This window comes from Candidatus Omnitrophota bacterium (assembly GCA_018830005.1).
Taxonomy (GTDB): Bacteria; Omnitrophota; Gorgyraeia; order JAHJTE01; family JAHJTE01; genus JAHJTE01.
Window position 1 is genome coordinate 343486 of the sequence record JAHJTE010000002.1, and the last position, 57671, is coordinate 401156.

A 57671-nucleotide genomic window follows, 5' to 3' on the forward strand; every position below is an offset into this window, starting at 1 on the left:
TTTCGGATTTTCATTTTCAATTTTAGAAATTATACTATGTTCAAATGAAGTTACTATGGGCCTGAGGTCCTCTCTTTTAATAGACATCTTTACCAAGAATTCAAGTTTCTTTAAAAGGTATTCTTCTCTTACAAAGATATTATTTTGCTTAGTTAAGAAGCTTAATTGTGGATAATAGCCCATAACAACTATTTTTTCATTATCCTGGAGATTCTTTGATAGATAAGAAAATAATGACTCATATAATTCCTTTTCATAAGCAGTGACTAGGATTCCTTGGGCTCGGACTAAATTTAACGGTTCTCGATATCTTTTTGAATTAGAGTAAGGATAAATAAAAAAGTTTAAAAAACTGATATAAAATAAAAATATCGCAATACAAATTCTTGTAATTACCGGCCTAGTAGAGTAAAAAGTCTTCAAAAAATAAAGCAAATAAACGGTAAGAATAAAAGTAAGTTGAATATTGTATGCCTTGGTCATATTATGACCCACTAGAAAACTCTCGAAAGAAATAAACACCGAAGGAATAATGATGATCAATAAAGAATTTTTGTCTCTAAGCAATTTTTCCTTAATCTCAAAGTTAACTTTATTAAATCTTGCCCTGATATAAATAAAGATAATTGAAATAGGCACTATAAAATACAGGCAATTGATAAAGGCCTCAAATGAAGTAACCAATAATTGCTTAAACTCACCAAATGAAGATATATTTATAAGGCTGCTAATTGGAAATATGCCATTAATTTTTTTTAAAATTTCTGAAAAGGTAATTATATCAATCTTGGATGAGAGGCTAACGGATACGGCAGAATTAGGTTGAAAAAACAAAGGGTAAGCCACAGGTAAATCCTTTAGCGCAGTCTGAGAATAAAAATACAATAAATATATCAACGGTAAAATGAATACACCTATTAGAAATATCAAATAATTATTAATTTTATTTCTAAATTCCCTTAAACCATCAAACAAAAACAAAAATAAAGATACAGCAACTAAAAAACTAACTCCTGCTAATAACGGCTTAGTTAATAAGCAAATGGAACAAAAGATACCAGCCCAAAAAATATTATATATTTTTTTATTCGATTCCAAGTATCTACAGATCATCAATAAACAGGCAATCTCAGCCAAAACAATGAAGATATGATTAAATGTATAATATGGAACATTAAAAAATATAATTGATAGAAAAGCAGCTATGCCGGCCCAAAGACTTGGCATGATCCTTTTGGACAAAAAGAAAACAAGAGGTATGACTAATGAGGCAAAAATGATATAGCTAATTCTCAAAACAATTAAATTGACACCGAATATCTTCATGATGAACGGATAGACGAAGAAAGAAAATGGACCATATAACCATTCAAAATCACGATAGGCTAAATTGCCTTGCATAGCTAAAAGATAAGCGTTTGCATCACGACTTTCCTCAAAATTCATACCTAAACGAAAACTTAAAACATGATGAATATAATAAATCAAGGCTACGGCTAAGATAATTAGCAAGCTTTTATACTGTTTCCAAAACTCATTCTTTTTAAACATAAATATTAAAATGTTTTTCTATTTAGATGCAGTATGCTAATAACCGCGAATTCACTTTCAATTTAATTTATATGCATACACCCTAGCTTTTTCGTTTTCATTTCCAAGAATCTGTGCTGGTTCAAATTTTCGCTCTAGAAGATAATTTTCTGCTAGATAGTCTTTAATCTTGGGGGATATCATCCTGAAGTTAGGCAGATAATCTGCATTTATCGTCAAAACTATCTTGGGTTTCTGCGTTCTCATCATAGACATTATTTTATTCTCTAGCAAATTGCCGGAGAGAATAGCCCGGCCTGTCTTCCGTGCTCTCCAAAAGAGAACTTCGAGATTTGGAAAAATATAATCGTCTTTCGCAAAAATATTTTCTTGTTCGGTTAAGAAACTTAATTGAGGATAATAACCTATAACAGCAATCTTATCTTTGGCTTTAAGATTATCGGATAAGTATAACGACAAAGACTCATACATTCTTTTTTCTTGAGGTGTTACCAAAATTCCCCTGCTGCGTTCAAGATTCAATATTTTAGTGTTCTTTTTTAATCTAGAGTACGGATAACGGAAGAAAGACACGAAACTTAAGGAAAATAAAACAATAAGTATTGCAGCAAACAAACGCTTACGCTGATGAATTCTTTTAAATAAATAGAGTAAATATACAGTCACTATAAATGGGGTTTGAATAGTAAATGATCTATTGTAAATATGAGACATTACTAAGCTCTCTAGAGAAATAAATATTGAAAAAAGACCGAATAGTAGGAAGAATCTTTTGTTTTTTTTAATTTCTTCTCTAATTTCTGTTCTTTGATTACTAAATTTAGATCGATTATAAACAAGCAAAAGTAAAGCGCAGGTTAGAAACGGCAAAATAACAATAAAATTATCAAATGAGGCAATTAGGACTTTTTTTAACTCTGTGAATGAAGTTAAATTTATAATCGTTTTGATTGGCAATAAGGTTGTTATTCTTTCAATGAGCCTTGGAATAATGCTCATTATCCTTGGAGCCTGATCAGCAAACAGCGATGAATCTTTAGCAAAATATGGATGAGCTACAGCAATACCTTTAAGTCTAGTTTGAAAATAGAAATACAAAGAATATATTAAAGGCAAAAAAACTGCGGCAATACTAAACATTAAAATATCTTTAAATCTTTTTCCCAGGCTACCTAAATCCTTGTACAATAAAATAAATAAAGATATTGCAGCAAAAATAGTTATTCCAGAAACTAAAGGCTTAGTTAATAAGCAAATGGAACAGGAGATACCGGCTAAAATTAAATACAAGATTTTTCGATTTGTTTCCATATATAAACATATCATCAAAAGACAGATCATTGCCCCCAATGTAAGAAAAATATGATTATACGTATAATACGGGACATCAAAGAATACAATTGATAAGAATGCGGCGATACCTGCCCAAAGAGGCGGCATTATTCTTCTGGCTAAAAAGTATGCAAGAGGAATAATCAAAGAAGTAAATACAATATAGCTAACCCTTAAAACAATAAGATTAAAACCAAATATCTTCATAAGCACAGGGTAAACAAAAAACGCGAAAGGTCCATATACCCATTGGAAATCACGGTAGGCTAAATTGCCCTGTATAGCCAAAAGATAAGCGTTTGCGTCACGGCCCTCCTCAAAATGCAATCCCAAACGAAAACTAAAATATTGTTTCAAGTAATAGCTAGCAACCACTACTAAAATTATTAAGAAGCTTTTATTTTGTTGCCAAAACTTATATCTATAATTCATTTATCTTAAACATTGGAGAATTGGTTTAGTCTGATAACCTGATAACCTTTGATTAATTCCCTAATACCATCCCGAAGTGAAAAAATAGGCTTGAATCCTGTCTTTTCAATTTTTGAGTTACTTACGATGTAGTCTCTTTTGTCCGGATCCTCCCCAATCTTAGCTTCGACAAAATAAAACTCAGGGATCTCCTTTTTGATCTGTTCACATAATTCCCATTTGCTTAAATTTGCATCGCTAATGCCAACATTATAAGGTTCGTCTTTCATCAATTCGAAATTATCTAAGGAATGAATAAATGCCTTTGCCACATCTCGCACATGAATATAATTTCTCTTGAAGTGTGGCTCGAAAATTATAATAAAATAGTCAGCTACGGCGCGATAAACAAAATTATTCACTAGAAGGTCAAGCCGCATTCGTGGACTAACCCCAAATGCCGTTGCCAGACGTAAAGAAATTGAATTTTTAGCATCCAACAGCGCCTTCTCTGCTTCTACCTTCAATCTTCCATAAAGAGAAATAGGCCGCAAAGGGGTATCCTCGGTGCAGAAGTTATCTTTCTGGCCTACTCCATAACCGCTATTCGTAGTGGGATAAATTACTCTTTGATTTTTACTGCGTAAATCTAATATCAAATTTAGGCCATCAACAATGACTGCTTTAGCCTCTGTTGGATTTTTCTGACAAACAGGCGCGCCCGTCAAACAAGCCAAAGGGAAAATTACATCGACGTTCTGGAGCAGTTTCGAAATCAATTTTTTATCTCGACAATCTCCTCTAGTAATAGTCAATTTTTTATCATAGCAACAATCTAAAAGAGAGGTTTGATTATAAATAAAATTATCCAGAGCGATAACTTCGCAACCCTTCTTTAATAATTCAGAGACTAATACTGAACCAATATAACCTGCTGCTCCAGTAACTAAAATCTTCATAATTCCCCTCTCCTTTACTAAACCTTGTTTGTCGTCTCCTGTTCTTCTAATAATCTTCTTTTTAATTTGAATTTTAGCATATCTTGTATATGCGCTAGGGTCTGTATGCCAAATTTATCTAAAATCATATCTTGATAGCGCTTACTAGAAAAATATTCTTCAAAGGCATCGTCTCTAAACTTAAGAATTTGAGATGCAGTCAAATACTTGGTTGGCAGAGGCTGTGTTTCAAAACTAAATTGAGAATAACCTAACCAAGAATCCGGTAGAGGTAATTTATCAGCTAATGTCTGTTCATACAGCTTTGAGCCGGGATAAGCCATGGCTACATAAAAATTTGCGTATTCGCAATTAAGCTCTTTTGCTAAATCTAAAGTCTGGCCCAAAGACTCTAAATCATCTTCTGGCAAACCAAAGATAAAATTAGCGCCAATATGAATACCGACTGAATGTATCAAACTAGTGATGCGCTTCATCTTTTCATTGTCAAACCTTCCCTTGCTTACTGCGTCTCTTACCCTCTTACTGCCTGACTCAAAACCAATACCCAACCAATTGATTCCAGCCTGCTTCATTCTCTTAAGCATATTCTCATTAAGCGTATCTACTCTAGCATATGCCCAAATATTTAAATTATAACCCCTTTGAATTAAAGAATCACAGATCTGTATAACGCGTTCTTCTTTTAAGGCAAACATTTCATCCATGATTTTGAAATTCTTGATTCCGTAATTTTCTACCAGATAATCAATCTCCCTAATGACTTTATCGGGATCCCTATACCTGATTGTATGCTTGCCGAAGATTGCATTTATGCAACAAAAGGAACAGTTAAAAGGACATCCTAAGCTTGTATAAATTACTCCGTAAGGACTACGCTTATCTAAATGACCAAAGCAATGCCAGTTATGTGCTCTATATTTATTCATTGCCAATAAATCCCATGCCGGCATAGACAAATCATCCGAATCAACTAATTCAGCTCTCGGGTTAGAAAGAATTTTACAATTCTCTTCATAGAATAAACCCTTGATATCTTTCAAAGGTTTGCCAGATAATAAATCTAATACTGTAAAAAACCCCTCTCCTTCGCAAACGAAATCTACCGATTCTTCTCTAAGAGTCTTCTCTGGTAAGGCTGAAGGATGAAGTCCAATCAGAATAGTCGAAATATCCCTATTGTTTTTTTTGATATTATCAAGCAACTCCCTTGCCCCTACCATACTAGTTGTGGAGGCTGAAGGATTGGTTCCAGAAGCGACTATAGCCACTAATCTCGGCCTCATTTTAACGACTGCTGACAAGACTCTTTCCGGCTCAATCTCAGCATCTATTATATCTACATTAAAACCCCTCTCTCTGATAAAGCCACCCAAAAGCCCAGCCCAAAGAGGCGGCTCAAGACCAGAAAGGGACTTGCTTAAATTCTGGTATATCTTCTTCTGTGCTCCGGGTTTTATAACTAATAAATCTAAGTTTTTCATTTTATCGGACCAGGATAAACAGGATTCTCCCATCCCTTCCAAGGCTTAATAATCATATTTCTTTTAAATTCTTCTCTCGGTAAAAATGGATATTGATCTTCTATTGGTGTACCCCAACCAAGCTTTGGTTGATAATCATAGAAACCAACCATATTAACATCACAAATTACTGACTCCCGGCTTTTAAGGGCATCTTTTAGTTTTCTTTTCAATTCTTTGTGATCCTTAATTCTTAACGTCTTTAAGCCATAGGCCTTAGCAACTTTTACGTAATCAGGAAAAGACACGCCATGTTCGGAATCAACGCCTGCATATTCTGATTTAAAATGCGTGTCACGATAAGCCTTAGTTATCCCAAATGCCTGATTATTAAAGATAAAGACCTTAACCGGAAGCTTGTAATGCTTTAACGTCTGAAGTTCTTGTATATTAAAATGCATACCACCGTCTCCGAGTATACAATTCACTTTCTTGCCAGTAGCAACAGCTGCTCCTATAGCAGCCGGAAGTGCATAACCCAAAGATGAATTTCCGTTGTTACTAAATACTCTTTGATTCGCCTTAGGCTGGAAGGCCTGAGAAGTTACAACGCAATTACCTCCTGCCTCATGTACTAAAACATCACCCGAATTCATTAGCTCAGAAAGAACCTTAACAAAGATATATGGATTAACGCTCCCCTTTTGTTTGACGTATTCTTTCCTGACTACAGGATATCTATTCTCCCATTCCTTGACCCGAGCCAACCAAGTAGGATCAATATTCGCTCCAAATTTAGGAGATTTTCTAAAGGCTTTCGTAAATTCATTAATAAATACCTTCGCGTCGCAATAAATATTCAAATCGCCCTTTGTTTGTTGAAATTTCATTTCGTATTTATCAATATCTACGATTATCTTCCTTGCAGCTCGAGCAAAGGTATGCTGCATACCTCCGGTAATTCTTCCGGAGATTCTGCTTCCTATAGCTAAAAGAAAATCGCAATTCTGGATACCGAAATTTCTGCCGTCGCCGCCGAATGTACCCACTTTTCCGCCAAAGAATTTAGGGTCGTAATGATCGATCATATTCCAAGTTACAAAAAACGGCACACTCTTTAATTTGCGAGCTAAAATCTTTGCCTGTTCGCTGGCACCGGCCAACCATACCCCGCCGCCTAAAAGAATAGCTGGCCGCTTTGCTTGCCTTAGATAATTTAAAACACGAACAATCTTATTAATCTCCCACCCCTCTGAACTAGGGGGTAAATAACCTTTCAATTTTGAAGAAACCTTTGCTCTTTGTATATCCATAGGGACATCTAACAGTACTGGACCTGGCCTACCACTTGTTGCTAAAAAGTAAGCTTTCTCCAATTCATATCGAATATCAGCTGCCTTCCTAATAACAGTAGCATATTTGGTAATCGGTTTAACCATTGACACAATATCACTTTCCTGAAAACCCCATTGCCTAACTAGATTATTAGGTTTTATAAAACGGGAATTAACCTGACCTGTAAAATAGAGCGCTGGACAGGAATCGTAAAAACTAGCTGCAATGCCATTTAATAGATTCTGGCCTCCTGGACCGGAGGTGGCAATCATTGCTGACATCTTGCGCGTGGCCTTAAAATAGCCATCAACCATGAATGCGCCTGCTTGTTCATGCAACGGACAATAATACTTGAGCTTCTTGTTTCTGGCAACCGACACGACAAGACTTGCCGCAGCAGACCCCTCAATAAAAAACACATCACGAATACCTTTCTTAACTAAAAAATCAGCAATAAATTCCGAAACTATCATTCTTGTACCTCTCCTAGCTCCTATCTTATTAAAACGTCCTTCCTCAATTGTCCCAAGAGCTTACTTTGAAGGCTTAATTTATTTCCTAGATCTATCATAACTGCAATAAATGATGAATAGGTAATTTTCTGTTTCTATTTAAGCTTGCATAGCGTTGCGTGATTATATCCTCTGCTTTTTTTCGAAATTCAATTAATTCTTCGATATCCAAATTATAAGGTTTGATCCATGGCTTATCGCTAGCTTGATGAAAATTCTCGGCATATAAAATATCCTGATCAGGAACTAATAACAACTTATTCCTAATAACTTCATCATATAATCTAGAGCCAGGAAGCGGGACGGCGGTATGGATTGATATGTTATCTAAATAAAGTTTATTTATCATCTCGTAAGTTTCCCTAAGAGTATCCGAGGTTTCTTGAGGTAGGCCAATAATAAAAAAAGCCCTTACAAAAATATCCTTTTCCTTGCGCATTAGTTCAAATACCTCAAATATTTTTTCCCTCGGCAATTTTTTTCCCATAACTTTATTTCTAATGTAATCAGAACCGCTCTCTACAGCAAAGGATATCCTTAAAAGGCCCATAGCTTTTAGCGCCTCTAGAATATCCCTATCAAAAAACTTTATAGAGATACCGTTTGGTGTATCAACATAGATCTTGAGATTCTTTTTCCTAATCTTACTAGCGAGTTCAAGTACTCTACTTTTATCCATGCTAAAGTTATCATCTATTATTGAAAAATAATTAATACCATATTCATTATATAGGTATTCTATTTCTTTTAGGCAATTCTCAGCTGATCTGTATCTTATTTCTTTTCCATGAAGAAGATGCATAGCACAAAAATTACATCCCATAGGACAGCTACGACTTGAAAGGAAGGGGAATCTGTATTTAAGGCTATATCCTTTGGGGTTGTGCCAATGCCTTTCCCACTTCTCTGACTCAATCTCATAATCCTGCAAATTTAAGAGTTCCCAGGCTGGATAGGGTAAAATGTCTAAATCATTAATGAAGTTTCTTTTAGGGTTGACTCTTATCCGGCCATCTCTGTAACATATTCCATCTATGTCTGATAGTGAACCACCATTGAAAATACAATTTAACAACTGAAGGAAAGACTCCTCCCCTTCACCAATAATAATAAAATCAACACAATCAAAGCGTTCAAGAATTTCCTTATAAAATACGGTCGGCTGGATACCACCTAGGACAACCGGAAGAGAACTATCTATCTTTTTTAAAACGGAACTTATGAAGATAGTGGCTGGAAATTTACCCGAAAATAAACAACTAATACCAACAAGATCGGGTTTGTAATCATTGTAGGTGTCAGTAATTGTTTGCTCGACAAAAGCATCGAGATCATCTTTAAAAGATAAATTATGTCTTTTCAGAAGAGCTGGAATATCTAGATAAAATATATTATAACGGTTCTTCTTTAGAGTAGCTGCCAAAGAAAGCAAGCCTACCGAAGGATAAGGCTCCTCTCTCAAATTGCTAACCATTGAATCATTCGAGATATTACTGGATCTAACGTGAGAATTAATTAATAAAATCTTCTTACTATTCATCTTGACCTTTTATAGCTGGGGTCTTTTATCAATTGCTTTGCAGCTAGAGCAATTTGTTCAGCGGAAGGAGTGGAATTTCGAGACTCAAAATTAACGCCAATAGATCTATCCTCTAATCCTAATGCCTTTAGGGGCTTCCCGGTCTCCAACATCAACTGGTAGGCTATAGATTCAGATGCGCCACAAATTTCAAATCCGGCATCGATTACCAGCCCCGCCCTGCTATTACTTAGTGCTGCTATGATATGTTCCTTCTTAAACGGCTTTAACCATGCAACATGAGCAATATTACAACTAATGCCGTCCTTCTTTAAAATAGCTGCAGCCTCTTCTACTTCAAAACGAGCTGCTGAAATTGGAATTAATGTTATATCCGCGTCATTATCTGAATTTGTAAACTCTTCGGTGTTCTCAAAACTTGCTCTATGTTCACTAACGAACATGGGATCATCGTGCTCCATAAAATCATTCCAAGCCTGCTCATATTCAGTTGGTGTCATAGGAGAACAAACCCTCATACCTGGCATATGCATAAATACGCTATGCAATACACCCGAATGGACACAACCCGCATCTTCCTGGGCTAATGCCCTTACAAATATAGGCATTAAAATTCCAAAAATATCTTTTGCCTTAGCAGCGTAATTTACTAACGTACTGCTATTAAGCCACATAAAATCTTGAAAACGAATTACAATAATAGGCCGTCTTCCTGTAATACCTGCGCCGCAGGCAATACCCATATTTGATACATCTGACATAGGCAATTCAACCAGATTCTTAGAATTAGGTACTGTTTCGTTAATCCAGCCAACAGCTCTAATACATTGACCAAGTAGAAGGCCGTTATTTTCCTCAAGGTGCCTGCGAGTAATTTCTTTTATTGTCCCTGCAACTGTTTTCGCCATAACTCTCCTACATATCTTTTCATCTCATTCTCAATTAGTTTTGCATTAGAGATCTTCTTTTTTACCTCAGACAATCTATCTTGCTTAGGCGATCCATCATTACCTATACCAACATGCCAAAGATGTCTACAGGTCTTTATATTAATAAAGGCGGGGAGACATTTAGTTAATTTCTTAATGCTATCAAAAATTATCTCAGGATCATCTACGATTGATTCACTGACTAGCCCCATCGCCTTTGTTACGTCTGGAATCTTCCAATTTCTTCTTACCTCAATAGGCGTCAAAATAGACAAGTTGTTATCTTCACAAACATACAAAATTGGCAATTTATTCTTTTCCGCAAAACCATAAGAGGATAATACATAATCCTCTTCGGCTGCTGCATCTCCGAAATAAACAACAGTAGGCTTTCCAGAGGCTAGGCAATAACCTGTAGCTAAAGGGATGTTTTCCCCTATAAGGCCATTATGGCTATACATAGGAATATTCAGATCTTTGATGCAAGGCGATCCCCCCCTACCTTCACAACAGCCCGATCTTCTTCCTAATAACTCGTCAATGAGACGCTCGATATCGCCTCCGTACGACAAATAGGTTGAATGACAACGATGTTGAGTAAAAACTGCGTAACCTTCTGTAAGAGCAGACATAGTTGCAGAAATTGCTTCTTGGCCTACTGACAAATAAACTACTCCGGGAACAAGGTTCTTTTTTACAGCTTCAACTACCTGAAACTCAAAATAACGAATAAGGCACATCTTCCTAAATATCTCTTCTAAATTTAGCTTTTTTTCCATTTCTTATATAGGATTAAAATATCACCATCTGTTAAAGATCTATTTTTTGCGGCATTATTTTTGCAAAACTTTAGGAATCCTCTCAGCTCTTCCTCTTCTAAATCAAGCTTTAGCTTTTTTAGTTTTTGCTCTAAGGCGCGCCTACCAGATAATTTTCCAATAACGAGTTGATAACCATCCAGGCCTATGTCTTGTGGATTTAAAAGCTGATATGTTCGATTATATTTAATCATGCCATCTTGATGAATCCCTGATTCATGCAGGAATGCATTTGCCCCTACGATTGCCTTATTGGATGCAATTTTTATCCCCGATAATTCTTCAACTAACTTACTTGTATTTATAATTTCTTTCGTATTTATATAGCTTATATCTTCTTTAAATACATCTTCCCTGGCCTTTAGCGCCATAATAACTTCTTCGCAAGCGGCATTTCCAACACGCTCTCCTATCCCATTAATGGTAACCTCTACTTGTCTGGCGCCTGCCTTTATCCCTGCCAAGGTATTTGCTACCGCCAATCCTAAATCATTGTGACAATGGGTGGAGACAACGATATCTTCTGGTAATTCCTTCGTGATGCTACCAATTAAAAAAGCATATTCTTCAGGAGTCGCATAACCAACTGTATCGGGCAGCTCAATTGTCAATGCACCTGCTTGCACGCAGGACTTACATACTTGTATAAGATAATCCAATTCGCTGCGAGTTGAATCCTCCGCAGCAAACTCGACATCTTGCCTAAAGCTCTTTGCATATTGAACCATTTCCACGCAAAGATCCAAAGCCTGCTGAGGAGAGATATTAAATTTATGTTTCAAATGTATATCAGAAGTGCCCATTACAACTTGAATACGCCCTTTTTTTGCCTCGCCTAGAGCTTCTGCTGCCACCTCTATATCCTTTTTATGCGCCCTACACATGGTACTGATGATAATTGAATTTCCGAATTCCTTCGCGACAAGATTTACGCCTTTAGCATCTTGCTCAGAAGCTATAGGAAATCCTGCCTCAATAATAGGAAGTCCTAGCTTCACCAACTGCTCAGCGATCCTCAGCTTTTCTTCTGGTAAAAAATTTACGCCTGCTGCTTGCTCGCCGTCTCTTAAAGTAATATCATTTATTAACAAGTCTTTCATTTCTCTTCACCACCTTCATATTCTTTGTCTCCATTAATACCTTCTTCATCTTTTCACAAGCCTCTTCAATAATTTCAGGCCGCCTCATATAACAAAGTCTTATATAACCCTCCCCATATTCGCCAAAACAAGTTCCAGGAAGCAACACAACATTGCACTTCTCTAAAGCAAAATCAGCAAACTGAGTACTGCTCATGCCTGTGCCTTTTATATTTGCAAAAACATAACAGGCGCCTTCCGGAAGACAACAAGAAACTCCCGGAATCTCATTTAACTTCTTTACTATTAAATCCCTTAAGGATTTGTACTGCCTAATCCTATCCTCAATAACACTCTGGTCACCCTTTAAGGCACTTACACCCCCATATTGTATAAAAGGAGGTGTACAAGAATAAATCGTTTGAAAAAGGCTGCCCATTTTTTCTATGACCTCTTTTGGACCTATTGCATAACCCAGGCGCCATCCAGGCATTGAATAGTTTTTGGCAAATCCATTTAGGATAATCGTACGCTCTTGACATTTATCAAGAGAGCTAGGGGAAAAATGCTCACCGTCGTAAATAATCTTAGAATAAATTTCATCGCTTAAAAGATAGGTATCGTTATCTTTGGCCACTTTAGCAATAGCCTCCATCTCTTCCTTAGTCAGCACTGCGCCTGTGGGATTCTGGGGTGAATTTACAATTATCAGACGAGTCTTATCGGTAATCCGCTTTTCTATTGCATCGGCTTGTATATGGAATTTACTCTCTTCTTTAATAGGCACGCCAACCTTCTTTATGCCAGTATAATTCGTCACAGCCAGATAGGTGGAAAAGCCTGGGTCTGGATAAAGCACCTCTTCTCCCGGATTTGCCACGCAGCGCATTACAAAATCTATGATGCCATTTGCCGGCATAACCACTACTTGATCCAACTCTGGTTTAAAACCCAACGTCTCATGGGCATATTCACAGATGGCTTCCTTTAACTCAGGGATGCCTGCTGAATCAACATAATGAGTACAGCCATTATCTAAGGCCTCTTTAGTTGCATCTATTATGTGCTGATGAGCCCTAAAATCTGAATCGCCAATCTCAAAATGAAAAATTTTCTTTCCAGCCTTCTCCATCTTCCTTATTTTAGCCATAAGCTTAAACATTGGCTGACCGATTAGTCCTTGCGTAATCTTAGCTAGTTTTTTCATTACGTTCTCCCTAAATAAAAATTTTCTGTTATTAATTCGCTGTAATTAATGCCAAATGAATACTTCTCTTAAAACTTGAAAAAGATAAGCTGCTCCCCATTTAAAAACCTGTAATTTTGCTTCTCCGCCGATTCTTTTTGGTTCATCACCGGGGATCTCAGCAACTTTAAGTTTCCTTTTTGCTGCCCGAACTGACAATATCGGCTCCCAGCCGATTTTAGTCCTAAATAATTTCTCGGGTGTAGAATAAGTAATATCTTTATCTAAATCCAACTCTCTGACTAAACTCTTTTTATATATTCGAAAGATATTCATAACATCTGTGTATTTACCGCCGTGTAATAAGTTCATGAGAGTAGTGAACATCCAATTGCCAAAGGCCGTAACTGGAGTATCATCATAACTTTTAGCTCCTTTGGCGTAACGAGACGCAATAACCATGTCATAGCCTTCTTTCATCTTCTCGATTAATTTAGGAATAAGTTCAGGGATACAATTCCCATCCGGACTAAAGGTAATAAGTACCTCACTATTGACAGCTTCAAGGGCATCTATAAATGCATTACGCACGCCTGAACCTAGGTGCTTTTCAAATATTAAAGTCCAGCCATTCTCTTTAATGTAATCAATTGTCCCATCTGTAGAATAGCCATCAACAAAAACAATCTCATCGACCCACTCTCTTTTTATTCTGGGCATAATTTGTTTTAGACCATCAATTTCGTTAAGCGTAGGAATAAGTAAAGCTACTTTCATTCTTTGACCCCTTTCTAAGAATTAAGATTAATCGAACTCACTTCTTTTCCCTAAAATAATGATTTTTAATGCTATTATAATTTTTGAAATCCATAAAACAGTCGGCTTTCCAATATAATATTTACCATCTTTAAATATTATCTGACCACTGTTAATTAATCTATTCGTTCTCTTTTGGAATATCTCCTTGGCGCTGTATCGATTTAGAAGCTCTCCTAACTTGAGTCCGTCTCCTGCCTCATATAATTCCCTTAATATTCTTATACGACGTGCTGTCTCGCCTAAATTTATAAAATGAAAATAACAATAACCCAGACAACCGTAGCCTATCAAATTTATAACAAAAATATCACTAAGGCCTTCTAAGGAAACCTCTGGCCTAAAGGAGATAAAAGAGGTGAAAAATAAGAGATACAAAATGCCAATAACAAATCCCAAATAAATTGAGTTCAATAATCCTATTTGTTTAAAATATCTAAAACTAAGTAGTTGTACTAAGACATTTATAATAAGGCAAATAACTGGCATAAAAACTAGAAAATAATCAAAAGTCATCTTATGATCTATCCACCTTTTTCTAATCTGAGTAACTTACGATAAAAAACAAACAGCTTTGCTACTAAGGCTCCTGTTGCTCTTAACTTGTATTTGCCATTGCCAACGTAGATCATCTTCGCGGTAAGAAGATCATTCAATCTCGGCAATACTAAAACATCGTCATTCATATTTTGCTGTAACATATTTTCATCCAAGCCATTAGGACCTGCCTCATGGACTTTCATAACCATGACCAGAGAGGGACTATCTACCTCTAATCCTGAATAGGTCACAATATAGGCTAATGTCAAAGAAATAAAAAGAATGCAAAGTTTTAGATATCCTAGAGGTAAGACTCTAGCGAAAATATCAGCTTGATTTGAAGATGTCCTCAAAAACAAAATCCCAACTAGCAAGATAGATAGAAAAATCAAAAACAATACATTAGTTTGATTTTTTGGGATACGAATCTTCCAAATTGCAAGATGAATAAAAAATGCTATTACAAATAGAACTATGCCATATAATAAAACGCTCATAAAATCAAAACTTCCCTTTAGTTATCGTTGCCTTATTAGCTTCTTTCCAGCTCATATAGAAATCATTTAATTTTTTAAACTCAAAGTAAGTCTGCAATGATGCTCTTGCCTCTGATACGACAAATCCAGAATACCCAGCCCTCCTAATCAAATCCAACATATATAAACTATGATCTGGCGATTGATGCAAGTGTGTATGCCATAAATCGCTACCAAAGACATAACCGGTCAAATGAATATGGGAGGCATCTTTTATAACCGGTAAAAATTCCTCTTCATATACACCGCAACATTCTAACTGTAAATGCTCCACATCCAGACATCTGCCCAACCCAAATCGCCTCATAAATTTCAAAGGTTCATGCACGCTATGGGTATTTTCAACGCAGAGCTTAGTCTTAATGGGTGTAAAAATCTTTGTTATATCCAGCCATTCATCCTCCCAATAAATATTATGAAAGACAACGATTTTTGCGCCGATTGCTTTCACTAACTCTGATAATTTATCTGGAGTTCCTAAGTCATGCGGTGCATGTACAGCATAGCTAAATGAAAATCTCCTGCACAAAGCTATGAGGACATCTAGATTCCCTAGCATCTGTCCGTTTAGATAAAGTTCAACTCCACAGATGCCGGCCTTTTCAATATCGGATAAGATTCTCAGCTCTGGGGCAGACTTTACTGCCAAAACAATATCATTAATTTTATTCATAACTCTAGACAAACTACTAAAGCCTTAGATCTCTAACCAGATGAGCGTCTTATTGCCGTCAATGAATCTTTGGCAAAACCTGGTTCGCCTGCCTTATCTTTTTTAAAATAGAAATCTCTCAACAAGCGCAAATAACCACTAGCAACATGTAGAAGTGAAGGAAAACTAACAGCCTTGGAAATACCGTGTTCCCTTACGTCAAGCCTATATGGGACTTCAGCGAAGAGATAGCCTCGCTTTGCAGCTCTTATCAGTATGTCTGTCTGAAAGAAAAAGCCATTACTCCTAAATTTGAGCTCTTTTAAAATGGATTTTCTATAAAGTATGGTGCCATTTGTGTAATGGAAGTTAACAACAAAAGTAGTATTAATAATAAAACGATAAATGAAAGAGAGAGCATTCCTGAATAAAGATCTTGCGTTTTTGTTAAAGACAAAAGGAATAACTATATCTACCTGTTCAAGCAATTTGTAGTAACGCAAAATTTCCAAAGGGTCATTTTCATTATCCCCAGGCATCCAAAGCACAAAATCACCACCTGCCTTATCCACCCCATCCCAGAACGATGTCCCTACGCCTTTGGGCTTAGAGTGCGAAAGAATTTTAACCTTAGGATTCTTCTCCTTTAATATCTTTACTAAATCTTCTGTCTTATCACAACTTCCGTCGTTAACTACAATAATCTCACCCTCAATATTAAAAACCTCAAAGGCCCTCAGGATATTCTCAATAGTTGCGGTGATATTCTTTTCTTCGTTAAGTGCAGTTACAACTACTGATACGCCTTTAACTTTATCCATAATTTACTGTTTATCTAACCTTTAAACAAAATTAACATGCTCAGGTGGATTTTTTAACTGCCAAACAAACTCATTTATAGCGTGAGTCCTACAATTTGAGTAACATTTATTAACATCAATTTGTGCAACTTTTTCCACTATCTTCCAGTATCTATCACTTCTGATTATGTCTTTGAAAGACTCCTTAGTTAAATCACCCATGCGATATTCTTTCTCCATGCTAGTATCCTTATCAAAACACATACCGCAAGGATATATTCTTCCCTCACCGCTTGAATATAACAAAAATGGCACGCCAAGGCATTGTTTATAACCTCTTTCTCCTCTATTTGCGATCTTCCACCATTTTATTATCACATTATAGTTCTGCTGACTTTCACTCTCTGCCTCTTTCAGTACTTTTTGGAAATTCTCATATTCAGCAAGTTTACTATATACACCAATATCGCTTTCTACTGTATCACTGCACTGTTTTACGACCAAATAATCTACCCCTAATTCCTTACCAAGTTTTGCTAAAGGAACTACCTGATCTACATTTGTAGGAGTTAAAACCATCTGAAGACCGACAGTGACACCTAATTTCTTTCTTTTTTTAGTCTGGACACAGAATCTTATTTTCTCAACTGCCGTAGAGAATTCCTTGCTACGATGAACTCTTAGATAAGCTACATCACTAGCAGCGCTGATGTTAAATCTTATCCAACTTAAATGTTCTAATGCCTCCTGGCCTGCTTGGCCTGTATCAAATAAAATACCATTCGTACCCATAGAGACATCTACGCCAGCTCTTTTAGCCTCTACTATTGCTTCGTAGACATGGGGGTTCAGTAATGGCTCGCCTTCCCCAATAAGCCCAAGAGACCTGACCCCTGCCTCAGGAGCTTCTCTTACATATCTTAAGAGGGCTTCTCGTGGGAAGAATTTATCAGCACCTTTCTTATAAAAATTTCCCTGGAGCACTCCAAAACAGTACTCGCATCTAATATTACAACCTTTGCTTAATCCTACATCTATATGTATGGGAACAATCCTCTTGCCATTGAGCCAGTCAGTAACTCTATCCAGGTGCCAATAAAGTTTATGTCCATCCATTATATATTTATCAATCACGATTCAATCTCCGTCAAATTTTGGCTTTTATCCTATCGCAATATTCTCTTACGGCGTCTTGCCAAGGCCTTAAGCTGGGGATTTTCTCAGATTTCAGCGGTGTATTAGTATTTTTTATACAGGTAAAAGGGAAATCTTTATAAGATGCCTTCTGAATCTCAGCATCCAATTTAAGACATTTAATAATCTCTTTCATTAATTCAAACAATGATGCCTTGCCTTGGTTAGCTATATGATAAAGCCCAAAGGCAGAGCTTGACCTTAGAATACGCAAGATCTCCCCTGCTACATCTCTACTGTATGTTGGCGATGAAATAATATCAGCAGCAATCTTTAAAGCCTTTTGCCCTTGTTTTATTCTTTGTAGCATCTTTTCAACGAATTGATTGTCTTTTGTAGTTTCACCAAACAATACAGATACTCTAAAAATATAATATGTCTTCGCTATTGCCTGTATGAGACAATCAGCACCATACTTTGTAAGCCCATATAAATTTAGAGGATGAGGCGCATCACTTTCAACATAATAATCCTGTTTTTCATCATTAAAAACAGCATCTGTACTAAAGTGAACCAGCAAAAATCCGTATTCATTTGAAAGTTCAGCTAACGCTTTAGGATATAGGGTATTTACTGCCAGGGTATCTTGCGGGTCATCTGCGCAAGGATCAAGGCCTAAGGAGGCGACAGTATTTAAAACTACCTCTGGCTTATTTTCTTTAATAAGTGCGTGAACCTGTCTTGAGTCTCTTGCATCAAAATCCTTGCTATTTTTCCCGATGACCTCAAAATCATTGTTTGTAAAAACCTCAGTTAAAGCAAGTCCCATTTTGCCTGTGGAACCAAGCAATAAGACTCTTCCTTTTAAAGGATTAGGAAGGCCTATCCCTGTGGATAATACCCTTTTACTCATACCTGAGTGCCTCCTTAACTGCGCATCTAATAGCTTTTGAGGAAATCCCGTAATAATCTCTCATGCCTTTCCTATTTTTAATCTTATGTATAAATTCATTACTTATGCCCATTTTCTTTAATCTAATGCTGAGGCCTTGCTCAAGAATCCAATCAGCAATGATACTACCTAGCCCGCCATCTATGAAATGTTCCTCAACCGTTATTACGGTATGTATATTCTTTAGCTCCTTAAGAAGAGCTGGGAAATCCAGAGGACAAATCTTAGGAACAGATATTACCTTCACTGTCCCCTTAAAACCTTCTACTGCAGAGATTACTTCCTCCCCAATTGAACCGTGAAATAAAACTGCCACTTCCTTGCCTTCTCTTATTACTATAGGTTTCTCTATTGTCTTTGGCGGCCTTTTGTGAATCCTAGGCTCACCGCTTTTGGCAAGGCGTATATAAACCGGTAACTTACTAGAAAAAGCATACTCAGCACATTTTTCTGCCTCAAGCGGATCTGAAGGAGAAAGTATGACTAAATTAGGTAAACTCCTTGCAATTTGTATATCCTCAATAGAATAATGTGTGACACCTTGCGGTGCATACGTCAGTCCACTTCCAATCCCCACTAAAGTAATCGGTAATCTCTGATAACAGATATCATTTCTAACCTGTTCATAGCACCTGAAAAGAAGAAAAGGAATGATATTGTATAAAAAGATCTTATACCCGGCAAGCGCTAAGCCAGCGGAAAAACTTATCATATTCTGTTCGGCAACGCCAAGGTTTAAGAATCTATCTGGAAACGTCTTTTTAAATTCATCCAAGACCCCGAAGCCAGCGTCTCCGGTTATTAAGAAGATTCTTTTATTCTCTCTGGCGCAATCTGTTATTCTACTGATTACACTATCTCTCATTTTGCCTTAGGGCATAAATTCTTAAGCGCTTCTCTTTTTAAATCATCCGTAACAATAAAATAATGCCATTTATTCTCATTTTCCATGAAGGGAACGCCTTTGCCTTTCACTGTCTGAGCTATTATTATTTTAGGCCTTCCTTTAGAAGGCTCTTTTAGGGCTTTAAAAATCTGCGTAAAATTATGCCCATCAACTTTATGTGTCTGCCATCCAAACGCCTCCCATTTTTCAATAATAGGCTCAAAATAGCATATCTCTGTTGGCCGGCCGTAACCTTGAAGATTGTTATAATCTAGGATTGCAGTAAGATTATCTACTCCTAATTTTGAAGCAAATAAGGCACCTTCCCAGATAGAACCCTCTTGTGATTCTCCGTCACCAATCAAAGTAAAAATTCTTCTCTTATCTTTTTTGAGTTTATAGCCGTAGGCCATTCCGATTGCCATATTAAACCCATGCCCTAAAGAACCACAGGATGCCTCAATCGGCTTTGCGCTGAATCTATCAAGATGAGCAGGTAATGTTCCATCATTTTGAAAATATCTCTTTAAGGTATCCTGGCTAATAAACTTCTTTAAAGCAAAAACAGCATAAAGCGCCATAGCTGCATGCGCTTTACTAAGTATGAATATATCTCTGTTTTTCCAATCCCCTAGATCTATTTTAAGTTCATGGAAATAAAGAGCTACTAGTAAATCCACGCACGATAAAGATGATCCTACATGTGCGCTTCCTGATCTACAGGCAACATCTAGAATCAATTTTCTTGCTTCATCTGCGATTCTTTTAAATTTAGTTTCTAGTCCTGGCATATTTGTTTTAAAGAAAACTTTTATACAAAATTTACGTGTTCTGGCGGATGTTTTAATCTCCAGAGATACCTATTTACTTCATCCAAACGGCAAACTTCGCGACACTCATCTATATTCCATTTGCTCTTCATCATCTTACGAATTGCCTTTCTTTTCTTTCCCTTCCATATCTTACTAAATGTTGCTTTGTTAATATTGCCATAGCGAAAACGTTCCTCTCCTAAAAAGCTGCTACAGGCATATAAGTCGCCATTTGAAGCAAGATAGGCCCAAAAAGGAAGTCCTAAACATTTCCTGTAAGGTCTCGGTTGCGTGATCTTTGACATAGTATGTTTTCTAAATATTATTCTAAAATCTTCTCTTTTATATTTCTTCAGGCTCTCTTCTAAGGATAGCAATCTCTTGTAATCAAGCTTGGATTTAAGACGGTTAATACTTAAAGGGTGTTGCGAATAGGGCTTTATAATAAGGTAATCAGCTCCAATGTCCCTTAAGATCTTTGCTACTTTTTCTACCTCATTATAATTCTCATTTAAAAGCAGAAATTGAACACCGATAGTGCAGGCGTATCCCATTTTCTTTTTTAATCTAACCGCCTCTTTAATATTATTGATAACCTTGTTAAAATCGTTTTGCTTAGTGCGGTGAATCAAAGAATAGGTCTTTGCACTTCCAGCGTTAAGGCTTATCCTCAGCCAGCTAAGTGAAGAAAGAATCTGCCCTGAGATATGTTTAGTTAACAATACGCCATTTGTAGTAATGGCTACATCTAGACCATTTTTCTTTGCGTATTTTACTAAGGAGGCTAGGTCTTTATTAAGCAAGGGCTCCCCCTCACCGGCAAACATTATGCTTTTTACTCCTCTGGCGGCAATGTCTTTTATAAATCCTTTCAGGATTTTGGTGTCTAGGCGGCATGCCTTATATCCTAAATAGTCTAGGCCGCAAAAAATACAACGATGATTACATCCACCATAAGGCGTAATCTCCATATAAATAGGATAGATATCTTTTCCTAGCAGCCAATCAGAAACGCGTTGCGGATGATAGATTAATTTTTGACTTTCAATTCTATATTCATCCATTGTTTTTAATAAAATAATCAACAATTAAATGACAGATTGCAAGATGGGTAATCTCTGCGTATCCATAAGAAGAAGACGGAACATAAAAATTTATATCCCCTAATGTCCTCAAGGGATTACCTTTTTCAAATCCAGAGAGGGTAATTATAAAGCAGCCTCGACCCCTTACCTCTTCTGTGGCATTTAAAATATTTTTTGATTTTCCAGAGCTACTTATAGAAAATAAAATATCGCCCTTTCTAGAGAGCATCTCTAGAGGCTTTTGAAATACTGCCTCGTATCCCAAATCATTACTCAAACAAGTAAGCAAACTAGCATCATTAAAGACAATGGCTCTCACCTTGGCGTTTTTCAAGAAATCCGTGGCAATATGGCTGGCAATAGATGCGCTTCCGCCATTGCCGATAAGCATAATCTTATTCTCTTTTTTATCTAGTGCTGTAATTAAACTGGTTATTTCAGAAATTGCCTTATCAAAAGATATAATCTTACCCATCTTTTCAGTTATCTCTATTTTTGAAAAAAGATCTGATAATTCTTTAAAATAGTGCATTTTATTTTCCTCTTATTTAAGAAGAGTTAATATATATTTAAATAAAGGCCCTAGCTCTACAGAAGAGCGATTTCCCACGATCAAAACCTTCATTGCCCCTGCGGCATTGCCTATAAAACCTACGACTTGCATTGGATTATCATTCAGTACCCAAGGTGATGTCAGGGAAAAATAGGCATCTCCTGCCCCAATCCTATCTACCACCTCTTTAGAGAAAACCGGAATCTCACTAAAACCATCTTTTTTCGAATATATCAAAGAACCTCTGTGGCCTCGCGTAATAATTATCTTTTCACATTTCAGCTTCTTGCTTATTTCAAGAATTAATCTTTCTAAGTTAGAAAATTTATCATGACATGCAAGCCTTATTTCAGGTTCATCAATACAGATATAGTCAGCTCTAGGAAATTTCGTAATAAGATTAAAACCGAGGTTTGCGCTATTGGTCTGGACATTAACAGCTAAATGCGGCGCATTCTTAGAAAGCACATCCACTACCTTAGGTGTAATCAATCCATGGCCAAAATCAGCCACCAGCACCATATCAAATTCCCTAAGCTGAGACTTTAAATAGCCACATATCTCATTTTCTAATTCTCTCGGCAAATGATTTGCATCTTCTAGGTAGCAAATTTCAAATAATTTATTCAAAAAATTAGGGTCAACAAATCTACGTTTAACTACCGTAGGGGCTTCTTTATTATAATAAAACTTGGTTTTTATATTTTTCTTGAGATGACTCTTAATAAAATCTGCGTAGTCATTTTTCTTGCCGATACAACTAAGCAAAGTTACCTTCTTAGAAAACCCTGCTAAGTGATTAGCAGCAGCTAAAGCGCCACCTGCGAATGTCTCCTCATTTAAGAATCTAGTAGCAATTATGTTGTCCTTGGCAGACTTTCCCATACCCACACAGTAGTGATATTCATCTATGATTATGTCTCCTATGACAAGGATCTTTATATCTTGTATTTTCTTGAATCGATCAATTATATCTTTGGCAGGATACCGCCTCTTAAATTTATTAAGAAAATCTCTTGCCTCTTCCGAATAAGGAGCAAGAAATGTATTTATAATATTGGAAGAACTAAAGGTAATTTCATCAGTAAAATGAAGCATGCCGCCAACAGATTTAACTACTGCCTCTTCTTCGTAGATCTTGCCTGTAATATCGTCTTCCTTTCTTGCATAATCGCTGCCCTTAACATAGAAGTGCGGTTTTATCTTTTTCAAGGTCTCGACTGCTGTTGGCCATTCATTTATTGCTACAAAATCAACTGCCTCTATAGCTGCAATGCTTTCTGCACGTAATTGCTGATTAAATATGGGCCTGCCCGGACCCCTATTCACATGTTCATCGCGTGTTAACGTAACTACCAGAATATCCCCCTTTTCCTTTGCCGCTTCGAAATGCTTCAGATGTCCTGGATGTAGAAGATCAAATACGCCATGGCAATGAACTATTCTTTTGCCCTTTTTCCTAAAACCTTCTAGGATTTTGCTAAGTTCATTGAGTGTTTTAATTTTTGAATCAATATTTTTACCCATAACTATCCTTTTATTTAGAGAGATACTTAAACCACTCTTTCGTGGTCTCTCCTATCTTCTCCGGAGTCCATACCGGAGCATCCTTCCAGTAATCTATGTTTTCTAAAATCTTATCGACTCCCGCTTGAAATGAAACTTGAGGTTGCCAGGAAAGTTTCTCGCTAATCTTATGTATATCCGCCCACGTGCAATCAGGCTCACCCGGCCTTTTAGGGATATGTACAACCTCCCCGCCTAAAATGGAAACCAGCTTATTTACGCTCTGTGGATTGCCTGTGCCTACATTGAAAATTCCTGTTTTTACCTTAGAGCTTGCAGCCCTAACAAAGGCACTTACAACATCAGAGACATAGATAAAATCTCTTTTTTGCTCACCGTCACCAACTACTGTAAAAGGCATAGACTTTAACTTTTGTGCTAAAAATACTCCAAAAACAGCTCCGTAGGTACCGGATGTCCTTGAACGCGGACCGTAGACATTAAATAATCTTAATGATATAACCGGCATCTTATATACTTTACCCCAATGAAAAACTATTTGTTCTCCTAAATATTTTGTTAATGCATAAGGATATTGGGGACTAATCTTAGCTGTCTCTTTAGTAGGCAAAACCTTGGCTATACCGTAACAAGAAGAAGATGCGGCATAAATCAACTTTTTAACTTTAGAAACTCTAGAGGCCTCAGCCACACAGGCTGTACCTGTAACATTTGAATCATAGTATTTTATGGGATTAACTATTGAAGGAACAATATCAGCTAATGCTCCAAGATGAAATACTATATCTATTCCTTTAAAATATTCTATTATCTTATCAAGTTTTGTTATGTCCTCTTTAATCAAGGTAAAATTCTTATTTTTTTTCTGATGAGCTAAGTTCTCAGCCCTACCAGTTGAAAAGTTATCAATTACAGTAACCTTATTGCCCTCTAAAAGCAAGCAGTCAACTAAATGACTACCTATAAAACCTGCCCCACCTGTAACTAAACACCTTTTCATCTTCATTTTTCCCTTATTATCATCTAGTCAGAGCTTTTAAAACACAAACATTAATGCTAACACAATTCAGTATGTAAATCAACTATCTTTTAGGGATAAAACTCTTTACAATACAATCAGTTACAACAATTTTATACGTTAAAAATCCGCTCAATTTTTGCCTAATTTTGGGTATAATCTTTGACTATTTTTCACCTTAGGAAATCATCATCGAATCTTTTTATGTCATCTTCTTCCAAGTATTTCCCAGTCTGCACCTCAACAATCTTAAGCGTGGAATTTCTTGGATTCTCCAAACGGTGCTTCGTGCCCTTTGGGATATAGATACTCTGATTGCTCTTAATGAGTTTTTTCTTGCCGCAAGAGATAACCTTAGCGCAACCCGAAACCACAACCCAGTGTTCAGCGCGCTTAGAGTGGCTCTGAAGACTAAGACGTTTGCCTGATTCTATCTGGACTAATTTAATCTTAAATCCAGGGGCTGTTTGTAAGACTGTATAAGAGCCCCAGGGTCGCTTTTCAGTTAAATGTCTTATATGTTCTTTTCGCTTAGAAGACTTTAATTTCTCAATGATTTTCTTTACATCCTGTGATCTGGATCTGTCACATACCATTAAGGCATCAGGGGTATCGGCAATAATCAAATCCTCTAAACCGATTGTAGCAATCAATCTCTTACCTCGGCTGAAAACACAAATTCCCTTGCTATCCAAATCCACAGAATCTGCCTGGATTAAGTTTCCATGCTTATCCTTGCCTAAAACATCCTCAAGGGCATCCCAGCTACCTAGGTCTGCCCAGCTAAAGGTTGCAGGTAAAAGAGCAATTTTTCCTGAGCGTTCCAGAATACCGTAATCAACTGATATCGGCTTAACTCTATGCCAAACCTTATTAATATCCTCAATTGAGTTTATGGACATTAATTGTGAATATAGTGCCGGTAGATAGCGTTTTAACTCCTCAAGAAAAGCCGCTACCTTCCAGACAAAAATACCGCTATTCCAAAAGTAATCCCGATCAGCCATATACTTTTTCGCCTTCTCTAAACTCGGCTTCTCCAGGAATCTATCAACCTTGTAATAACAAACTCTTTTATTTGTTCTTTTGTGAGGTCGCTTTATTTTTATATAACCATATCCGGTTGAGATTCTTTTTGGCTTTATGCCTAATGTCACCAAAAAACCAAGATCAGCAACATCTATAGCCCTAAGCAAACTCATCTTAAATTTAGGAAGATCTCTAATGAAATGATCAGATGGCAGAACGATTAATGTTGCATCTTTATCTAGCTGCTCAATCAATCTTGCGCAATATCCTATAGCAGGAGCAGTGTTTTTCGCCTCGGGCTCTAATAATATATTTACTTCAGGAATATGAAACTTTTTTATCTGCCTCTTTAATTCGAAGAAATAAGAGAATCTGGTAATAATGTAGATCTGCCTAGGCCTTACTAATCCCTGAAGACGAAAGAGTGTATTTTGAATTAAGGAACCTCCTTCTCCCAGTTCCATAAATTGCTTTGGCTCAAGCTCCCTGGAAAAAGGCCAAAAACGACTACCCACGCCGCCGGCTAAAATCAAGGCAAAAATATTTTTGTTGGAATGCCTATCACTGGCCATAAACAACTCCTTATTTTAACGCTAAAGAGATTATCTTCTTATTCATGAAGGCCTCGCCTATCAAAACTGCATCAATGCCTGCCTTCTTGAGATTAGAAATATCACTATTTCTTTTTATGCCACTCTCGCTAACTACTAACTTCCCTTTAGGAATTAATTTCATAAGCCGGGGTGTAGTCTTTAAATCTATTCGGAAGGTTTTTAGATTTCTATTGTTTATGCCTATAATACGAGGTTTAATAGCAAGCGCCTTTTTCAAGTCACTCTTTGAAAAAACCTCAACAACGCAATCCATGCCTAATTTCTCTGCAAGATCATATAGGATCTTAAGCCTCTTTTGGGTCAGAATTCTAGCAATTAAAAGAATTGCATCAGCACCAAAGGCACGTGATTCGTATACCTGATATTCATCGATTATGAAATCTTTACGCAAGATAGGTAATTTTACTTTTGCCTTAATCTTACTTATATATGAAAGATGACCTTTAAAAAATTTTCTATCAGTAAGCACTGAGAGGGCATCTGCACCTGCCTTCTCTAGCTGCAAAGCCAACTGTACTGGATTGAAATTACTGCGTATGATGCCTGCTGAAGGCGAAGCCTTCTTAACCTCGGCAATAACACAAAGCTTATTTCTCTTAGCTATAGCCTTTTTAAAATCTCTAGGCCTTGCTCTATACCTTAAACTAGTCAGAGATCTTCTCTTTTTTGCCTTGCTAATTTCGATTCTTTTATTTTTGATTATATTGCTTAAGATATCCACTCTCTCACCTGTTAGTGAACGCCTTCAAGTCTTGCAACTTATCCAAGGCCTTACCTGAGCCTATGGATTCTCGCGCCTTTTCTATTCCTGCTTCAATCGTTGCCGCGCTATCTGCTACATAAATTGCAACGCCTGCATTAAGAAGAACAATATCCTTTTTAGGGCCGTCTTTACCTTTTAAGACTTCCAACACAATCTGTGCATTAAAGACTGCATCGCCGCCCTTAAGATCTGCAAGCCTTGCCTGACTTATACCAAATTTATCAGGTTCAATCGTAAAATTTTTAAAATCATTATCTTTATATTCACAAACCAATGTATTGTCACAAGTCGTAATCTCATCTAAGCCGTCCTCACCATGTACGACCATTGCATGAGAAAGTCCTAAATTTGCCAAGACGTGTATAAGAGGATCAATCAGCTTTCTATCAAAAACACCTATAATCTGATGAGTCGCAAACGCAGGATTAGTCAAAGGGCCTAAGATATTGAATATTGTGCGTGTCTTTAATCTCTTGCGCACTGGCATTGCATATTTCATTGCTGGATGTAGATTAGGAGCAAATAAAAAAACAACACCAATCTCCTCTAATGCCTGTTCAATAGCCTTCGCGTCAATTAACAAATTAACCCCTAACGCCTCTAGGACATCAGCGCTACCACAAGAGGAAGAAACGCCTCTATTGCCATGTTTTGCAACCCTTATATCAGCTCCTGCTAAGACAAATGCAACTATTGTTGAAATATTAAACGTTTGGGCATTATCTCCACCTGTGCCACAGGTATCAAAGATAATACCTGTGGGTGCTTTTATTCTTTTTACAAACTTGCGCATTGTTAAGCTAGCACCAGTAATCTCATCGACTGTCTCGCCTTTAGCCTTCAAGAGCAGCAGAAAAGATTCAATATCAGACTCAGCCGCATGTCCAGTCATAATCTCCTCCATGCAAATGCGCATCTCTCCTTGAGTTAAATCTGTTTTTTGTTCTAAGATTTTAATGGCTTCTTTTAACATATTTGCCCTCTTAAGATCATAGGTCTAGAAAATTCTTCAAAATCTTTTTACCTTCTCCTGTCAATATTGATTCCGGATGAAATTGAACACCAAAAACAGGTTTCCTCTTATGTTGCAAACCCATAATCTCACCCTGTTTTGTCCAGGCAGTAATCTCTAAACTAGAAGGCAGGCCTCTCTTCTCTACGATAAGCGAATGATAGCGAGTAGCGAGGAAGGGATTTCTAATATCTTTAAAGATCTTGCAATTGTTATGATAAATTAGAGATGTCTTGCCGTGCATTAGCTTTTTTGCACCTACAATCTTAGCGCCAAAGGCCTCGCCAATACACTGATGCCCCAGACATACACCCAGGATAGGGACAGAATTGCAAAAATTAGTTACAACCTCAAGAGATATGCCTGCATGCTTAGGCCTTCCCGGACCTGGAGATATGACTATTCTTTTTGGCATAAGCCTTTTTATTTCTTTAATTGTGATCTTGTCATTGCGAAAGACCTTAAGATTAGCGCCAAGTTCACCTAGATACTGAACAAGGTTATATGTGAAAGAATCATAGTTATCAATTACTAAAATCATACCTTACTCCTTCTCTCTCCAGATCTTTGCGCCTAAATTCTGTAGCTTTAAGTCTAATTTTTCATATCCGCGATCAAGATGATATATTCGCGATATTGTGCTTTTGCCTTCTGATACTAGGGCTGCTAAAACAAGCGCAGCTGAAGCCCGCAAATCACATGCCATTAGTGAAGCACCCGAAAGACGCTTGACTCCATGCACAACAGCATAAGGACCTTCACGCTGGATATGTGCGCCCATACGGTTTAACTCTGCCACATGCATAAATCTATCAGGATATACCTTTTCATGGATAATACTGATTCCTGAGGTAACGCTCATCAGAGACATTGTCTGGGCTTGCATATCTGTAGGAAACCCAGGATAAGGAAAGGTAGTTACATTAATTGCTTTTGTATTCCTAATGCTCTTAACCCTTAATTCATTATCCCTGGCCTTGATTTCAACTCCGGCTCTTATCAAAACATCTATTATTGCTCCTAAATGTTCTGCAACGCAGTTTTTTATGAGTATGTCACCTTTGGTAATCGCAGCTGCCACCATGAATGTACCGGCCTCAATCCTATCAGGTATAACAGTATGTTCTGCACCACCTAATTTATCTACGCCATCAATCTTTATAATCGGTGTACCAGCCCCTTTAATCTTTGCTCCCATTTTTATAAGAAATTCAGCTAGGTCGGAAATTTCAGGCTCACAGGCAGCAGCCTCAATTATTGTACTGCCGCGAGCTAACGTAGCTGCCATCATTATATTAGCCGTTGCTGTTACTGAAGGACCAAATTCACCACCAAGATAAATACGATTGCCGCGTAAATGATTATTCTTGGCAGAAGCAATGACATAGCCAGAATCAATGTTAATATCAACACCCAGACCAATTAAGCCTTTTAAATGTAAATCCACTGGTCGTACACCAATAATGCAGCCACCTGGCAAAGATACCTTAGCATGCTTCAAGCGGGCAACCAATGGACCCAAGACACAAAAAGAAGCACGCATAGTTGATACTAGCTTATAAGGTGCTAAGCTATTTAATTCCTTTCGCGGCTTCACTACCACTGTACCATTCTGAAAATCAACCCTTTTACCTAGATACTCGATAATCTTAATCATTGTCTGCACATCTTTGAGTTTAGGGGAAGAGTGAATCTTGCATACCTCATCTGTCAAGAGTGTTGCCGCTAAAATAGGAAGAAAGGCATTCTTAGCACCACTCACCTCAACCTTACCCTCTAACTTAACGCCACCTTCAATAACTAACTTATCCATTAGTTCTGGCCCTCTTATATCCTATCTAAACATATAACTCTTTCGATGCCATTATAATCATTGATGATTTCTCTAATTTCAAATTGAGGATAATCAGCGATAATCTTACTTATGCCCTCAACCTGGCCTAAGCCAATTTCAAATAATAAAATGCCTCGTGGTTTTAATAGATCTTTGGCTGTCTTTAAAATTTGTCCATAAAAATGTAGCCCATCCTTACCGCCATCCAAGGCAGGCCTTGGTTCATTTTTTACCTCAGGCGCAAGATGCCCTAAATCTGTGGTCGTTATATAAGGAGGATTGGAAACAATCATATCAAAGCTAGAAGCTAAAAACTGCAAGCCAGAAGCTGAGAATAAATCTACCTTCCTAAAATCTATTTTCTTCTGGACTGCATGCAACCTTGCATTCTGCTCTGCCAGATCTAGTGTGATTACAGCAATATCTATTGCTGTAATCTTTGCATTTGTAAGATTTTTAGCTAAACTGATAGCGATATTACCGGCACCAGTTCCTATATCTAGGATCTTTAGATCTTGCCCTTTACATCTTGGCCCTTGCATCAGGGAAATTGCCTCCTCAACCAATATCTCGGTCTCAGGACGAGGAATAAACGTACCAGGCTGAATCTTAAATTCCAGCCCAAAGAATTCACATCTGCCTAAGATATATTGAAGCGGCACGCCCTTTTGCCTTTCTCTATTAATTGCAAGCCTACGAGACTCCTGTTCTCCAGATAAATGCAAGGTCCGAGGATCTGAGTATAATTGGGCACGCGTACAATTTAATAAATCACAAAGTATCAACTCTTGCTCATTCATTGTTCATTAGCCGCTTGCGCTTATCCTTATCTTCATTCTCAATAAGGGCTTGGATGATTTCATCAAGACTACCCTCTAATATCTCTTCTAACCTATGAATTACAAGGCCGATGCGGTGATCAGTAACGCGATGCTCAGAGAAATTATAGGTGCGAATTTTCTCACTTCGATCACCACTTCTAATCTGGGAACGCCGCTGATTAGAGATTTCGTTTTCATTCTTTTCTCTTTCTGCCTCTAAGAGCCTGGTTCGCAATACGCGCATTGCCTTATATTTGTTCTTAAGCTGAGAACGCTCATCCTGACAGATAATAACCAAACCCGAAGGCAAATGAGTAATTCTAACAGCTGAATCTGTAGTATTAACACTCTGGCCACCTGGCCCGGATGATTTGAACACATCAATCTTTAAATCCTTGGGGTCAACTTTTACATCTGCCTCTTTTGCCTCAGGTAAAACTGCAACTGTTGCTGCAGAGGTATGAATCCTGCCTGAGGCCTCGGTAACTGGCACGCGCTGGACTCGATGAACGCCGCTTTCAAATCTTAACTTTCTAAAGGCATCCTTTCCTCTCACGGAAAATATGACTTCTTTGAAGCCCCCTGCTTCAGAAGGATGACTACTTAAGATCTCAGCCCTCCAGCCGCACTTATCAGCAAATCTAGAATACATTCTGAATAGATCAGCGGCAAATAGGCTCGCCTCCTGGCCTCCGGTTCCAGCCCGAATCTCGACAATAACGTCTAGACTGGCATCTTTATCTTCGCCTAATAAAAACTGCTCCAGTTTCTTTCCTAGGTCTTTCTGGGTAGCCTCAAGCACTTCTATCTCCGCCTTTGCAAGATCCAAAAACTCCTGATCATGCTTTTCTTCTAATACATTTTCTAATTGAACCAATTCCAGCGTAATCTTCTTCCATTTACGGAAATCCCTAACCGGTTCAACCAAGGCGGATAATTCCTTTGCCAAGGATAGACACTTAGGCTGATCAGAGATAATTTTAGGATCAGCCAAAAGATGCTCAATATCTACTAGCCGTTTTTCTAAATCTTCGAATTTTTTCTTAAACATTTTATATAAATAGAAAAATGGATTAAAGATACTCTAAAATTCAGTAATCTTTAATTCCACTTATTTTTCTTTCTTATATTTCTTAAGAAATTTTTCGACCCTTCCTGCAGAATCAACAAATTTCTGTCTACCTGTAAAAAAAGGATGACATTTTGAACAGATTTCAACCCTGATATTCTGTTTTGTTGAACGCGTGTGGATAACCTCTCCACAGGCACAGGTAATCGTTGCTTGCTTATATTCTGGATGTATACTCTTCTTCATTACTTCTTATTTCACCTCCCTAAAAGTTTAAGTCTTGGCTTGATTCATGCTGTTTAAAAACTCTTCATTATCTTTGGTCTTATTCAACTTATCAATTAAAAGCTCCATTGCCTCAGCAGAATTAAGTTCATTGAGGACCTTACGCAGAATCCACGTCTTTTGCAACTGCTCTCGATTAACAAGCAGTTCTTCTCTGCGCGTATTGGAGCGTTTTATATCTATTGCCGGATAAATCCTTCGTTGGAATAGAGTCCTATCAAGCTGCAGTTCCATATTACCCGTGCCTTTAAATTCTTCAAATATTACCTCATCCATACGCGAACCAGTATCTACTAAGGCAGTAGCAACAATGGTTAGACTTCCGCCTTCTTCTATAGCACGTGCAGCTCCGAAGAAGCGTTTAGGCTTATGCAAGGCATTGGAATCTACGCCACCAGTAAGAATCTTGCCGCTGTGCGGAACAACTGTGTTATAAGCACGCGCTAATCTTGTAATGCTGTCAAGCAAGATAACAACATCTTTCTTATGCTCAACGAGGCGTTTAGCCTTCTCCAATACAATCTCTGCTACCTGTACGTGCCGTTCTGCTGGCTCATCAAAGGTAGAAGAAATAACCTCACCCTTAACAATCCTCTGCATATCTGTTACCTCTTCCGGCCGTTCATCTATAAGCAGTACGATTAATGTAACCTCTGGATAATTCTCTGCTATTGAATTGGCAATCTTTTGCAAGAGAACCGTCTTTCCACTATAAGGAGCAGCCACAATCATAGAGCGCTGGCCCTTTCCAATCGGAGTAAGCAAGTCCATTACCCGCATTGATACTTCCTCAGGTTTTACCTCAAGCTTCAATCTTTGATTCGGGTATAAAGGCGTAAGATTATCAAAGAGGACCTTATCCTTAATCGATTCCGGATTCTCAAAATTTACAGCCTCTACCTTTAAAAGGGCAAAATATTTCTCACCTTCTTTGGGCGGTCGAATCTGTCCACTAACAGTATCTCCGGTGTGTAAATCAAATTTTCTTATTTGAGACGGCGAAATATAAATATCATCCGGACAGGGCAGGTAGTTATAATTGGGGGAACGCAAGAAGCCAAAGCCATCTGGTAAGACCTCCAAGACTCCCTCCCCGAACATCAACCCTTCCTTCTCTGCCTGGGCCTGCAGGATTTTAAAAATTAAGTCCTGCTTCCTTAAACTACTTATGCCATTAACATTTAAACTCCTGGCAACCTTGTTTAATTCTGATACCTTCATTTCCTTTAGATGTACAATATCAACCTTAGCAACTTTTATCTCTTTCTTTGCTTCTGTAGTCATCTCGCCACCTCTTTGTAAATCTTTTTTATTTGCCCTTTTAACTGATTTAAAGATCCTGAGTTATTAATAACAAAATGCGCATGCCTCTTTTTATCTATAAACGGAAGCTGATGATTAAGGCGCATCCTGAACTCTGCTTCCGATAACTTATGTTTTCCTAAGGCGCGTTTCAACCTTAGCCGCAACGGACAATTTATCAAAAGGACATAATCAACAAAACGATTAAAACCGCTCTCTATCAAAAGCGCAGCATCAACTATGATTAAGCCGTATTTTTTTCCTATCTCTTGCTTTAGTCTTTTTATAATATGGGGGTGCACTATTCTATTCAAGGCCCTTAGTGCATTTTTATCGCAAAATGCTCTCAGACTAAGTTTTTTTCTATCTAAATGACCCTTGGCAGTCAACACATCCTTACCAAAGGTCTCGGCTATTTTTTTTACAACTGCTGGTCTCATCCTGTAGATATCTTTTGTGAGCCTGTCGGCATCAAGAACCTTTGCGCCCAATTTCTTAAAGATTGATGCGGCCGTGCTTTTTCCGCTTCCGATACTGCCGGTAACTCCAATAACAATCCTGTTTTTAATCTGCATTGTTTAATATTTTTTCATAAAGTTTTCGGCAAGCCTAGATGTCATAGCAATAAATTATTGCCTTAGACTGATGTAGTAGGCCTTGCGATTAGAGAAACGGTTATTACGATAATTATAAACTGAATTATCCAGCCGATAATACAAACTGCAACTGCCCTAAATGTGCTGCGATAATCAAGTGCCTGTCTGACAGCAATTACCATTGCCGCTAACATCCAGAATGCAGCTACAAAAAACACAATATTAGTAAGAAAAGGAATAATGCCTAAAATCCGAATAAGTCCGGGTGAAGTCGAGAATCCTATAGTGCGCAATAACTGTCCCAAATCTGCCTTTGTATCTGGGGTTGGTAGCAATTTTGTGCCGACAAAGTAAGTAATAAAGGCCCAAATATACCAGGCTACCAATGCTAAAATCGTACCTGCTAAGACTGAACTAAAGCCTCCTGTTGTAATAGTGCCTAAACCAGCAGCAAGACTTGATAAAACCACAACCAGCATAGCCTGAGTCATGGCAGACTTATCTGCCTCTACCTCTTCGTACAATTTAGGCTCTAACTGTGCTGCCCGAATCATCCTCTCCCTCAACTTCTTCCAATCAACCATTTCCAACCTCCCATTTTGTACCGCCATTGTTTATACTCTAACATTCTTCCATCTCTAGCCAATTCTTCCCTTTTTTTATAGTAACCTTGATCGGAACAGAAAGACTAAAAGCATGTTCCATCTTACTCTTAATAATCGCAATAATATCTTCTAGTTCTTTCTTTTCACAATCAAAGATAAGTTCATCATGCACTTGCAGCACCATCTTCGAAGAAAAACCTTTTTCTTTAAACTCCCCAAATATATCTAACATTGCCTTTTTTATTAAATCTGCGGCTGAACCCTGTACTGGCATATTTATTGCCTGACGCTCGGCAAAAGAACGCACTCTAATATTCTGAGAGTTAATTGCAGGCAAGTAGCGCCGGCGACCCATGATTGTACTGATAAAACCATCGCGCCTTGCGTCTTCAATGCAAGAGATCATAAAATCCTTCACCTTAGGATAACGCAAGAAATAATTTTCTATAAATTCCTCCGCCTCATACAAGGCTACTCCTAAATCCTTTGCCAGGCCAAATGAACTTATACCGTAGATTATTCCAAAATTTACTCTTTTGGCAATATTGCGCATTGATTCATCCAGATCTTTTTTGTCTACTCCAAAGATCAAAGAAGCAGTATGATTATGGACATCCTCATTGTTCTTAAAGGCCTCGATAAGATTCTCCTCACCTGAGAGATGCGCTAGGATACGCAGTTCTATCTGAGAATAATCAGCGCTTAATAGGAAATTGCTAACCTTGGAGGGAATAAATGCCTTTCTGATTTGAGCACCCACCTCGGTTTTAATCGGTATATTTTGTAAATTTGGATTAGAGGAACTTAAACGGCCTGTCTGGGTTCCTGTCTGATTAAGAGAGGTATGTAGTCTTGCCTTTTTATCAATTAACTTCGGAAAGACATCAAGATAGGTAGTCTTAAGTTTGGTTAACTGCCTAATTTTGAGTATCTCCTCTACGATGGGATGCTCATTAGATAGGCTCTTTAATACTGCCTCATCAGTTGCAGCATGGGTTTTTCTACGCTTTCTTATTGGTAGTTTCAACTCTTCAAAAAGAACCTGACTTAACTGCTTGGGAGAATTTATATTGAATTCTCTACCCGCCAGTCCAATAATGTCTTCTCGCAGTTTATTTATCTGTCTATCTACTTTTTTAGACAGTGCCTCCAAGATCTGCCTATCGATTCCTACTCCAGTCATTTCTAAATCAGCCAATACTTCTAAAAGCGGCATCTCAATGTCGAAAAAGAGTTGCTGCATACCTTTTTCTTCTAGCTCTGTTTCAACAGGACGCAGATCATCCATAAGCGAAAAAGCTGAATCAAGCATAAGATGCTGGCTATCCGCAACAACCTTGTTAGCATAATTAAGTGCCAGACTAGATAAACTGTAGTCACTGCGGCCAGAATCCAAAAGATAAAATGCAATGGAAAAATCCAAGAACAATCCTTTCAAATCAATGCCTTTATCAGCTAAGAAAATCTTGACCCTTTTAAGGTCATTGGAGATCTTTTTAATCCCTGCATCAGAAAGTATATCCCTCATCTGTTGGCTAATTTCTTGGAGTTCACAAAAATAACGAATACTAGCCAAGTTTAGCGAATCCTTGACTTCATCATAATAAAGATACAATTCTTTTTTTTCTCTTGCCTGCTTTATTAACAAAGAAGCATCGTTAGAGCGCTCTCTTGTTTTTTCTACATTTTCTCTATTTGTATCCAAGGCCTGCAGCAGAGATTTAAACTCCATCTCCTTAAATAATGAAAATAGCTTATCCTTATCAGGGGAACTGACCTTCATATCTTCTGTCTTTATTTTGATAGGGACGTTGAAATCTAACGTTGCAAGCTGCCGACTCAATAATATGTTCTCTTTCTCGGATGCAATGCGCTTGCCTTGAGAATCTCCTATTCTTTTAAGATTCTTGAGTAAATTATCAAGTGAACCAAATTGATTTATTAATTTAACTGCTGTCTTGTCTCCTATACCAGCTGCTCCGGGAATATTGTCGCTTTTATCTCCGGCTAAAGCTAAAAAGTCAACTATCTGCTGTGGACCTATGCCAAAACGTTCTTTAACAGACTTTGCATCAAGGATTACAGATTCCTTGCCTGGCTTATAAATCTTAGTATGCCCATTAACAAGCTGACACATATCCTTATCTGAACTAATGATATAAACAGAAAATCCTTTCTTGGCTAATGTCTTGGCTAAAGTCGCAATAATATCATCTGCTTCAAATCTATCACACTCAAAGGTCTTCAGGCGATATGCTGCTATAAGTTCCCTAATCTTGGAAAGCTGGACTTTTAGTTCGTCCGGCATCTTAGGCCGATGTATCTTATAATCCTTGAATTGCTCAGTGCGAAAACTTGGTTTTCCCGAATCAAAGCAAAATGCTAAATAGTCAGGTTGCTCCTCTCTTAAAATCCGAGAAATAAAGGTAGTAAAACCATAAACAGCGCCTGTAGGCATTCCTGAACTCGTTGTTAACGCCGGCAGGGCATAATAAGCACGATAAAGATAGGAGTTGGCATCAACAAGAAATACTTTTTTCTTCTTCATGAATCAGCTATATGTAAAAACCTTGTTTCTTGTTTAATTTTCTAACGCTGTAAATGGGATTCATTTGCTCGGCGTGAGCTACATTTTCGAATTGAATTTAAAGAGAATAAAAATCGGAAAGTAAATCTTGTGCTATGGTGTCAAAAGTGCACGTTTCTGAGCCTCAATTAAAAGCTGTTCAACCTCCTTATTATGCGGGTCGAAATTAAAAGCCCTATGAAGCTGTCTTAAGGCCTTCACATATTCACCTCGATCATAATACTCCTTGCCTCTGGCAAAATAAGCCTCAGCTGCAAGTTGACTACTATCTCTAATGTCCTGTTTTAATTCTTTGACCTCTGCGATAAGCTCTAAGGTCTGGGTCTCCTCATATACCTTATATGATCCCTTATCAATCTTGCCTAATCTCTCTAAATGCTTCTTTGCTTTCTGGGTCCAGGCCTGGGATGAATCTCCCAGCTCAATCCTCTTACTCCATAAGCGGGCAGCATTTTCAAAATCCTTATTTTTCTCATAGATTAATGCAAGATTGGTATAAGGACAAGGATATTGCGGATCTAGCTCAATTGCGCGTTTATATGCCTTCTCAGCTTCATGCAGTAGATTCATCTTTTCGTAAACTATGCCTAAATCATTGTGGCTAACTGCATAATTCGGGGCAAGCTTAATTGCTTCCTTATAAAGCCTTAAGGCCTTAGCATAATCCCCGTTCAGTTGCGCTTGAAACCCTTGTTGCCGGAACAAATGAGCTTTATTTTCTGATAATTCGTTAGCCCAGAGGGGATTATTTACGCAAGAAAGGCAATAAACTAAAAGCGTAAAAATAAGTATAAAATAGGTCTTTTTGGTGGACATTTTTGAAGGCGAATCTAACATTTAAATTAACACAAAAAAAATCCTAAGTCAAGTGAAATCTATAAGTTATCGCAATATTTTATATAAGAGAAGGCATGTTTAATGCAGGGTGATTTTTCTCTTTTAAATACTTCACTAGATCCTCTGCTGTAACAGCAATAGTCTCATCTGCAATCTTTTCAAAGAAATCTGGCTCATTGATCTCTTTACTTCGCTGTTTTAAGCGGCTCATTAGAGCCTCTTTCAATTCCTTAGGCATCCAGACTAAGCGCTTCAAGCCGCCATCAGCTGATATGAATTTCTTACTGGCAACATAAAGTTTACCCACTCCCAGAAACCCCGGAGTCTGTAATCCGCCACCAACAGAACTGGCCAAAGTAGTAAATGTCATGCCAACCGGAGTCATGCCTGTGTGATCACGATGCACTACCATAACGCCATTGGCCTCTGGAATAACAGCAAGTATGCACTCAAAACAGCCACAGGAAGTCTGAGGATTGTCCATAATTGAATACATGCTAACTATGGGAATACTCTTATTGGATTTCTCGTATACAAATTTATTGGTATTTTCCCATTGTCCTAACTTCGTATCTATAGGCTTGCCCTTTGTCACCGGCTGGTTAGGACCTGTGGGAGTAATTTCATAAGATGCCTTTCCGTCTAACCAAGAATAAGCACCACAAAGGCCAAGACGCTCAGGAGTGATAATGCAGACATGATTAGGGGCAAAGGACTGACATAAAAGACAAGAAAAGAAGGTATCCACTGATTCATCTGTCATGCCCATAATTCTCTCATCCCGTTCCTGAAAGGACTGGTTTGCCTTAACCAATAACTTCTCCACATCCTCTTGTTTCGTGTAAAGAGTTACCTGGACTTTATCTACAATTGCACTATATTCTTGGTGCAGCATTGCATGAATCAGAAGCCCTATGTGTTTTAAGCGAAATCCTTTATCAAACGCATCTTTACTAATTCTAATCCAACACATATCTCTCTGACCAATATGCATTACGCCCATTGCACCATTGACATAACGATGAATCTGGCGTTCCATTATTGGCTCAAAATCCTTCTGCATCTTACGACCATAGACATTAACTACAATACCTAAAGGCATTGATTTTTTAACGCTATCTTCGATGGAATCCAAGTCCTGGCCGACTAATTCTACCTTAGCATCTTCAACTTCCTCTGTATCTTTAGTTTCTAAAAATTCTAAAGCTGTAGATGCCTTACCGCCAAATTCTACTGCCAAGTTCTCTTTCCTTACCCTTTCTCCTTCAAATGCAGCAGCGTAGGGAACCGGAATCGGAACCTTGCTTACCTTTACCTTTACCCCGCGCACATCAACACAGCGAGAGACTATTTTTTTATAATCAAATTCTTTTACTAATGCCTCGTAAATAGTTACTCCGCTTGGTTTAATCTCCGGAATATCTGTATCCGCAATCACGGGAAATCCCATTGCGATTGCGCCAGCACCAGTGGCATACTTGATATCATCCAAAGGCCCTAAAGCAAGTCCAAATGCAAACACCCTATTCTTTGTATATAAAAGGCATTTTTGCACCTGACCCGGCTTTATGCCGCCAAAGGTAATTGCTGATCTTATTGCCCAATTAAGAGGATAGATTGCTGATTGGGTATCTCTACCATAAGGCACGATATAAGTATCCCAGCCCATCTCTACTTTTTCTTCTTTAAGCTGGTCAACAATAGAACGGCCGTTGCTTGAGCAACCCACAAAGGTAAGTATATTTCTCTTCTGCAACTCTCTGACAATATCTACAGCGATTTTATTATCAGGCGCAGCGCCTAAGATAGCAGCAAATCCTGGCATACGGCCATCAACTAATTGTATGCCTAAAGAGCGCATTGCTGTATCAGAAAAGAATCCATTACAATCAACCTGGGGTTCCTCCTCTTTTAGATATCTTAAGGCCATGATGATTTCTTCTGCTAGGAGTGCTGCTATTCCAGCATCAAGCGTTACTCCTAAATAGGGCAACCAGAGCTTTTCACTCGGCACCTCTGGCAATAAAGACTTTGCGTGTTTTAATATTTTAGTTACATCAGCGAGTGTCTTTGTCTCATAGGCAAATAAGGCATAAGAAAATGGAAGATAGAATGCTGTCTCAGGATACGCTATTTTTGTTTCAGGGCCTTTTTCTTTTAAGGCTTGTTCAAAAAGGCTTGCAGCCTCATTTACTAAACTGTGTGCACCCCTTATCGCACTCGTTGCAACAATCTTTGACATATCAGGCCTCCAACGAATTAGTCAATTTATCGATTTTTTATTATTTCTTCAAGTAGACTTCATCCCTACCAAATAAATCAATCACCTTAGCATAGCTGAAAGAATCAGCCAATAACTGCGTCTTTATAGACGAGATATCTGTTCTTTCCCTTATTAATCTTAAGAATATTCCGCTATTTTCTATTTTACCTACACCGATAAACCCTTTCAGGATATTGTCCTTTATGATAAATTTCTTATAGATTGAATTCTTTTTATCACTAAATCTTAAAGTTTCGCAATCCTCTTCTTCTTTTTTCAGGCCAATAGAGATAACCGGCAGAGCAAAAAAGTCAACAGAATTCATGGCGACGGAACCTGAATAAGCGCATTTTTCTCCTCTAATATTAGAGCCGGCAATTCTTCCTTGTTCAACAGCATTTGGCCAGAGGGCATTTATGTAAGATGCGCCTCTTGCAACGTCAAAGGTCTCAGCCACATCACCAGCAGCAAAAACTCCCTCAACGTTAGTTTGCAAGTATTCATTTGTCAATATTCCAAAATTCGTATTAATTCCTGATTGCTTAACCAGTTCTATATTCGGACTAACGCCTTTTCCAACAATTACTATGGCAGATTCAATAATCTTGCCGGATGAAAGTTTTACTGCCCTTACCTGGCCATTACCGATAATTTCCACTGCCTCCTCGCCTGTTAAAATCTCTATACCCTGATTCTCTAAATGCGCACCAACAATAGATGCAGCTTCCTCATCCAGGACCTGTGACATAACTTGTTTTGATTTAATAAGCACCTTTACACTCAGTCCTCTCCTCTTTAGTGCATAAGCAGCCTTTAGACCAATAAGACCGCCTCCTAAAATGCAAGCAGCCTTTGCATAGACAGCTATAGATATTATATCCTTGGCATCGTTAAGCGTGCGAAAACCTGAAACCCCTTCTCTTTTAATACCTTTTGTCTCCGGTAGCTTAGACCTTGCTCCAGTTGCAATTAAGGCAATATCAAAATCAAGTTTTGAATTATCTAATAAGGTTAAACGTCGCTTCTTAGGATCAAGTTTTATAACCTTTTTACCCAATGCTAAATCAACTGAATTCTCCTTATAAAAATCTTCTGGCCGAAGCCTCAGCTTGGCCTGGAGGACCTCACCTGAAACAAAAGAAGTAATGAGGCAACGACAATATGCCGGATATTCTTCATCGGAAATTAGCGTTATCTTCGAATCCTTGTCACGGCTTCTTATAGCCTCAACGCAAGAGACAGCTGCAGCAGAATTTCCAATAATACAGATATGCTTCATTTTACGCCCTCTTCCTCTTCGTAACTAATCGCCTTTGTAGGACAATTCTTTGCACATTGGGGCTGGCCAATCTCAACACAATGATCACAGCGAGTAGGGATTTTAACGCGTTTATCAGGTCTTATCGCACCATAAGGACAGACCATAATACACATCCAACAGCCAACGCATTTGTCTTTATCGTGAATTACCTCTTTTTTCTCAAGATCATAAGTCAAGGCACGCGCTATGCAGGCGTCAACACATTTAGGATCATCACAATGCCTACAGGCAACAGGAAAATTTTTACCTTTATCTTGAAAGACCTTTACCTTAGGCAGGTGTATCTTTTTCTCACTTATTGCCTCAAAGATATCTTTGCTCAAGGAATGACCCACAAAACAGACAAGTTCACAAGTCCTGCAGGCCACACATTTAGTCACATCATAATGTAGTCTTTTCTTTTTCATTGTCCTTTACCTACCTACCTCTACCTTGGATTCATACATCATTGGCTTTAGACTGAGTGCCTTTCTTTTAGAATCTATGTGTTCAATCATAATCTTGGCCATTTTCAAAGGGTCTTTATCAAAGGCCCATTTCCCGCCTGTAATCTTCTCCACGTCTTCAAAAACGTATTTAGTCATATTATCGCTGCCATAAACAGGCAAAGGTTCACCCAGCACAACCAAAAGTCCAGAAGCAACAAAATACCAACCAATGGCGATTGCCTTCTCGCTCATCCATTCTGGAGCAGCGCCTGCCACAGGAAGCTCATCTAGGCTCCTACCAATGCCGCCTTCTTTTACCATCTCACAACAGGCAGTAAGTATTCTAGAATTATCCACACAAGAACCCAAATGCAGAACCGGCGGACAACCTACTGCCTCACATACCTCTTTTAAACCTTTGCCAGCATAATCAAAAGCAGCCTCAGGAGTCAACAGGCCTGCTCGACCGCAGGAAAGCGCAGAACAGCCCGTTTGAACCACCAATACATCATTTTTTATCAATTCTTTAACCAATGTAACGTGGCTTGCGCTACTTGCCATTTTCGGATTATCGCATCCCACAACACCAGCAACACCTCTAATGCGTCCGTTAATAATTGCCTCGTTCAACGGCTTGTAGCTTGGCCTATATCTTCCGCCTAACATATCAAACACATATTCAGTAGTAAAACCAGGTATTAGGTCTTTTCCTTCTCCCTTAGGAATACAAACCTTTTCCTTATTACGATTCGGAAAATTCTCAATTGCCATACGAACTATTGCTTTGGCAATAGGCAGGGCCTCTTCTTCATGGAATTCTACATGATTCATGCCTGGAAAGCGTGCCTTTTCAGAAGTTGATACTATTTTTGTATGAAAGCAATTCCCTAACTCAGATAACGAAGGCATAATACATTGTAAATCAACAAGCATCAAATCTACAGCGCCAGTCATAATTGCCAACTCCTGCTGCAAAAAATCCCCTGCTACTGGATATCCACGACGAACAAGAATCTCATTGGCAGTACAGCAAATACCAGCAAGGTTTATTCCCAAGGCACCATGCTCTTTAGCCAGAGAAATAAGCTCTGGATCACTTGAGGCATCACAAATAACCTCTGATAAAAGCGGAACATGCCCATGCACTATTAAGTTTACCTGATCCTCTTTTAGAACTGACAAATTCGCCTTTGCTCTTTTAGGAGAAGGTTTGCCAAATAATATATCAGTTAATTCTGTAGCAATCATTGAACCGCCCCAGCCATCAGCTAAAGCTACACGCATACCATGCTGCATTAAATTATTATAATCATTGTCTACTCCAATATGAGTGCGACTCAAGGCCTCAACTGGCTCTCTGTCAATGCCGCGCGGCATAAGAGAATATTTTCTCCAGATCTTTTTCTGTTTCTCAGGAGCACGCTGTATAAGGGCAAGCTCTCCTTCCTGCTGACCAAATTCAGCAAACATTTTTTCCGCCAGCTCTTTTGCAATTGTCTCTACTGTCCGGCCATCAACATTTACCTTATATTCTTTTGCAACTGCTTTAAGTTTTTCTTCATCCCTAACCTTATAGAATTTAGTTTTACCAACAGCAGTTAAATGTAAAGTCTTGACTATTTCGCGACCATGATCACTATGACAAGAAGCCCCAGCAGCAATATGGCGTACCAAATTCCTTGCCGAAATTGTATCTGCATCTGCACCGCAGACACCACGAGTAGCACCTTCCCCAAAAGGATCAATGCGACAAGGACCCAGGTTGCAATTCTTGCAACACAGGCCCAACGTGCCAAAACCACAATGTGGCTGTTGTTTTTCCTCGCGCTCCCAAATTGTCTGAATGCCTTCTTGTTGGCTGCGTTCGTATAATTGATTCTGTATTGGGTCTTTTTTTAAATCTTCACGACTCATATTTAGCCTCCGTAAAATTAAATCAGCGCCATCCCAAGCTATTAATTGCTTAACGTATACAATTTATTAAAAATTTCGTCAAATTCAACCTTCAGGTTATCATCAAACTTAAATACTCCCCGATTAGCCTGTAAAGATTCACTTAAGTGTATAAAACCCAAAAACTCATTTCCTAAATTTTTGAGTAGGAAATCTCTATCCTGTTCACTCTCTATTTTGTTACCGACAAAAAAACTCATTCTTATGCCTAATTCTTTTACTAAACTCTTAATGCGGCCTGCGGTAACCACGCCTAGCTGGGTTGGTTCGACTACAATTAAGGCCACGTCTACATTAGCTGCTGTTGCCCGGCCTAAATGTTCACTGCCAGCCACCATATCCAGAATAACGACTTCATTCTTTCTTAATACCAGGTGTGAAATTAGCCTTTTAATAAATGTGTTTTCCGGACACATGCAGCCGCTGCCAGCCTTGGAAACCTTACCCATAACAATGAGCTTTATGCCATTATGGATTTTGCAAAATTTATCCGGTATATCATCTACTTTGGGATTTATCTTAAAAAAAGTGGAGGGCGTATCAAGAGACTCGACCTCAGTACGTTCTGCAATAAGCTGCTTCATTTCAGAGATAGGGACGATCTCTTCCTCGAGGGGAAAACCTAAGCAAATAGAAAAATTTGCATCAGGGTCACAATCCACAATAATGACCTGCTTGCCTTGCTCTTTAAATTCTAAAGCAAGAGCACTTGCTAGGGTTGTTTTACCGGCTCCTCCTTTACCGGTTACGGCAATCTTCATGTTATAATCCTGCTGCCTCTAGAACAAGCGGCACTTTCTTATCCCATCCTATAGGCATAATATGAACACCATCACACATCGGCTTTAAAGCCTTTATCAGCCCTGCTGCAATATCAATTGATGTAGCAACCTTATCAGTTGTATCCTGCATCTGGCTTATTAATTCTTGAGGCACATTAACACCAGCTACGTTTTTATTCATATACTTTGCCATACCAGCTGATTTTAAAAGTACGATTCCTACTAAGATTTTTGTCTTTAGATGCTTAATTTTTTTAATGAAATTCTCGAATATCTCCACATCATATACTGCCTGGGTTTGAAAGAATTCTGCTCCTGCTTCGATCTTTTTCTCCATCTTTATAATCTGCGGCTCTAAAGGGTCGGCGCCTGGATTTACTACAGCTCCGACGCAAAACTTCCCAGATTCACCCTCTAAGGCATTGCCTGCCATATCCTTACCAGCCTCCAGACCCCTTATAACCTTAATCAATTGTACAGAATCCAAATCAAATACTGGTTTTGCCTGAGGATGATCGCCCAAAGAAGGATGATCACCTGTTAAGGCCAAGACATTTTCAATGCCTAAACTCGCAGCAGATAAAATATCTGATTGTAAGGCAAGGCGATTCCTATCCCTACAGGTAAGCTGATAAATCGGCTCATATCCTTTTTCCTTCAAGAGCCGACAGACCGCCAGGGAGCCTAAGCGCATCACTGAACTCTGCAGGTCTGTAACATTTATTGCATCAACGCGGCTGCGAATGAGTTCTGCATCCTCTAGGAGGGTTTCGGTGTGTATTCCTTTAGGCGGGCCAATCTCGCTGGTAATTAGAAATTTTTCCTGTTTGATTTTTTCTTTAAAACTCATTTTGAATTTAGGAACTTGTAGGCCTGAACTAGATTCTTCATCAACATTGTAACTGTAAGCGGTCCGACTCCGCCGGGAACAGGGGTAATAAAAGAGGCTCTTTTGGCTGCATTTTCAAACTCAACATCTCCAACAAGCTTACCCTCAACTCTATTTATTCCTACATCAATAACAATTGCACCTTGTTTTATCCAGTCACCTGGGATTAGATTCGGCCTACCCACAGCAACGATTAAGATTTCTGCTTTTCTAACATGTTCCTCTAACTTGAGAGCCTTACTTGTAGCTATATGGCAAGTAGTAACAGTAGCAAATTCTTCCAAAAGAAGAAGACTTAAAGGTTTTCCTACTATCTCACTATGTCCAACTACTACAACCTCTTTACCATAAAGTTTAACCCCGGTCTCCTTCAACAATTGCATACAGGCAGCAGGCGTACAAGGTAGGATTTTGGCTTTACCAAACACAATCTTTCCCATATTGGCTGGATGCATGCCTTCAACATCCTTGTCTGGACTGATATATTGGCTAATCTTCTTATAATCAATAGCAGCAGGTAAAGGCATCTGTATAATGATGCCATGGACAGCAGTATCGGAGTTGAATTTATATATAAATTCAATTAGTGCGCTCTCAGTTGTGTCCTGATTTAATTTATGATACCGATAATCTATTCCTAAATTCTCGGCTGTTTTCTTTTGGCTTTTGGCATAACTTTCAGAGCCGGCATTGTCTCCCACCTGCACGCTGACTAGAACTGGCTTAGAAGAAAACTCTTCCACTTCCTTCTTTATCTCTTCTTTTATTCTAACGGCAATCGGTTTACCTTCTAACAATTTCGCGCACATAAGTCACTACCTCATCTCTTATTGCTTTAAGCATATCTTCGTTTTTATCAAGCTCTTGTATTATATTTGCTTTTTTCTCATCTTCCAAGATATTTTTTAGATTTATCTCTACATTAATCCTAGCACAAGAAAAAGCAGCCATTAAACAATCAATTCCACATGCTACATCTGTTATTAGATTAGGATTGCCTTTCTTGGCAAGGTCAGGACATAGACAAGCTGCCTCAGATGCTAAGTGAGAGATCTCAAGCGGGACGCTTAAGGATTTCTGGATATCTTTGGACTTAAAGGCTGCTACATCTTCATCAATAAGTTCTTGAAAACGGCTGTTTAATTTCCGGGACTCCTCCAAGATCTTACTTACGTCATTCTCTACTGATTTGTGCTTTTCTTTTCCGACAGTGAAATTACAAACCATGTTTATGAGGCTTGTTCCCAGACAAGCCAAAACAGCAGCTGCTGAACCTCCACCAGGTGCAGGTAACTTATCTGATAAATCGTCGAGATATTTTTTCAATGAGTCGTTAATGTACATACTAACTCCGGTTTAAGCTATTATTATTTAAAATAATCCGACAATCCTGCCTTCACTGTCAATATCCACATTCTCGCCAGCAGGGTTTGTAGGCAGCCCGGGCATAGTGCGCATCGTGCCACAGAGAGGATACAGGAATCCTGCACCTACTGAAGCGTTGATATCGCGAATCGGTAATATAAAATCCTTTGGCGCTCCTTTTAATTTAGGGTCATGCGATAAGGACAGATGGGTCTTTGCCATACAAATCGGCAGTTTATCAAACCCGAGCTTTGAAAACTCTGCAATCTTCTTTTGGGCCAAATCAGAATACTCCACATCTTTAGCACCATAAATTTTAGTCGCAATTGTTTTTATCTTGTCCTTAATTGGGATATCTAAAGCGTACAGGAACTTAAAATTCTTTTTAACTTTAGAGGCTGCGATAACTGACCTTGCTAACATCTCGCCGCCCTTGCCACCTTTTTCCCAAACCTCGCTTGCCACAGCATCCTCTGCTCCGGCCTTTAATGCCAAATCTCTCACCAAGTTAACTTCAGAATTTGTATCAGCACTAAATTTATTAATCGCTACAACAACCGGGACTCCGAATAACTTCATATTCTCGATTTGTCTTAGGAGATTGCAGCTACCCAGCTTTACTGCCTCTAGATTCTCTTCTAAAAGAGCCTTATCCAAAGGCCTTCCGGCAATAACTTCAAATTTTCCCGAATGCATCTTGAGTGCCCTAATAGAGGAAACAATTACTACGCAATCCGGGCTAAGTCCGCTATAGCGGCACTTGATATTCATAAACTTCTCTGCGCCGCAATCTGCACCAAATCCTGCCTCAGTAACCACATAATCAGCTAATTTAAGGGCAATCTTATCAGCTATAATTGAACTGTTACCATGAGCAATATTGGCAAAAGGCCCGGCATGAACAAAGCAAGGCGTATTCTCTAATGTCTGGATAAGGGTCGGTTTTATGGCATCCTTCAGCAACACAGCCATTGCTCCGGCAACCTTTATATCCTCGCATGTTACAGGCCTGCCGTCTTTTGTCCTTGCTAAAACAATCCTGCCAAGTCTTTTCCTTAAATCAGAGAGGCTATCTGTCAAGGCAAGAATAGCCATTACCTCTGAGGCAACCGTAATATCAAAACCTGAATCACGCGGGATGCCATCCTGAGAGGTCCCTAGGCCTATTTTTACATTTCGCAGGAATCTATCGCTTACATCAACAACGCGGCGCCAGCTGATTGTTGTAGGATCTATATCGATCTTTTTCTTAAAATGCGCATTGTCTAAAAATGCGGCAGCCAAATTATGAGCAAGCCCAATCGCATGTACGTCTCCGGTAAAATGAAGATTAAAATCCTCCATTGGTATTACTTGAGAATATCCGCCGCCTGCAGCGCCTCCTTTTATACCGAATACAGGCCCTAGGGAAGGTTGTCGAATACAAGCTAGTGTATTACCTACTATCCGATTCAAACCCATAGAAAGCCCAATAGTAGTAACGGTCTTGCCTTCTCCCAAAGGCGTTGGGGTGATTGCCGTGACAAGGATATACTTAGCGCTAGGCCTGTTTTTTATCCTGTCTAAAATAGAAAGCGAAACCTTAGCTTTATGCTCGCCGTATAATTCTAATTCAGAAGTGCGAATCCCTGCTCTTGAGGCGATTTTTTTAATCGGTTTAATCTTTGCAGCTTGAGCAATTCCTAAATCAGGCAACATATTTTTTTCTTGACCTCCTTATTAGAAAACACCTGCTGCAATCAAGCGACTATTCTCTCATCGGGAAAGAGGACGAAAACTCAACCTATGAATAGAACAAGGACCAAACTTCCTGATTGCCGCAAGATGGGTCTTTGTCGCATAACCTTTATGAAATTTAAATCCGTATTTTGGATATACCTTATGATAAAGCTCCATTATCCGATCGCGGATTACCTTGGCGATAATAGAGGCGGCAGCAATTGTTATACTCTTGCTATCTCCACCGATGATCTTTTTCGATGGTATATCTACTTCCAAATCCATATTGCCGTCAATAAGAAGAAAGTCAGCCCTTACAGATAGATTAGCAAGCGCTCGCTGCATTGAAATCTTGCTTGCCTCTAAAATGTTAATATGGTCTATCGCTTTCTCATTGACAATCCCGATGCCGAAATCGCAATGTTTAATTAATTCATGATAAGCTAAGGTCCTTGCCTTTCTTGATAATTTTTTTGAATCGTCTATTCTATTTTTAAATCTCATCTTTTTAAGATGCACTGCGCAAGATACCACAGGACCAGCCAAGGTTCCACGGCCAACTTCATCTACTCCTGCAACAAACTTAAAACCTGAAAGCTTAGCCTTTCTTTCGTGATATCTCATAATAAACTCTAAAGATCTACCCTGCAGAACGAACCTTGGCGGCTTTACCTTTTCTTGCGCGTAGATAATATAATTTTGCGCGCCTTACCTTTCCTTTATGCAACAGTTCTATTCTTTCCAGATTAGGGGAATTAATAGGAAATATCCTCTCCACGCCTTCTCCGTAAGAAATCTTGCGCAAGGTAAAGGTTTCAGAAATACCCTTTCCCTTTTTAGCAATAACTATGCCTTCAAAGGGATGTATGCGCACCTTACCTGCTTCCAAGACCTTTCCATACACCTTTAAAGTATCGCCGATATTAAACTGCGGCAAGTCCTTTCTTAACTGCTTCTTCGTAAATTCTTCTAATCTTTTCATTTCGCATCTCCGCTTTTTTTATTTTTGTTTTAAAAGGTCAGCCCTTTTCTTCTTTGTCTCTAACAACGCCTGCTTACGCCTCCAGTCTGCAATTGCCTTATGATCTCCTGAAAGCAACAATGCAGGCACCTTCATCTTTCTGAAATCTGCTGGTCGGGTATATTGAGGGTACTCTAGAATTCCGGACTCAAAACTCTCTTCCTTCAAAGATTCGCTTCTTCCTAAGACACCCGGCAGAAGACGAACAACAGAATCAATTAACACCATTGCTGGTAATTCTCCACCCGTCAAGACATAATCTCCGATTGAAATCTCTTCATCAACCAGATATCCTTTTACCCTCTCATCCACTCCTTCATAATGACCGCAAATCAAAACAAGATGTTTAAATTTAGAAAGCTGCTTGGCTCTTTCTTGCGTTAACTTACGGCCTTGGGGCGAAAGCAATATTATCTTTCTTTTATCCTTCCTGACTTTATTCTTTTTGCATATTGCCTCCACAGCGCTAAAGATTGGCTGCGGACACATTACCATACCTGGACCACCGCCAAAAGGACGATCATCAACCTTTTTGTGCTTATCTTCTGTATAATCCCTTATGTCATTAATACGTATCTTAACCTTGCCAGCGCGCTGGGCACGTTTAAGTATTGATTCATTCAGAACTGCTGGGAAACTTGCAGGAAAAATAGTCAGGACGTCAATTAACATCGTAATTTAAAAATTATATTTGCTATAGCTCTTCTTTAACTCTGAAAGAGAATCTGCTTTTATTGCTTCTCTAATTTCGCACATAATTTTAATATAAAAATTAACATTGTGCAAGGATACAAGATAGAGTCCAAGTAATTCATCGCTATTAAAAAGGTGCCTAAGGTAAGCGCGCGAATAAGTCTTACAAGTTAGACAATCGCAACCTGCATCAAGCGGCTGAAAATCCTTAGAGTAAGGAGCATCCCTGACAATAATCTTACCTCTAGCGGTAAACGCACTTCCATTTCTTCCATAGCGGGTTGGAATAATACAATCAAACATATCTATTCCTAAGCTTACAGCTTCAATTAAATCAAGGGGCTTTCCCATACCCATAAGATAACGGGGCTTTTGGCTGGGTAATTCCTGAATAACTTTGGATATCATATTATAGCGTAGATCACTCGATTCGCCAACACTTAATCCGCCTAAGGCATAACCCTCAAAATCCATATCCAAGAGTTTTCTTGCACATTCTTTTCGTAAATCCTCAAAGCTTGCACCTTGCACAATCCCGAATAATAACGGCTGCTCTTGGCCCTCTAGTGTTTGGCAAGAGGCCAGGGCTAGCCTTGACCTTTTTGCCCAATCAAGAGTACGCTCCATAGCAACCCTTGCATAGCTAATAGGCGTAGGGTATTGAATGCATTCATCCAAGGGCATAATGATATCTGAACCTAAAATCAGCTGGATATCTATAACATCTTCGGGTGAGAAAAAATGCCTTGAGCCATCAAATAAGGACTTAAATTCAACGCCTTGATCATTGATTTTATACAAAGACGTCTTTTTACGTGAGACCTTTGGCTTAGAACTAGGACTGGACATGGAAAATATCTGATAACCACCGCTGTCTGTAAGAATAGGCCCCTTCCAGCCAATAAATCTATGCAGTCCGCCTGCAGCCTTTATAATCTCAATGCCGGGTCTTTGACTCAAATGGTATGCATTGCATAGTATAATCTCAGTACCAGAGTCCTCTAAGTCACGATTTGAAAGCATTTTTACTGTGCCTTGAGTGCCTACTGGCATAAAACAAGGAGTATCTATGCTTCCATGTGCTGTAATTAATTTACCTAAACGTGCCTTAGATTTTTTGTCTTTATGAATAACGGAAAATGCCATTTGAGGGCCTAATCAGCGGGTTTGCCAAAGCGCTTTCTCTCGGTAAGCAATAAAACGTCCTTCAATTCCATAACATTTCTGGCGTCGAGCCATTTTTTTTCAAAATTCTTCTCCTGGCATATTTGTGCGATAGCTGCTAAGGCCTGCAGATGAAAATTCCTTTCATCCTTTGTTCCGACAAGGACAAAAACTGTATGCACTGGCTGATCTTCTAATTCAGGGAAGATTATGCCTTCGTTAGCCCTTGCCAGAAGAATATTAAATTTATTCTCACCTTCGATAACAATATGTGGAATTGCCAATCCAGGATGAATAACAGTGCTTGACTCTTTTTCTCTTTCATTAAGCAGATCGCGGAGGTATTGCGGCTTAAGGCTAAGCTGGCTAGTTAAGGCATCTGCTACCTTCTGGAAGAATAGGCTTGAGGGCAATCTTCCTCTTATATCTAAAACAACAGCCTCCTCTATTAATTTATCAAATCTATCTTCTACTATATCATCCCTCTGTCTTATCACATTTTTAAGTTCCTGAGAAAGAGTACCGGAAGTAAACTCTTTATTAACAATGCGCTCAATAACATGGATAATAGCAAATTCTCTTATCTTCTTTTTATAACTTAAAACAAAATACCCCAGGATGCCTACACTAATGGACATAATACTAAATAGTAACAATATTTTCCCCATCTCTGCAAGCAAAAACAAGCAACCCAAGATGCCTGCAATCTGAACAACCGGATATAAAGGAGAACGAAATGTAGGTTTGTAATTGGGCATTTTGCTCTCACGCATAATTATCACAGCAAGATTAGTGAACATAAAGATTATGATAAGCAGCTCTGATGCTATCTTAACCAGAGACTTCAAATCTAGAACACTAATTGCCAAAAGCATAAAAATCACTGTAAAGATAATAGAGTAATGCGGTGTTTGATAGCGTGAGTTGACCCTGTTGAAAAATTTCGGCAAAAGCTTATCTCTACTCATTGCCATAGGATAACGGGAAGCAGATATAATCCCAGCATTTGCAGTAGAAATAAAGGCTAGGAACGCAGCAATCGCCATTATAATCCTTGCAGGGCTACTACCAAATTGATACGCAGCATCCGAAATCGGAGTTAAAGAACTAGAAAGATCGCTCAGATTTAAGAGTCCTGTCGTAACAAATGCAACGAGTGTATATATAATTCCGACTATGACCAGAGAAGCAAGCATGCCTAAGGGAATATTACGTGTGGGCTGTCTCACCTCTTCAGCAATACTGGCAATCTTTGTAAGGCCGCCATAAGAGATAAACACAAATCCTGCTGTGGCAAAAATCGCCCTAACGCCATAAGGGGCAAAAGGCTTGAAGTTATTAATATCTATTGCCGGAAAGCCCCTGACAATATAAAAGATTAAAGCGCTAAACAATCCTAAAACTAGAACAATCTGCATCCTGGCTGCAAGCTTTATGCCAAAGATATTTAAAACACCGAAGGCTACACATAAGATCAATGCTATATACTGAATTGACATCGAAGTAAATAATGACACGTAAGCTGCCATACCAATTAAGGCAAAAGCAGCCTTTAAGCTCAAGGAAAACCAGGTACCAAAACCTCCGATGCCTCCGGTTACAAAACCCATACTTCTTGAGATATAGAAATAATCCCCGCCAGCACGAGGCATGGCAGTAACCAACTCTGCCTTACTCAACACAGTAGGCAAAGCAATAAAACTTGCTATCATATATGCAAGAAAAAGTGAAGGACCTACCTGGCCTGCGGCAATAGCCGGTAGTATGAATAACCCGGAACTTATCATTGCCCCAGAGGCAATACAGAATACATCCCAGAAACCTAATTCTTTTCGTAATACTTTGACCATTTTCTTAGTCTACAGCCTCTCTTAAATAATCAACATTGCATCCCCGTAGCTATAAAATCTGTACTGCCATTTAATTGCTTCCTGATATGCCTTATGAATCAGCCTGCGTCCAGCAAATGCACAAACCAGAAGAAACAAGGTTGATCTTGGAAGATGAAAATTCGTTAAAAGATGATTAACTATCTTAAACTTAAATCCAGGATAAATGAATAAGTCTGTCCTCCCCTTTAAGGCGCCAAGACTGTTATGATCATTGCTAGCATTGGCTGCGCTCTCTAAGACGCGCGTAGTGGTTGTGCCGACTGCAAATACCTTATGAGCTTGTTGTTTTGTTTTGTTAACTAAATCTGCTACTTCAGCTGGCAAATTGAATTCTTCCTCTTCTATCTTATGCCTTGTGATTTCATCTTCCTTTACAGGCCTAAAACTACCCCAGCCAACATGAAGAGTCAAAAATCCAAGATCTACCCCCTTGTCTTTAATTCTATCAAGAATGTTTTTAGTAAAATGCAATCCCGCGGTTGGGGCAGCAACTGCACCCTCTTTGCTAGCATAAACAGTCTGATATTGCTCTCTATCAGAATCCTCTGCCTTTCGTCTAATGTAAGGAGGCAGGGGCATAACTCCAAAACGATTGATTAAACCACTGATGTCTTTGATATTTTCGAATCGAATCAGATTTAGATCTCTTTCCTTGCGCACCAGTTGCGCAGTAATACTTCCTGCATTAAGCGCGACCTTCTCACCCAACTTAAGTCTTGAAGGTCTTAGTAAACAGCGGAAGGTGTCGTCAGTCTCTTTCCCGAGAAGAAAGATCTCTACTTTCCCACCGCTTGAGCGCTTTGCAAACATCCTTGCTGGATAGACCTTTGTGTCATTTAATATTATACAATCGCCTTTAGATAAATAATCCAGGATATCTGAGAAATGGCGATGATGGATTTTACCCGTGTCTTTTTCAATCACCATAAGCTTCGATGCATCTCTTTGCTTTAATGGAAACTGGGCAATAAAATCTTTTGGTAATTGATAATCAAAATCTGCTAATTTCATGTTAAGAGGGATTTTAATAGTCTTTTTCTATTTTTGCACCATGATAATAATACTCTAGAATCTGTCTGTAGTCATGACCCTGCTTTCCCATAAAATATGCGCCCCACTGACACAGTCCTACGCCATGACCCCAGCCAAATCCTTTAAATAGAACAAAATCGCCCGAACTCTCTATTTGGAAATTTGTACTACGAAGTATCTTCGGCCCCAATATTTCTCTCAAAGCCTTACCTGAAATCTCTATTGTATCTGTAGCTGATATTATCTTCAATTTCAAAACACGATTTGATAAAGAACGCTCGACTATTTCTATTGATTCAATCTTGCCTACCCTTAAGCCGGCAGCATTTAACTTTTCCTGAAGGCGCTTAAAATCAATGTAGATATCCCACTTAAAATGAGGAGAATCTGCACAATAGGGACATGTAACGCCTTTTAAAGATGCAATATCAACATCCCATAAATTTGATACATCTTCGGTATGGCCTCCACAAGCTGCGTGGTAATATGTAGGAAAGATCTTTCCGTCAAGTTTAAGAACTTCACCTCCTGTAGCATCTACGCCCTTATTTGTTCGCCAACGTTCTGAGGTGCGGCCACCATAAACCTGAGAGTAGGTATCATTGGTAAGGTCATATTCCTTAAGCCTATTGTCATGCATTTTGCTTAATGCAAAGGTTCTAACCACCACAGCCTGAGCCTTGATAGATTCTTCAGGCCAAAGATGTGAAATCTCGTGATAAAGAACTCCTCGGATATAATCCTCTAACTCGATATAGTTAACAACAAAGAAATTCGAGGCATCTTTCTTGATAAATCTTAGACGTCCCCTGAATAGCCGGTCATTTATACTTATGAATCCATCATCGTCTCTTGTAATTTCAATGCGTTCTTTGCCTATGTTGTTGCTACCAATGTTAAACCCTTTATCTATAGTCTCAATTAATAGACCACTTGCCTTATCTAACTTAAGAAGCTCCAAATCATCCTCAACTGTCGTGATCCTAAAAGATGCATCAACATCCAGAGTTAGTTTAGAGGCGTCTTTAAAGACAGCGACGCGCACAAAAGAAGCAGCGCTAGAATCGAAAGCAAAAACAAAGAAAAAACAGCTAAAAATTAAAAGTAATAATATTCTTCTAATTATCTCTTTGACCATAACCAAAAGACTAAACTAAAAACTATACTTAAAATGATACAGCTTGTTAGAGGAAAATAAAAAGTAAAGTTTCCCTTCTTAATGTATATATCACCGGGCAGACGCGGTATTTTACTTATTCTAGGCAGAACTTGCGCTATACTTCCGGCAATAATAAGGATTATGCCAATTATGATTAGTGTCTTTCCAAGGCTATGCATAACCTTCTAGGAGCGTACTGATCTTGTATCTTTTCTCTTGGATCTTTCCTGCAGCGAATAAATACAACCGCAGTATTTTTGACAATATAGGCCAGTTTCTTTTGCCTTTCGATGCGCCTGGCTAAAACCGGATTTGAAATCATATCTGAAGAATTTCAAATTTAAATTTCGTGCTTCTTCAGCAGCTATTTTTTCTAAAACAGATGTATCCTGATAGGGACTCACCAAAAGTGTTGATGTAAAATATTGACAATTCTCTTGCCTTGCTGTTTCAGCCGTAATCTTAAGCCTTAATCTCCAACAGGCATCACAACGTGTAGGTGCACTTTTATTTCCATCAACCAGACCCAAAAACATCTTGAGGTCATACTCTCCCGAGGAAAATTCCAACCTCGCATCTTTAGAATAAATCCTTAAGGCATCGAGCCTTCTCTCATATTCCTGGCGAGGATGTATGTTTGGATTAAAAAACAAGCCCTTTACTTGAAATCCTTCTCTACGCAAGACCTCCAAGGGGAAAATTACACATGGCGCACAACATATGTGTAAAAGAATCTTTTTCATTTTCTATTATTAGAAGCGAATGTTGATAGGGGATATTATTAGAACAATTCTTTCTGGGATATTTTATCAATTTTCTTGTTAAAATGCTTGTAGGCGATTTCTGTTACTTCCCGGCCGCGAGATGTCCGTCGCAGGAAGTTTGCTTTCAATAAATAAGGCTCTATGCAATCTACTAAGGTATCAATATCCTCATTCAATGTCGCTGCCAGTGTATCTATACCTACCGGCCCACCCGAATAATTATCAATGATCGCAAGTAAGACCTTGCGGTCAAATTGGTCTAGGCCAGACTCATCAATATTTAAAGCATCTAAGGCCTGACTTGCTATTCTTTGATTCGTCTGGTTTAATTTATTAACCTGGACATAATCACGCACACGCCGCAGAAGACGATTTGCGATTCTAGGCGTACCCCTGCTTCTTCTGCCAATCTCTAAGGCACCTTCTTTATCTGTAGTCATCCCCAAAATCTTTGAGGAGTGGGCAATAATCTGTGCCAGATCTGAAGCACTGTAAAAATCAAGATGAAAAAATAATCCGAAACGGCTACGAAGCGGTGCAGTCAAAAGACCGCTTCTTGTAGTAGCACCGACTAATGTAAATGGCTTGAGATTGAATTTGATCGTTTTAGCATAAGGGCCTTTATCAATAACAAAATCTATCTGGAAATCCTCCATTGCCTGATAAAGGAATTCCTCTACAACGCGAGAAAGACGATGTATTTCGTCAATAAAGAATATATCGCCTTTGCCTAAATTAGTTAAAATACCGATTAAGTCACCGGCACGTTCAATTGCCGGTCCGCTCGTAGCTGTAATATTCGCATTCATCTCATGGGCGATTATATGCGCTAGGGAAGTCTTGCCTAATCCGGGCGGGCCTGAGAGAAGCACATGCTCAAGCGGTTCTTTCCTTTCTTTGGCAGCCCTCAAGGCAACATCCAAATTCTTCACAACTGTCTCCTGACCGACGAATTCATTCAAATGCTGCGGCCTAAGAGATATATTAAAAACAGTATCCTCTTCTGTTTCGTTTAATTTTAAGATATTTATATCTTTTTTCTCAACGGACATAATCTATTTTCTTTCCAGGACTCTCTGCGGTTTGGAATGCTGTTCATAACGCCTGATAGCAATCTCTCCAAAAACATTTTTTTGTTGTACGACAATTTCCTGCAAGCGGATCAATTCTAAAATAGCAAGAAAGTTAGCTACGATCTCTAATTTATTTTTTGCTTTGGAGAAAATATCATTTAAATAAACTAAAGGAGCGTTAAGAAGCATTCTCAAGATATCATGGATTTTCTCCTCGACGGTAAATTCATCCTTGACGATTTCGTAAAATACTTCCTTTGGCACATCCTTCAAGGCCTTGGAAAATGCAGAAATCAAATCGAAAAGACTTGCCTCAAAAAAGACTTCTCCATCTTGTTTCTCCTCAGATGAATCAGAGTTTCGGCTAAAGACG

Annotated in this window: 56 protein-coding genes (2 of these 56 only partly in view); all 56 read right to left on the reverse strand. The window is 38.6% G+C overall.

Annotation, left to right across the window (positions count from 1 at the left end; translation table 11 throughout):
* Positions 1–1551, reverse strand: partial view of a glycosyltransferase family 39 protein gene (locus tag KJ593_06295; protein ID MBU2541492.1) — the 5' portion only. It extends 174 nt beyond the left edge of the window; 1551 of the gene's 1725 nt are visible here — the first part of the coding sequence; its start codon is at positions 1549–1551; the stop codon falls past the left edge of the window.
* Positions 1552–1608: 57 nt separating this feature from the next.
* Positions 1609–3315, reverse strand: coding sequence for a glycosyltransferase family 39 protein (locus KJ593_06300; protein MBU2541493.1), 1707 nt, complete (start codon positions 3313–3315; stop codon positions 1609–1611).
* Between the two features lie 5 nt (positions 3316–3320).
* Positions 3321–4253 carry an NAD(P)-dependent oxidoreductase gene (locus KJ593_06305; protein ID MBU2541494.1) on the reverse strand — a complete coding sequence of 311 codons (933 nt, stop codon included), beginning with the start codon at positions 4251–4253 and terminating at the stop codon, positions 3321–3323.
* Positions 4254–4270: 17 nt separating this feature from the next.
* Positions 4271–5737, reverse strand: a complete 1467-nt coding sequence (locus KJ593_06310; protein MBU2541495.1) for a B12-binding domain-containing radical SAM protein — start codon at positions 5735–5737, stop codon at positions 4271–4273.
* Entirely contained in the window at positions 5734–7524 is a 1791-nt protein-coding gene (locus KJ593_06315) for a thiamine pyrophosphate-binding protein (GenBank protein ID MBU2541496.1), read from the reverse strand. Before KJ593_06315 ends, KJ593_06310 begins: the two co-directional genes overlap by 4 nt.
* A 94-nt stretch (positions 7525–7618) precedes the next feature.
* The gene (locus KJ593_06320; protein ID MBU2541497.1) at positions 7619–9103 is read right to left on the reverse strand and encodes a B12-binding domain-containing radical SAM protein; all 1485 of its coding nucleotides are present in this window, start codon (positions 9101–9103) and stop codon (positions 7619–7621) included.
* Positions 9100–10011, reverse strand: a complete 912-nt coding sequence (locus KJ593_06325) for a hypothetical protein (protein MBU2541498.1) — start codon at positions 10009–10011, stop codon at positions 9100–9102. The genes KJ593_06320 and KJ593_06325 overlap by 4 nt, the downstream gene beginning before the upstream one ends.
* The gene (locus KJ593_06330) at positions 9984–10811 is read right to left on the reverse strand and encodes a hypothetical protein (GenBank protein ID MBU2541499.1); all 828 of its coding nucleotides are present in this window, start codon (positions 10809–10811) and stop codon (positions 9984–9986) included. The genes KJ593_06325 and KJ593_06330 overlap by 28 nt, the downstream gene beginning before the upstream one ends.
* Positions 10796–11950, reverse strand: a complete 1155-nt coding sequence (locus KJ593_06335) for a 2-isopropylmalate synthase (protein ID MBU2541500.1) — start codon at positions 11948–11950, stop codon at positions 10796–10798. Before KJ593_06335 ends, KJ593_06330 begins: the two co-directional genes overlap by 16 nt.
* Positions 11928–13136: a pyridoxal phosphate-dependent aminotransferase gene (locus KJ593_06340; GenBank protein MBU2541501.1), complete on the reverse strand. Its 1209-nt coding sequence runs from the start codon at positions 13134–13136 to the stop codon at positions 11928–11930. Before KJ593_06340 ends, KJ593_06335 begins: the two co-directional genes overlap by 23 nt.
* Positions 13137–13181: 45 nt before the next feature.
* A complete protein-coding gene (locus tag KJ593_06345) occupies positions 13182–13892 on the reverse strand; it encodes a glycosyltransferase family 2 protein (GenBank protein ID MBU2541502.1) in 711 nt (236 codons plus the stop codon).
* A 27-nt stretch (positions 13893–13919) separates the two neighbouring features.
* Positions 13920–14447: a hypothetical protein gene (locus KJ593_06350; protein MBU2541503.1), complete on the reverse strand. Its 528-nt coding sequence runs from the start codon at positions 14445–14447 to the stop codon at positions 13920–13922.
* 8 nt (positions 14448–14455) lie between these two features.
* Positions 14456–14968: a hypothetical protein gene (locus tag KJ593_06355; protein ID MBU2541504.1), complete on the reverse strand. Its 513-nt coding sequence runs from the start codon at positions 14966–14968 to the stop codon at positions 14456–14458.
* A gap of 4 nt (positions 14969–14972) precedes the next feature.
* Entirely contained in the window at positions 14973–15680 is a 708-nt protein-coding gene (locus KJ593_06360) for a sugar phosphate isomerase/epimerase (GenBank protein MBU2541505.1), read from the reverse strand.
* A 32-nt stretch (positions 15681–15712) separates the two neighbouring features.
* Positions 15713–16480, reverse strand: coding sequence for a glycosyltransferase family 2 protein (locus tag KJ593_06365; protein ID MBU2541506.1), 768 nt, complete (start codon positions 16478–16480; stop codon positions 15713–15715).
* Between the two features lie 21 nt (positions 16481–16501).
* The gene (locus KJ593_06370) at positions 16502–17590 is read right to left on the reverse strand and encodes a radical SAM protein (protein ID MBU2541507.1); all 1089 of its coding nucleotides are present in this window, start codon (positions 17588–17590) and stop codon (positions 16502–16504) included.
* 16 nt (positions 17591–17606) lie between these two features.
* Entirely contained in the window at positions 17607–18506 is a 900-nt protein-coding gene (locus tag KJ593_06375) for an NAD(P)-dependent oxidoreductase (GenBank protein ID MBU2541508.1), read from the reverse strand.
* On the reverse strand, positions 18499–19410 hold the full coding sequence (locus KJ593_06380) for a hypothetical protein (protein ID MBU2541509.1): 912 nt from the start codon (positions 19408–19410) through the stop codon (positions 18499–18501). Before KJ593_06380 ends, KJ593_06375 begins: the two co-directional genes overlap by 8 nt.
* Positions 19407–20222 (reverse strand): transketolase, encoded by an 816-nt coding sequence (locus tag KJ593_06385; GenBank protein MBU2541510.1) that lies wholly within the window; start codon positions 20220–20222, stop codon positions 19407–19409. Before KJ593_06385 ends, KJ593_06380 begins: the two co-directional genes overlap by 4 nt.
* Positions 20223–20242: 20 nt before the next feature.
* Positions 20243–21307 carry a radical SAM protein gene (locus KJ593_06390; protein ID MBU2541511.1) on the reverse strand — a complete coding sequence of 355 codons (1065 nt, stop codon included), beginning with the start codon at positions 21305–21307 and terminating at the stop codon, positions 20243–20245.
* Entirely contained in the window at positions 21300–21860 is a 561-nt protein-coding gene (locus KJ593_06395) for an SIS domain-containing protein (GenBank protein ID MBU2541512.1), read from the reverse strand. The genes KJ593_06390 and KJ593_06395 overlap by 8 nt, the downstream gene beginning before the upstream one ends.
* 12 nt (positions 21861–21872) lie before the next feature.
* Positions 21873–23408, reverse strand: a complete 1536-nt coding sequence (locus KJ593_06400) for an adenylyltransferase/cytidyltransferase family protein (protein ID MBU2541513.1) — start codon at positions 23406–23408, stop codon at positions 21873–21875.
* A 10-nt stretch (positions 23409–23418) separates the two neighbouring features.
* The gene (locus KJ593_06405; protein ID MBU2541514.1) at positions 23419–24414 is read right to left on the reverse strand and encodes an SDR family oxidoreductase; all 996 of its coding nucleotides are present in this window, start codon (positions 24412–24414) and stop codon (positions 23419–23421) included.
* Positions 24415–24599: 185 nt separating this feature from the next.
* Entirely contained in the window at positions 24600–26027 is a 1428-nt protein-coding gene (locus tag KJ593_06410) for a mannose-1-phosphate guanylyltransferase/mannose-6-phosphate isomerase (GenBank protein ID MBU2541515.1), read from the reverse strand.
* Between the two features lie 10 nt (positions 26028–26037).
* A complete protein-coding gene (trpC, locus tag KJ593_06415) occupies positions 26038–26784 on the reverse strand; it encodes an indole-3-glycerol phosphate synthase TrpC (GenBank protein ID MBU2541516.1) in 747 nt (248 codons plus the stop codon).
* A gap of 10 nt (positions 26785–26794) precedes the next feature.
* Positions 26795–27805 carry an anthranilate phosphoribosyltransferase gene (gene trpD / locus KJ593_06420; protein ID MBU2541517.1) on the reverse strand — a complete coding sequence of 337 codons (1011 nt, stop codon included), beginning with the start codon at positions 27803–27805 and terminating at the stop codon, positions 26795–26797.
* A gap of 16 nt (positions 27806–27821) precedes the next feature.
* The gene (locus tag KJ593_06425; GenBank protein MBU2541518.1) at positions 27822–28385 is read right to left on the reverse strand and encodes an aminodeoxychorismate/anthranilate synthase component II; all 564 of its coding nucleotides are present in this window, start codon (positions 28383–28385) and stop codon (positions 27822–27824) included.
* A 3-nt stretch (positions 28386–28388) separates the two neighbouring features.
* Entirely contained in the window at positions 28389–29657 is a 1269-nt protein-coding gene (gene murA, locus KJ593_06430) for a UDP-N-acetylglucosamine 1-carboxyvinyltransferase (protein MBU2541519.1), read from the reverse strand.
* 14 nt (positions 29658–29671) lie between these two features.
* Entirely contained in the window at positions 29672–30478 is an 807-nt protein-coding gene (gene prmC / locus KJ593_06435) for a peptide chain release factor N(5)-glutamine methyltransferase (protein MBU2541520.1), read from the reverse strand.
* Complete coding sequence (gene prfA / locus KJ593_06440; GenBank protein MBU2541521.1) at positions 30471–31550, reverse strand: peptide chain release factor 1; 1080 nt, start codon at positions 31548–31550, stop codon at positions 30471–30473. Before prfA ends, prmC begins: the two co-directional genes overlap by 8 nt.
* A gap of 60 nt (positions 31551–31610) precedes the next feature.
* Complete coding sequence (gene rpmE, locus KJ593_06445) at positions 31611–31814, reverse strand: 50S ribosomal protein L31 (GenBank protein MBU2541522.1); 204 nt, start codon at positions 31812–31814, stop codon at positions 31611–31613.
* A gap of 27 nt (positions 31815–31841) precedes the next feature.
* A complete protein-coding gene (rho, locus tag KJ593_06450; protein ID MBU2541523.1) occupies positions 31842–33137 on the reverse strand; it encodes a transcription termination factor Rho in 1296 nt (431 codons plus the stop codon).
* Complete coding sequence (gene coaE, locus KJ593_06455; protein ID MBU2541524.1) at positions 33134–33730, reverse strand: dephospho-CoA kinase; 597 nt, start codon at positions 33728–33730, stop codon at positions 33134–33136. Before coaE ends, rho begins: the two co-directional genes overlap by 4 nt.
* 62 nt (positions 33731–33792) lie before the next feature.
* The gene (locus KJ593_06460) at positions 33793–34335 is read right to left on the reverse strand and encodes a YIP1 family protein (GenBank protein ID MBU2541525.1); all 543 of its coding nucleotides are present in this window, start codon (positions 34333–34335) and stop codon (positions 33793–33795) included.
* A gap of 37 nt (positions 34336–34372) precedes the next feature.
* Positions 34373–36904, reverse strand: a complete 2532-nt coding sequence (gene polA / locus KJ593_06465; GenBank protein MBU2541526.1) for a DNA polymerase I — start codon at positions 36902–36904, stop codon at positions 34373–34375.
* A gap of 132 nt (positions 36905–37036) precedes the next feature.
* The gene (locus KJ593_06470; protein MBU2541527.1) at positions 37037–37780 is read right to left on the reverse strand and encodes a tetratricopeptide repeat protein; all 744 of its coding nucleotides are present in this window, start codon (positions 37778–37780) and stop codon (positions 37037–37039) included.
* A 58-nt stretch (positions 37781–37838) separates the two neighbouring features.
* A complete protein-coding gene (gene cdhC, locus KJ593_06475; protein MBU2541528.1) occupies positions 37839–40022 on the reverse strand; it encodes a CO dehydrogenase/CO-methylating acetyl-CoA synthase complex subunit beta in 2184 nt (727 codons plus the stop codon).
* Between the two features lie 40 nt (positions 40023–40062).
* Complete coding sequence (locus KJ593_06480; GenBank protein MBU2541529.1) at positions 40063–41322, reverse strand: FAD-dependent oxidoreductase; 1260 nt, start codon at positions 41320–41322, stop codon at positions 40063–40065.
* A complete protein-coding gene (locus KJ593_06485) occupies positions 41319–41771 on the reverse strand; it encodes a 4Fe-4S dicluster domain-containing protein (protein MBU2541530.1) in 453 nt (150 codons plus the stop codon). Before KJ593_06485 ends, KJ593_06480 begins: the two co-directional genes overlap by 4 nt.
* Positions 41772–41777: 6 nt before the next feature.
* Entirely contained in the window at positions 41778–43706 is a 1929-nt protein-coding gene (cooS, locus tag KJ593_06490; GenBank protein ID MBU2541531.1) for an anaerobic carbon-monoxide dehydrogenase catalytic subunit, read from the reverse strand.
* A 41-nt stretch (positions 43707–43747) separates the two neighbouring features.
* Entirely contained in the window at positions 43748–44506 is a 759-nt protein-coding gene (locus KJ593_06495; GenBank protein ID MBU2541532.1) for an AAA family ATPase, read from the reverse strand.
* A gap of 1 nt (position 44507) precedes the next feature.
* The gene (locus KJ593_06500; GenBank protein ID MBU2541533.1) at positions 44508–45377 is read right to left on the reverse strand and encodes a methylenetetrahydrofolate reductase; all 870 of its coding nucleotides are present in this window, start codon (positions 45375–45377) and stop codon (positions 44508–44510) included.
* A complete protein-coding gene (locus KJ593_06505; protein ID MBU2541534.1) occupies positions 45374–46225 on the reverse strand; it encodes a bifunctional 5,10-methylenetetrahydrofolate dehydrogenase/5,10-methenyltetrahydrofolate cyclohydrolase in 852 nt (283 codons plus the stop codon). Before KJ593_06505 ends, KJ593_06500 begins: the two co-directional genes overlap by 4 nt.
* Positions 46200–46760 (reverse strand): cyclodeaminase/cyclohydrolase family protein, encoded by a 561-nt coding sequence (locus KJ593_06510; protein ID MBU2541535.1) that lies wholly within the window; start codon positions 46758–46760, stop codon positions 46200–46202. The genes KJ593_06505 and KJ593_06510 overlap by 26 nt, the downstream gene beginning before the upstream one ends.
* A gap of 27 nt (positions 46761–46787) precedes the next feature.
* Positions 46788–48479: a formate--tetrahydrofolate ligase gene (locus KJ593_06515; GenBank protein MBU2541536.1), complete on the reverse strand. Its 1692-nt coding sequence runs from the start codon at positions 48477–48479 to the stop codon at positions 46788–46790.
* Positions 48480–48536: 57 nt separating this feature from the next.
* On the reverse strand, positions 48537–49124 hold the full coding sequence (locus KJ593_06520) for a ribonuclease HII (protein ID MBU2541537.1): 588 nt from the start codon (positions 49122–49124) through the stop codon (positions 48537–48539).
* Between the two features lie 16 nt (positions 49125–49140).
* Positions 49141–49482: a 50S ribosomal protein L19 gene (gene rplS, locus KJ593_06525; protein MBU2541538.1), complete on the reverse strand. Its 342-nt coding sequence runs from the start codon at positions 49480–49482 to the stop codon at positions 49141–49143.
* Positions 49483–49500: 18 nt separating this feature from the next.
* Positions 49501–50193, reverse strand: a complete 693-nt coding sequence (gene trmD / locus KJ593_06530) for a tRNA (guanosine(37)-N1)-methyltransferase TrmD (protein ID MBU2541539.1) — start codon at positions 50191–50193, stop codon at positions 49501–49503.
* A 6-nt stretch (positions 50194–50199) separates the two neighbouring features.
* Positions 50200–51360: a tRNA guanosine(34) transglycosylase Tgt gene (tgt, locus tag KJ593_06535; GenBank protein ID MBU2541540.1), complete on the reverse strand. Its 1161-nt coding sequence runs from the start codon at positions 51358–51360 to the stop codon at positions 50200–50202.
* Between the two features lie 8 nt (positions 51361–51368).
* Positions 51369–53228 (reverse strand): amino acid permease, encoded by a 1860-nt coding sequence (locus KJ593_06540; GenBank protein ID MBU2541541.1) that lies wholly within the window; start codon positions 53226–53228, stop codon positions 51369–51371.
* A gap of 21 nt (positions 53229–53249) precedes the next feature.
* Positions 53250–54281 (reverse strand): tRNA preQ1(34) S-adenosylmethionine ribosyltransferase-isomerase QueA, encoded by a 1032-nt coding sequence (gene queA, locus KJ593_06545; GenBank protein MBU2541542.1) that lies wholly within the window; start codon positions 54279–54281, stop codon positions 53250–53252.
* A 13-nt stretch (positions 54282–54294) separates the two neighbouring features.
* On the reverse strand, positions 54295–55440 hold the full coding sequence (locus tag KJ593_06550; protein MBU2541543.1) for a SpoIID/LytB domain-containing protein: 1146 nt from the start codon (positions 55438–55440) through the stop codon (positions 54295–54297).
* Positions 55425–55640 (reverse strand): DUF2905 domain-containing protein, encoded by a 216-nt coding sequence (locus tag KJ593_06555; GenBank protein ID MBU2541544.1) that lies wholly within the window; start codon positions 55638–55640, stop codon positions 55425–55427. Before KJ593_06555 ends, KJ593_06550 begins: the two co-directional genes overlap by 16 nt.
* A gap of 6 nt (positions 55641–55646) precedes the next feature.
* A complete protein-coding gene (locus tag KJ593_06560; protein MBU2541545.1) occupies positions 55647–56204 on the reverse strand; it encodes an epoxyqueuosine reductase QueH in 558 nt (185 codons plus the stop codon).
* A gap of 38 nt (positions 56205–56242) precedes the next feature.
* On the reverse strand, positions 56243–57277 hold the full coding sequence (gene ruvB, locus KJ593_06565) for a Holliday junction branch migration DNA helicase RuvB (GenBank protein ID MBU2541546.1): 1035 nt from the start codon (positions 57275–57277) through the stop codon (positions 56243–56245).
* A gap of 3 nt (positions 57278–57280) precedes the next feature.
* Positions 57281–57671, reverse strand: partial view of a segregation/condensation protein A gene (locus KJ593_06570; protein ID MBU2541547.1) — the 3' portion only. The gene runs 353 nt beyond the window's last position; only the last 391 of its 744 coding nucleotides appear in the window; its start codon lies off the right edge, out of view; the stop codon is at positions 57281–57283.

Excerpts from the sequence above, each read along its gene's own strand:
- KJ593_06470 (MBU2541527.1), bottom strand. The coding sequence starts at position 37,780 with ATGTTAGATTCGCCTTCAAAAATGTCCACCAAAAAGACCTATTTTATA.
- KJ593_06540 (MBU2541541.1), bottom strand. The coding sequence starts at position 53,228 with ATGGTCAAAGTATTACGAAAAGAATTAGGTTTCTGGGATGTATTCTGT.
- rpmE (MBU2541522.1), bottom strand. The coding sequence starts at position 31,814 with ATGAAGAAGAGTATACATCCAGAATATAAGCAAGCAACGATTACCTGT.
- KJ593_06410 (MBU2541515.1), bottom strand. The coding sequence starts at position 26,027 with ATGGCCAGTGATAGGCATTCCAACAAAAATATTTTTGCCTTGATTTTA.
- KJ593_06460 (MBU2541525.1), bottom strand. The coding sequence starts at position 34,335 with ATGGTTGATTGGAAGAAGTTGAGGGAGAGGATGATTCGGGCAGCACAG.
- KJ593_06310 (MBU2541495.1), bottom strand. The coding sequence starts at position 5,737 with ATGAAAAACTTAGATTTATTAGTTATAAAACCCGGAGCACAGAAGAAG.
- cooS (MBU2541531.1), bottom strand. The coding sequence starts at position 43,706 with ATGAGTCGTGAAGATTTAAAAAAAGACCCAATACAGAATCAATTATAC.
- KJ593_06375 (MBU2541508.1), bottom strand. The coding sequence starts at position 18,506 with ATGAGTAAAAGGGTATTATCCACAGGGATAGGCCTTCCTAATCCTTTA.
- ruvB (MBU2541546.1), bottom strand. The coding sequence starts at position 57,277 with ATGTCCGTTGAGAAAAAAGATATAAATATCTTAAAATTAAACGAAACA.
- KJ593_06560 (MBU2541545.1), bottom strand. The coding sequence starts at position 56,204 with ATGAAAAAGATTCTTTTACACATATGTTGTGCGCCATGTGTAATTTTC.
- KJ593_06380 (MBU2541509.1), bottom strand. The coding sequence starts at position 19,410 with ATGAGAGATAGTGTAATCAGTAGAATAACAGATTGCGCCAGAGAGAAT.
- KJ593_06485 (MBU2541530.1), bottom strand. The coding sequence starts at position 41,771 with ATGAAAAAGAAAAGACTACATTATGATGTGACTAAATGTGTGGCCTGC.
- KJ593_06400 (MBU2541513.1), bottom strand. The coding sequence starts at position 23,408 with ATGGGTAAAAATATTGATTCAAAAATTAAAACACTCAATGAACTTAGC.
- KJ593_06340 (MBU2541501.1), bottom strand. The coding sequence starts at position 13,136 with ATGAAAAAACTAGCTAAGATTACGCAAGGACTAATCGGTCAGCCAATG.
- KJ593_06320 (MBU2541497.1), bottom strand. The coding sequence starts at position 9,103 with ATGAATAGTAAGAAGATTTTATTAATTAATTCTCACGTTAGATCCAGT.
- KJ593_06350 (MBU2541503.1), bottom strand. The coding sequence starts at position 14,447 with ATGACTTTTGATTATTTTCTAGTTTTTATGCCAGTTATTTGCCTTATT.
- cdhC (MBU2541528.1), bottom strand. The coding sequence starts at position 40,022 with ATGTCAAAGATTGTTGCAACGAGTGCGATAAGGGGTGCACACAGTTTA.
- KJ593_06390 (MBU2541511.1), bottom strand. The coding sequence starts at position 21,307 with ATGGATGAATATAGAATTGAAAGTCAAAAATTAATCTATCATCCGCAA.
- KJ593_06345 (MBU2541502.1), bottom strand. The coding sequence starts at position 13,892 with ATGAAAGTAGCTTTACTTATTCCTACGCTTAACGAAATTGATGGTCTA.
- queA (MBU2541542.1), bottom strand. The coding sequence starts at position 54,281 with ATGAAATTAGCAGATTTTGATTATCAATTACCAAAAGATTTTATTGCC.
- KJ593_06360 (MBU2541505.1), bottom strand. The coding sequence starts at position 15,680 with ATGAATAAAATTAATGATATTGTTTTGGCAGTAAAGTCTGCCCCAGAG.
- KJ593_06550 (MBU2541543.1), bottom strand. The coding sequence starts at position 55,440 with ATGGTCAAAGAGATAATTAGAAGAATATTATTACTTTTAATTTTTAGC.
- KJ593_06365 (MBU2541506.1), bottom strand. The coding sequence starts at position 16,480 with ATGGATAAAGTTAAAGGCGTATCAGTAGTTGTAACTGCACTTAACGAA.
- prmC (MBU2541520.1), bottom strand. The coding sequence starts at position 30,478 with ATGAATGAGCAAGAGTTGATACTTTGTGATTTATTAAATTGTACGCGT.
- KJ593_06385 (MBU2541510.1), bottom strand. The coding sequence starts at position 20,222 with ATGCCAGGACTAGAAACTAAATTTAAAAGAATCGCAGATGAAGCAAGA.
- KJ593_06495 (MBU2541532.1), bottom strand. The coding sequence starts at position 44,506 with ATGAAGATTGCCGTAACCGGTAAAGGAGGAGCCGGTAAAACAACCCTA.
- tgt (MBU2541540.1), bottom strand. The coding sequence starts at position 51,360 with ATGGCATTTTCCGTTATTCATAAAGACAAAAAATCTAAGGCACGTTTA.
- rho (MBU2541523.1), bottom strand. The coding sequence starts at position 33,137 with ATGACTACAGAAGCAAAGAAAGAGATAAAAGTTGCTAAGGTTGATATT.
- KJ593_06405 (MBU2541514.1), bottom strand. The coding sequence starts at position 24,414 with ATGAAGATGAAAAGGTGTTTAGTTACAGGTGGGGCAGGTTTTATAGGT.
- KJ593_06510 (MBU2541535.1), bottom strand. The coding sequence starts at position 46,760 with ATGTACATTAACGACTCATTGAAAAAATATCTCGACGATTTATCAGAT.
- rplS (MBU2541538.1), bottom strand. The coding sequence starts at position 49,482 with ATGAAAAGATTAGAAGAATTTACGAAGAAGCAGTTAAGAAAGGACTTG.
- KJ593_06425 (MBU2541518.1), bottom strand. The coding sequence starts at position 28,385 with ATGATTTTAGTAATTGATAACTATGATTCTTTCACATATAACCTTGTT.
- coaE (MBU2541524.1), bottom strand. The coding sequence starts at position 33,730 with ATGCAGATTAAAAACAGGATTGTTATTGGAGTTACCGGCAGTATCGGA.
- KJ593_06515 (MBU2541536.1), bottom strand. The coding sequence starts at position 48,479 with ATGTTGCCTGATTTAGGAATTGCTCAAGCTGCAAAGATTAAACCGATT.
- KJ593_06505 (MBU2541534.1), bottom strand. The coding sequence starts at position 46,225 with ATGTGCGCGAAATTGTTAGAAGGTAAACCGATTGCCGTTAGAATAAAA.
- KJ593_06335 (MBU2541500.1), bottom strand. The coding sequence starts at position 11,950 with ATGAAAGACTTGTTAATAAATGATATTACTTTAAGAGACGGCGAGCAA.
- KJ593_06305 (MBU2541494.1), bottom strand. The coding sequence starts at position 4,253 with ATGAAGATTTTAGTTACTGGAGCAGCAGGTTATATTGGTTCAGTATTA.
- prfA (MBU2541521.1), bottom strand. The coding sequence starts at position 31,550 with ATGTTTAAGAAAAAATTCGAAGATTTAGAAAAACGGCTAGTAGATATT.
- KJ593_06395 (MBU2541512.1), bottom strand. The coding sequence starts at position 21,860 with ATGCACTATTTTAAAGAATTATCAGATCTTTTTTCAAAAATAGAGATA.
- KJ593_06520 (MBU2541537.1), bottom strand. The coding sequence starts at position 49,124 with ATGAGATATCACGAAAGAAAGGCTAAGCTTTCAGGTTTTAAGTTTGTT.
- murA (MBU2541519.1), bottom strand. The coding sequence starts at position 29,657 with ATGGATAAGTTAGTTATTGAAGGTGGCGTTAAGTTAGAGGGTAAGGTT.
- trmD (MBU2541539.1), bottom strand. The coding sequence starts at position 50,193 with ATGTTAATTGACGTCCTGACTATTTTTCCTGCAAGTTTCCCAGCAGTT.
- KJ593_06500 (MBU2541533.1), bottom strand. The coding sequence starts at position 45,377 with ATGAGTTTTAAAGAAAAAATCAAACAGGAAAAATTTCTAATTACCAGC.
- polA (MBU2541526.1), bottom strand. The coding sequence starts at position 36,904 with ATGAAGAAGAAAAAAGTATTTCTTGTTGATGCCAACTCCTATCTTTAT.
- KJ593_06315 (MBU2541496.1), bottom strand. The coding sequence starts at position 7,524 with ATGATAGTTTCGGAATTTATTGCTGATTTTTTAGTTAAGAAAGGTATT.
- KJ593_06325 (MBU2541498.1), bottom strand. The coding sequence starts at position 10,011 with ATGGCGAAAACAGTTGCAGGGACAATAAAAGAAATTACTCGCAGGCAC.
- KJ593_06330 (MBU2541499.1), bottom strand. The coding sequence starts at position 10,811 with ATGGAAAAAAAGCTAAATTTAGAAGAGATATTTAGGAAGATGTGCCTT.
- KJ593_06355 (MBU2541504.1), bottom strand. The coding sequence starts at position 14,968 with ATGAGCGTTTTATTATATGGCATAGTTCTATTTGTAATAGCATTTTTT.
- KJ593_06480 (MBU2541529.1), bottom strand. The coding sequence starts at position 41,322 with ATGAAGCATATCTGTATTATTGGAAATTCTGCTGCAGCTGTCTCTTGC.
- KJ593_06300 (MBU2541493.1), bottom strand. The coding sequence starts at position 3,315 with ATGAATTATAGATATAAGTTTTGGCAACAAAATAAAAGCTTCTTAATA.
- KJ593_06555 (MBU2541544.1), bottom strand. The coding sequence starts at position 55,640 with ATGCATAGCCTTGGAAAGACACTAATCATAATTGGCATAATCCTTATT.
- trpD (MBU2541517.1), bottom strand. The coding sequence starts at position 27,805 with ATGTTAAAAGAAGCCATTAAAATCTTAGAACAAAAAACAGATTTAACT.